This window comes from Pseudomonas sp. BJa3, assembly GCF_026343815.1.
GTDB classification, from domain to species: Bacteria; Pseudomonadota; Gammaproteobacteria; order Pseudomonadales; family Pseudomonadaceae; genus Aquipseudomonas; species Aquipseudomonas soli.
Genome location: NZ_JAOXMC010000007.1, coordinates 1 through 57671, shown reverse-complemented (window position 1 = coordinate 57671; position 57671 = coordinate 1). Strand labels below are relative to the sequence as shown.

The window sequence follows — 57671 nt, the reverse complement described above, 5'->3', positions numbered from 1 at the left end:
ACCACGATCATCACCACCACGCCCAGGGCGAGGCCGATCATCGAGGTGAGCGAAATGAACGAGACGAAGTGATTGCGGCGCTTGGCACGGGTGTAGCGCGTACCAATGAATACGAATAGAGGTCTGAACATGTCGGGGCTTGTTCGGATGAAAGGGAACGTCCTTGTGGCGAGGCGCCTACGGCGGCTTTACACTCGGACCACCGCCGTAACCTTGGGTTCGCCATGACGACATTAGACGAAGAAGATCGCCGCGAATACTACCGCATCGAAGATCGGATCGCACTTCAAATCAGCCCCCTCAGCGCGGCCGAAGCCCTTGAGACAGAACTGTTGCAGGATGATTCGGAGCTGTTCAACCTGCTCAGCGAACTGCATCTGTCGGACTTCGAGTCGCAACACCTGCTGCGCCAGCTGAGCGAGAAGGACCGCACCCTGGCCGCTTTCCTGCGCGCCCAGAACAAACGCCTGGACCTGCTCAGCGCCGTGGTCGCGCAAACCCTGATCGGCGAAATCGGCCAGCCGATGCCAGTGATCATTTCCGAAGGCGGCATCGAGTTCACCCAGGCCCGGAAGATCGCGCCCGGCACTCGGGTCAAAGTGAAGATGGTACTGATGCCCCGTGCCCATGGCCTGCTGCTGCGCGGCCGGGTCACCCATTGCGACCCGCGCCCAGACGGCGACTTCGAGGTCGGCACCGAATTCATCGACATGACCGACGCCCAGCGCCAGCTCCTGGCCCGCTACATCCTGCAGCGCCAGCAGCAGCAACGGCGCCAGGCGCTGGAACAGAACCAGCCGGATGCATAAGCCCTTTTTCCCTGATTTGAAGGAACGAACGTGACCCTGATCTATGGCCACCGCGGCGCCAAGGGCGAAGCGCCCGAGAATACCCTGCAGAGTTTCCGCCAGTGCCTGTCCCATGGCGTGGACCGCTGCGAACTCGACCTGCACCTGTCGGCGGACAACGAGCTGATGGTGATCCACGACCCCACTCTCAAGCGCACCACCGGCCGGCGCGGCAAGGTGGTCGAGCACACCGCCGCCGAGCTGGTGACCTACGACGCTCGCAAGGGCGGGCCGGGCCATGTGCAGCCCTGCCCCATCCCACGGCTCGAGGAGCTGTTCGCCAAGTGCCCGTTCGAGCATTGGCAACTGGAGGTCAAGAGCGCCTCGCGTACCCGCGCCGCCAGCACGGTGCTGGCGATCCGTGAGCTGGCCCTGCAGCACGGCCTGCTGGACAAGGTGACCATCACCTCGAGCTCACGGGAAGTGCTGGGTGCCGCCCAGGAGCTGGTGCCGGACGTGAAGCGCGGGCTGGTCGCCGAGTATGCCTGGCTCGACCCGTTGAAAGTCGCGCAGAACTACGGCTGTGAGATGCTGGCATTGAACTGGACGCTGTGCACCCCCGAGCGCCTGATCAAGGCGCAGCGCCAGGGTTTGCACGTGTCGGTATGGACGGTCAACGAACCGGCACTGATGCGCCGGCTCGCTGACTTTGGCGTGGACAGCCTGATTACAGACTTTCCCGGTTTGGCCAGGACCACCCTCGGGTAGGGCTGAAATCGGTCTCCCCGACCGGCTCAGGCCACCGGTCGGAGCCGCTCAAAAAAGCCGGTTCAGACCATCATAGGCGGCTACCCGATAGGCCTCGGCCATGGTCGGGTAGTTGAAGGTGGTGTTGACGAAGTACTTCAGGTTGTTCTGTTCGCCCGGCTGGTTCATCACCGCCTGGCCGATGTGGACGATCTCCGAGGCCTGGTAGCCGAAGCAGTGCACACCCAGGACCTCCAGGGTCTCGCGGTGGAACAGGATCTTCAGCATGCCTTGCGGCTCGCCGGCGATCTGCGCGCGGGCCATGCTCTTGAAGAAGGCCTTGCCCACTTCGTAGGGCACCTTGGCCTGGGTCAGTTCCTGCTCGTTCTTGCCGATCGAGCTGATCTCCGGAATGGTGTAGATGCCGGTCGGCACGTCGTTGACGAAGCGCCAGCTGCCGTTGTCGACGATGCTGCCGGCCGCCGAGCGGCCCTGGTCGTGGGCGGCGCTGGCCAGGCTCGGCCAGCCGATCACGTCACCGGCACCGTAGATGTTCGGCACGCTGGTGCGGTAGGTCTCGTCGACCTCGATCTGGCCACGGCTGTTGACCTTGATACCGATGTTCTCCAGGCCCAGCTTGTCGGTGTTGCCGGTACGCCCGTTGCACCACAGCAAGGCGTCGGCCTTGATCTTCTTGCCCGACTTCAGGTGCAGGATCACCCCGTTGTCCAGGCCTTCGACACGGTCGTACTCCTCGTTGTGGCGCACGGTGATGTTGTTGTTGCTGAAGTGGTAGCTCAGCGCCTGGGAAATCTCCGAATCCAGGAAGCTCAGCAGCTGGCCGCGGTTGTCGACCAGTTCCACCAGCACACCCAGGCCGCTGAAGATCGAGGCGTATTCGCAACCGATCACCCCGGCGCCGTAGACGATCAGCTTGCGCGGGGTATGGCTGAGGCTGAGGATGGTGTCGCTGTCATAGACGCGCGGGTGGTGGAAGTCGATGTCGGCCGGACGGTACGGGCGCGAGCCGGTGGCGATGATGATGTGCTTGGCGTTGAGCTTCTCGACCACGCCGTTGGGGCACACCACTTCGACGGTCTGCTCGTCGGCGAAGCTGCCGGTGCCGACGAACACATCGACGCGGTTGCGCGCGTAGTAGCCGGTGCGCGAGGCGACCTGCTTGCTGATGACCTTCTCGGCACTCTTGAGCACGTCGGGGAAGGAGAACCAGCGCGGCTCGCCGATGGCGCGGAACATCGGGTTGGTGTTGAACTGCATGATCTGCCGCACGGAGTGACGCAGCGCCTTGGACGGGATGGTGCCCAGGTGGGTGCAGTTGCCACCGACCTGGCGACGGCTGTCGACCATGGCCACCTTGCGCCCTGCTTTGGCGGCGTTCATTGCCGCGCCCTCACCGGCCGGGCCGGAACCCAGCACCACTACGTCGTAGTTGTAGACAGCCATGCGTACTCCTTCAGAACTGGCCCGCCGGCCGGATGGCCGCGGGGCGCGATCATGTCGCCGGGGCGCCATGAGAAAATTCGGGTGCAGTCTAATCAAGCGTGAACGCCGCGCACATTAACCCTTGGTCGCGTCGTAGGCCATTATTGCCTGCACTACATGTCGTTTCACCGTTTCCCTGGCCTGGATCATCCGTGGCTTGCCTTTCACTCGCCTTTCACCCGCCGCTCGAAGGCCGGCGTGGAACGGGAGACGAAACCACCCTCGACCCGGGTCACCAGCACCGCGGCGATACCGTGGGCGATGGCGAAATCCCAGCCTTGCTGCGGCCCGAGGATCAACAGCAGGGTCGAGTAGCCGTCGGCCAGCAGCGCCGAGGCGTCCAGCACCGTCACCGCCGCCAGGTCGTGGGCGACCGGGCGACCGAGGCGGGCATCGAAGGTGTGCGAATAGCGCTGGCCATTGTCCTCGAAATAGTGCCGATAGTCACCCGAGGTCGATACGGCCAGGTCCTGCACGTCGATGACCTGGCGGGCGATCTGGCGGTCCTCGCGCGGCAGCTCCAGCGCCACCCGCCAGGCACTGCCGTCGGGCTTGCGGCCCACGGCCTTGAGTTCACCGGTGGCCTCGGCGAGGAAGTTGTCGATGCCCATGGCGCGCAGGCGCTGGGCGATCAGGTCAACGGCGTGGCCGGCGGCGATGCTGTTGAAATCCAGCTCGATGGCGGCGTCCTTGCACAGGGCCTCGCCCTCGAGGCGCAGGTGGCGGTAACCCATGCGCAGGCGCGCCCTGGCCAGCGCCTGCGGCTCCGGCACCTGCATTTCGCGAGCCTGCGGGCCGAAGCCCCAGAGGTCGAGTAGCGGCTCGACGGTAAGGTCGAAGGCGCCCTGACTCTGTTCGGCCAGGTGCTGGCCGAAAGTAACCAGCTCCAGCATGTCGGCATCGATGGGCAGGCACTGGTTGGCCGGCAATTGGTTGAAACGGCTGACGATGGAGTCGCCGCGGTAGGTGGAGTAATGCGCGTCGATCGCCTGCAGGATGCTTTCAACCGCTGCCTGCACCTGCTCCGGCGCCGGGCCGCCGGGCTGGCGCACGTACTGGATGCTGTAGCTGCTGCCCATGGTCGGGCCGCCAAAGCGCTCGAGGGTCGGGGTTGGTTTGCAGGCGGACATCAGGATGAGGATGCAGATTAAAAGCGCACGCAATCTTTAGATCTCAAGTGTCAGGAATGCCCCACGCTGAGGCCAGGCGAAAAAAAACGGGAACCCGAAGGTTCCCGTTTTCTCAACGCATTACAAGCGGATCAGCGTGGAAACGCTGGCGGGTTCACACCGGCCATGTCTTCCATCACGCGCACCACCTGGCAGCTGTAACCGAATTCGTTGTCGTACCAGACGTACAGGACAACACGGTTGTCGTTGCAGATGGTCGCCTCGGCGTCGACCACACCGGCGTGGCGCGAACCGACGAAGTCGGTCGATACCACTTCCTGGGAGCTGACGTAGTCGATCTGCTTGTGCAGCTCGGAGTGCATGGCGGTCTGGCGCAGGTACTCGTTCAGCTCTTCGCGGTTGGTGGCTTTCTCAAGGTTCAGGTTGAGAATGGCCATCGACACGTTCGGCGTCGGAACACGGATCGCGTTACCGGTCAGCTTGCCCTTGAGCACTGGCAGCGCCTTGGCGGCGGCAGTGGCGGCACCGGTCTCGGTGATGACCATGTTCAGCGGCGCGGCGCGGCCACGGCGGCTGCCCTTGTGGAAGTTGTCGATCAGGTTCTGGTCGTTGGTGAACGAGTGAACGGTTTCGACGTGGCCGTTGACGATGCCGTACTGGTCGTTGATGGCCTTGAGCACCGGCACGATGGCGTTGGTGGTGCAGGACGCCGCCGAGATGATCTTGTCGTCGGCGCTGATGTCGCCGTGGTTGATGCCGTGCACGATGTTCTTCAGCGCGCCCTTGCCAGGTGCGGTGAGGATCACGCGGGCGGCGCCCGGGCAGGCCAGGTGCTGGCCGAGGCCGTCGGCGTCACGCCATACGCCGGTGTTGTCAACGATCAGCGCATCGTGGATGCCATACTGGGTGTAGTCGACTTCGCTCGGGCTCTTGGCGTAGATCACCTGGATCAGGTTGCCGTTGGCGGTGATGGTGTTGTTGGCTTCATCGATGACGATGGTGCCGTCGAACGGACCGTGCACCGAGTCGCGGCGCAGCAGGCTGGCGCGCTTGACCAGGTCGTTCTCGGCGCCCTTGCGCACGACGATGGCGCGCAGGCGCAGGCCGTCGCCGCCACCGGTCTTCTCGATCAGGATGCGCGCCAGCAGGCGGCCGATGCGGCCGAAGCCGTACAGGACGACGTCGGTGCCCTTGCGTGCGGAAGCGTTCTGCTGACCCACGACGTCGGCCAGCTCGTCACGGACGAACTGCTCGGCGCTGCGGCCATTGCCTTCGGCCTTGAACTTGTTGGCCAGCTTGCCCAGGTCCACCGAGGCGGCGCCCAGCTTCAGCTCGCTCATGGCCTTGAGCAGGGGGAATGTCTCGTGGACGGACAGCTCGGTCTCGTCGGTCTGACGGTGACGGGCAAAGCGGTGGGCTTTGAGGATCGAGATAACCGAACGGTTGATCAGGCTGCGGCCATAGATCGAGCTCACCACGTTGTTGTTGCGGTAGAGCTGACCGATAAGCGGGATCATCGCTTCAGCCAGGGCTTCACGATCGATCCACTCACCAAGACACTGGTCGGGCTTCTGAGTCACGGTAACCTTCCACATGTAGGGAAACAAAAAAGGGGCTACATTATGACGCCCCGCGGCGTATCGGGCAATGAGCGCCTGTCGCCGGCGCCAACCCCCGTCGCCAAGCCCTTTCGAACCTGACAGCGCGCCTCGTCACCGGTACAATCGACCTCTTTGCCGCAACGCTTGGAGTCCGATCTCCCGTGTCAGTTCTGCGCCTACCGCAAATGTCGGCCACGGCCGGCAAACAAACCTGGGGCAACCTGCCCGGCGCGGCCTTGAGCCTGGCCGTCGCCGAGGCTGCCAGTACCGCCGGTCGCTTCACCTTGCTGCTGACCGCCGACAGCCAGGCGGCCGACCGCCTGGAGCAGGAACTGCGCTTTTTCGCGCCGGAACTGCCGGTGCTGCCCTTCCCCGATTGGGAAACCCTGCCCTACGACCTGTTCTCGCCGCACCAGGACATCATCTCCCAGCGCATCGCCAGCCTCTATCGGTTGCCGGAGCTGAGCCATGGCATTCTCGTCGTGCCGATCACCACCGCCCTGCACCGCCTGGCCCCCACGCGCTTCCTGCTGGGCAGCAGCCTGGTGCTGGACGTGGGCCAGAAGATCGACGTCGAGCAGATGCGCGCGCGCCTGGAAGCCAGCGGCTACCGCTGCGTCGACACGGTCTACGAGCACGGCGAGTTCGCCGTGCGCGGCGCGCTGATCGACCTGTTCCCGATGGGCAGCAAACAGCCGTACCGCATCGACCTGTTCGACGACGAGATCGAGACCCTGCGCACCTTCGACCCGGAAAGCCAGCGCTCGATCGACAAGGTCGACTCGATCCGCCTGCTGCCGGCGCGCGAGTTCCCCATGCAGAAGGACGAGGTGACGCGCTTCAAGGCGCGCTTCCGCGAACGCTTCGACGTCGACTTCCGCCGTAGCGCGATCTTCCAGGACCTCACCAGCGGCATCATCCCCGCCGGCATCGAGTACTACCTGCCGCTGTTCTTCGAAGAAACCGCCACCCTGTTCGATTACCTGCCGGCCGACACCCAGGTGTTCTCGCTACCGGGCGTGGAACAGGCCGCCGAACACTTCTGGAACGATGTGCGCGGGCGTTATGAAGAGCGCCGCGGCGACATGACCCGGCCACTACTGCCCCCTGCGGAACTGTTCCTGCCGGTGGAGGATTGCTTCGCCCGCCTCAAGCAATGGCCACGGGTGGTAGTCAGCGCCGAGGACCTCGACGCCGGCGCGGGGCGCGAGCGCTTCCCCGCCCGTGCCCTGCCCAACCTGGCCATCGAGGCCAAGGCCCACCAGCCGCTGGCGGAACTGGCCAACTTCCTCGACCAGTTCAGCGGCCGCGTGCTGTTCACCGCCGAGTCCGCGGGCCGGCGCGAAGTGCTGCTGGAGCTGCTCGAGCGCCTCAAGCTGCGCCCGCAGACGGTCGACAGCTGGGCCGACTTCGTCACCGGCGGCGAACGCCTGGCGATCACCATCGCCCCCCTGGACGACGGCCTGCTGCTGGACGACCCGGCCATTGCCCTGGTAGCGGAAAGCCCGCTGTTCGGCCAGCGCGTGATGCAGCGCAGGCGCCGCGAGAAACGCGGCGAGGCGGCCAACGACGCGGTGATCAAGAACCTCACCGAGCTGCGCGAAGGCGCGCCGGTGGTGCACATCGACCATGGGGTGGGCCGCTACCTGGGCCTGGCCACCCTGGAAATCGACGGCCAGGCCGCCGAGTTCCTCACCCTCGAATACGCCGAGGGCGCCAAACTCTACGTGCCGGTGGCCAACCTGCACCTGATTGCCCGCTACACCGGCAGCGACGATGCACTCGCCCCGCTGCACCGACTCGGCTCCGAAGCCTGGCAGAAAGCCAAGCGCAAGGCCGCCGAGCAGGTGCGCGACGTCGCCGCCGAGCTGCTCGATATCTACGCCCGCCGTGCCGCGCGCAAGGGCTACGCTTTCGCCGACCCGGCCGCCGACTACGCCACCTTCAGCGCCGGTTTCCCGTTCGAGGAAACCCCCGACCAGCAGACCGCCATCGAGGCGGTGCGTGCCGACATGCTCGCCGGCCAGCCCATGGACCGCCTGGTGTGCGGCGACGTCGGCTTCGGCAAGACAGAGGTGGCCATGCGCGCCGCCTTCATCGCCGTGCACAGCGGCCGCCAGGTGGCGGTGCTGGTGCCCACGACCCTGCTCGCCCAGCAGCACTACAACAGCTTCCGCGACCGCTTCGCCGACTGGCCGGTGAAGGTCGAGGTGATGAGCCGCTTCAAGTCGGCCAAGGAAGTGGCCAGCGCCGCGGCGGATCTTGCCGAGGGCAAGATCGACATCCTCATCGGCACTCACAAGCTGCTGCAGGACGACGTGCGCTTCAAGGACCTGGGCCTGGCCATCATCGACGAGGAACACCGCTTCGGCGTGCGCCAGAAGGAACAGCTCAAGGCGCTGCGCAGCGAGGTGGACATCCTCACCCTGACCGCCACGCCGATTCCGCGCACGCTGAACATGGCCGTGTCGGGCATGCGCGACCTGTCGATCATCGCCACGCCCCCGGCGCGGCGCCTGTCGGTGCGCACCTTCGTCATGGAGCAGAACAAGAGCACGGTGAAGGAAGCGCTGCTGCGCGAACTGCTGCGCGGCGGCCAGGTGTACTACCTGCACAACGATGTGAAAACCATCGAGAAGTGCGCGGCCGAGCTGGCCGAACTGGTGCCCGAGGCACGCATAGGCATCGGCCACGGGCAGATGCGCGAACGCGAGCTCGAGCAGGTGATGAGCGACTTCTACCACAAGCGCTTCAACGTGCTGATTGCCTCGACCATCATCGAGACCGGCATCGACGTGCCAAGCGCCAACACCATCGTCATCGAGCGCGCCGACAAGTTCGGCCTGGCGCAATTGCACCAACTGCGTGGCCGGGTCGGGCGCAGCCACCACCAGGCCTATGCCTACCTGCTGACCCCGCCGCGCCAGCAGATCAGCGCTGACGCCGAGAAACGCCTGGAGGCCATCGCCAATACCCAGGACCTGGGCGCGGGCTTCGTCCTGGCCACCAACGACCTGGAGATCCGCGGCGCCGGCGAACTACTCGGCGAAGGCCAGAGCGGGCAGATCCAGGCGGTCGGTTTCACCTTGTACATGGAGATGCTCGAACGCGCGGTCAAGGCCATCCGCAAGGGCACCCAGCCGAACCTCGAACAGCCGCTTGGCGGCGGCCCGGAGATCAACCTGCGCCTACCGGCGCTGATCCCCGAGGACTACCTGCCCGACGTGCATGCGCGCCTGATCCTGTACAAGCGCATCGCCTCGGCAGCCGACGAAGAGGGGCTCAAGGACTTGCAGGTGGAGATGATCGACCGCTTCGGGCTGCTGCCGGAGCCGACCAAGAACCTGATGCGCCTGACCCTGCTCAAGCTGCAGGCGGAAAAGCTCGGCATCAAGAAGGTCGATGCCGGCCCCAACGGCGGCAAGCTCGAATTCGAAGCCGAAACCCCGGTCGACCCGCTGACCCTGATCAAGCTGATCCAGGGCCAGCCCAAACGCTACAAGTTCGAAGGCGCGACCCAGTTCCGCTTCCTGGTGCCGATGGAACGCCCCGAAGAACGTTTCAACACCCTGGAAGCGCTGTTCGAGCGCCTCACCCCACAAAATCCATAAGGAAGCTTCATGCGTGCCATCCGTTGCCTGACCCTGCTGCTGGCCCTGCTCACGCCAGCTGCCTTCGCCGCAGGCCCCTACCAGGTGGAAATGATCCTGGTGCGGCAGAACGCCGTGCCGGCGATCACCAGCCCGTTCGCCCCGGAAGACTGGAGCGCCGGCGCGCCGCGCCTGGAAAAAGGCGCCGAGCGCCCGACCGGCCTGGGTGACGAAGTCACCCGCCTGCAGGCCACCGCCGACTACACCGTGCTGCTGCACAAGGCCTGGCAGCAGGATGGCGAAACCGTTGCCCTGAGTGCCGGTGACGAACAGTTCGGCCACTTCCCGATCGAAGGCAACCTGAGCATCCAGGAAAACCGCTTCATCGCCGTCGACGCAAACCTCTGGGTCAACCAGCTCGACAGCAATGGCAGCGTGCTGCGCAGCGAGCAATTCAAGCAGAGCAACAGCAACATGAAAGCCGGGCAGCTGACCTTCCTCGATGGGGGTCACCTGGCCGTGCTGCTCAAGGTATCTCCTGCCGGCATGCGCAAGATGCCACTGCCGGATCCGGAAATGATGGAGCAGTGAAACCGTGAACGCCGATGTGCAGAAGCTGGTAGCCGAGAATCGGAGCTGGAAGCGCGACTTTTCCGCGGCCACCCTGCAACGTGGCGAGCGCTACGCCGAACAGGGCCTGGTGCAGATCCAGTCCCACGGCGAATCTCGCATCGATTCAACCTGCCGCGGCAGCGGCGGCAATGTCTACCGCCAGCGGATCATCATCACTGCGCGGCCATCCGGGCAATGCCACGTGCGCGGCAACTGCTCCTGCCCGGTCGGCGAGAACTGCAAGCACTGCGCCGCCGCGCTCTACACCCTGGCCAGCAGCTACGGGCGTGGTGCGGCCAGCGGCGAGCAACTGCCTCATCACCTGCAGCATTGGCTGCAGGGCCTGGAGCAGCCCACCCCCAGGCAAGACGGCGCTGAAGACCGGCGCGGGCGCATGGTCTGTTACGAGTTGATGCTCGTCGATGACCACAGCAGCTGCGCGCTGCGCGTGCGCAAGGGTACTCGCGAAGAGCACGGCATCCGCTACAGCCGCATCCATTCGTTATACGAATTGCTTTACGAGCCGCCAAAGTACGTCAAGGAGGAAGACCTGCGCATCCTGCGCCAGCTCTCCGCGCAGAACGCACCCTACGGCCAGGAACGCGGCTACACGCTCAAGGGTCATGAAGGCGGCGAGTTGCTGCAGCGGGTGCTGGACACCGGGCGCCTGATGTTCATCGAAGGGCTGCCGCTGCTGCAACAGGGCGCGGAACGCCGGGCACAGTTCCGCTGGGTTCGCCTGGACAATGGTGACTACCGAGGCATGTGGTACTGCGGCGAGCAGCCGCTCAATTGCATACTGCCGCTGATACCGCTGTTCTATTTCGATATCGATACCAAGGAAGTCGGTACCGTCAGCCACGACCTGGACCCGCATACCGCCCTGCAGCTGTCCCTTGCCCCCGATGTACCGGAACACCTTATCGTGCCTCTCAGCCACAAGCTCAACGCGCTCAACCATCGCCTGCCGACCCCCACCGCCGTGCAGGAAGAACAGCTCGACGGCATCGAGCCAATCCCGCACCTGACCCTCGGCAGCCTGGAATTCAGCGCCTACACGCCCAAGACCGGGCGCATGCAACGCCAGATGCAGCACCGCGCCGCGCTGGCATTCGACTACGACGGCCTGCGTGCAAGCGGCAGCGACGACAAGCCACTCAGCCGCCTGGTGGGCACCACCAGCCAGCGCATCCAGCGCCAGCCACAGGCCGAGCAGGCCCTGCGCAAGGCCCTGCGCGACCACGGCTTCAAGGTGGCCACCCGCCAGAGCAAGGCCCTGCCCGACAGCGCCGGCGAAATGTACCAGTTGCCCGACGACGAAGCCTGGCTGCGCTTCGCCCGCGAGGGCCTGCCGCGCCTGCGCGAGGCAGGCTGGGTGATCGACGTGCACCGCGACTTCGCCTTCAACCTGCACGAGGTCGACGACTGGTATGCGACCATCGAGGAAGCGCCAGGCCACGAATGGTTCGACCTCGAACTGGGTATCGTGGTCGACGGCCAGCGCCACAGCCTGCTGCCAATTGTGCTGCAACTGCTGCGCACCAGCCCGGAACTGCTGCGGCCCAGCGAACTGGCGCGGCGCAATGACGACGAGCACCTGCTGATCGACCTCAACCGCGCCCGCCATGACGGCCCGGCGTTGCGGGTCGCCCTGCCCTACGGGCGCATCAAGGCGGTGATGGGCACCCTGGGCGAACTGTACCTGCACGACGACGCCGTGGGCCCGAGCCTGCGCCTGGACCGCACCGATGCCGCGCGCCTCAACGACATCGACCACCTGCCGCTGCAATGGGAAGGTGGCAGCCATGTGCGCGACCTCGGCCGGCGCCTGCGCGACGCCCGCGACCTGCAGGTGACGCCGCCCGAAGGCCTGAACGCCACATTGCGCCCCTACCAGCAGCAGGGCCTGAACTGGCTGCAAGCCCTGCGCGAAATGGGCACCGGCGGCATCCTCGGCGACGACATGGGCCTGGGCAAGACCCTGCAGACCCTGGCCCACCTGCAGTTGGAGAAGGAAAGCGGGCGACTGGAACATCCGGCGCTGGCGGTGATGCCTACCAGCCTGGTGCCCAACTGGCTCGACGAAGCCCGGCGCTTCGCCCCCGGCCTGCGCGTGCTAGCCTTGCATGGCCCGGGCCGCAACAAGCACTTCGCCAACCTCGCCGAGCATGATCTGGTGCTGACCACCTACGCCCTGGTCCCCCGCGACCTGGAGCCACTCAAGGCCCAGCCCTGGCACCTGCTGGTGCTGGACGAGGCGCAGAACATCAAGAGCAGCACCAGCAAGGCCGCCCAGGCCGTGCGCGAGCTGCAGGCCTGCCAGCGGCTGTGCCTGACCGGCACGCCGATGGAGAACAACCTCGGCGAGCTGTGGTCGATCTTCCATTTCCTGATGCCCGGCTGGCTGGGCGACAGCAAGCGCTTCACCCAGGACTACCGTACCCCGATCGAGCGCCACGGCGACGCCGAGCGCATGGCCCACCTGGCCAGCCGCATCCGCCCGTTCCTGCTGCGCCGCACCAAGGAACAGGTGGCCACCGAACTGCCGGCCAAGACCGAGATGATCCACTGGGTCGAGCTCAGCGACGCCCAACGCGACACCTACGAGACGCTGCGGGTGGCAATGGACAAGAAGGTCCGCGACGAGATCGCCCGCAACGGCGCCGCGCGCAGCCAGATCGTCATCCTCGACGCACTGCTCAAGTTGCGCCAGGTGTGCTGCGACCTGCGCCTGGTCAAGGGCACCGAGGCCAAGGGCTCGTTCGCCGACAAGGGCAAGCTGGGCAGCCTGCTGGAGATGCTCGAGGAGTTGCTCAGCGAGGGGCGCAAGGTGCTGCTGTTCTCGCAGTTCACCTCGATGCTGGCACTGATCGAGTTCGAGCTGGAGAAGCGCGGCATCCGCTACAGCCTGCTGACCGGCGACACCCGCGACCGTCGCGCCCCCGTGCAGCAGTTCCAGAATGGCGACAGCGAGGTATTCCTGATCAGCCTCAAGGCTGGCGGCACGGGGCTTAACCTGACCGCCGCCGACACCGTGATCCACTACGACCCGTGGTGGAACCCGGCCAGTGAAAACCAGGCCACCGACCGCGCCTACCGCATCGGCCAGGACAAGCCGGTGTTCGTGTTCAAGCTGATCACCCGGGGAACGGTGGAAGAGAAGATCCAGCAGTTGCAGCAAGAGAAGGCGGCACTGGCAGCCGGGCTGCTCGACGGCGGGCAGGCCGGGCAATGGCGGTTGGGGGATGAAGAGATCGAGGCGCTGTTCGCGCCACTGCCGGGTAAACGAAGCAAGTAGAAGCCCGCTGCCACTAACCCTCAGGGCTTCGTGGCAGCGGGCTTGCCCCGCGAGAAGGCCAGCGAGGTCAGTCGACCAGCTGGGCTTCCTTCAACGCCCCCAGCGCCTCCAGCCAACGCGGCTGCTGGCGGTAATCGGTACGCGCAAAGCCCTGCCCGCGCATCCGTGCAATCCGCGGCGACGGCTTGACCTTCATGCGCTGCGCCGCGCTCAGCGCCAGCTCGGCCGAAGCCCGGTCATTGCACACCAGGCCCATGTCGCAGCCCGCGCTCAGCGCGGCCTCGATGCGGCTGGCGGCATCGCCCACCACGTGGGCGCCAGCCATGGACAGGTCGTCGCTGAAGATCACCCCGTCGAAGCCCAGCTCGCCGCGCAGGATGTCCTGCAGCCAGCGCCGGGAAAAGCCGGCAGGCTGGTTGTCGACCTGCGGGTAGATCACGTGGGCCGGCATCACCGCCGCCAACTGGCCGCTCAGGCGGGTGAACGGCACCAGGTCGGCTGTGCGCAGCTGTTCCAGGCTGCGCTCATCGACCGGGATCGCCACATGGGAATCGGCCTCGGCCCAGCCGTGACCGGGGAAATGCTTGCCACAGGCGGCCATGCCCGCGGCATTCATACCACGGATGAAGGCGCCGGCCAGTTCGGTAGCCCGCTGTGGATTGCCTTCGAAGGCACGGCTGCCGACCACCGCACTGCGCTGATGGTCGAGGTCCAGCACCGGGGCAAAGCTCAGGTCCAGGCCTACCGCCAGCACCTCGGTGGCCATCAGCCAGCCGCACTGCTCGGCCAGGTATTCGGCATTGGCGTTGTCGGCGATGGCGCGCATGGCCGGCAGGCGCACGAAGCCCTGGCGCAGGCGCTGGACCCGCCCGCCTTCCTGGTCCACGGCGAGGATCAGCTCGGGACGGATGGCGCGGATCGAGGCGCACAACTCGCGCACCTGGCGCGGGCTGTCGATGTTGCGGGCAAAGATGATGAGGCCGGCCACTTCGGGCTGGCGCAGCAGATGGCGGTCTTCGGCGGTCAGCCATTTACCGGCGATGTCCACCATCAGGGAGCCTTGCAGGCTGGCAGTCATAGGGAGTCCTTCATTGAAGATCCGGAGGTCGCGCAGACGCACGCACACATCGGACAACGCGGTGTCCGATGGTTCAGTGGCGAAGCTGCCGTGCTGACGGGAATTGCGGCGGGGGCGAATTCAGGCATGGGCGCTAGCTTAGCGCAAGCGCCCTGCCCCGCCCAGTGCTCAGGCCTTGGCGGGCGCGCCGGACTTGCTGCGTGGGCGCAACTGCGCCGCGGCCATGGCCTGGTCGGTGACACCGCTGTCGGCACGCATGCCTGCGGCCAGAAACGGCACCATCAGGCGCATGACCTGCTCGATCGAGGTGTTGATGCCGAAGTCGGTTTCGGCAATGGCGCGCAGCGCCTTGATACCCGACATGCTGAACGCCGCGGCGCCGAGCATGAAGTGCACGCGCCAGAACAGCTCCAGTGGCGGAATGCGCGGCGCGGCCTCGTTGACCAGCAGCATGTAGCGGCGGAACACCTTGCCGTACATGTCTTCCAGGTAACGGCGCAGGTGCCCCTGGCTCTGGCTGAAGGCCAGGCCCAGCAGGCGCATGAAGATCGACAGGTCGTTGTTGCTGCGCGGTTGCACCACCAGGGCCTGCTCCACCAGCATTTCCAGCAGTTCCTCGAGCGAGGCCTTCTGCTCGGGACGCGCCTGGTGGCGGTCGAGCTCACGCTCCAGGCTGGCGCAGAAAGGGCCCAGGAAGCGGGAAAAGACCGCCTGGATCAGGGCTTTCTTCGATCCGAAATGGTAGTTCACCGCCGCCAGGTTGACCCCGGCCTTGCTGGTGATCAGCCGCAATGAGGTTTCCGCGAACCCGCGCTCCGCGAACAGCTGCTCCGCCGCATCGAGGATGCGCTCAACGGTTTCCGATTGGGCCATGACTACTCCGCCTGACAAACAGTTGTTTGAAACATACGTTTCAAGCCTGATTATGTCAAGGCTCAGTGACTGGGTGGTCGCTCATTTAAACACAGCCACAAGGCATTGAATGCGCACGCTTTGCAGCTGTTGTGCGGCAAGGGTGCTTGCAGCTTGCCAGCCACTGTATATAATCCCAGTCACTGTATATAAAGACAGAGCCCTCGCCCATGCTGAAACTGACGCCACGCCAAGCCGAGATTCTGGCTTTCATCAAACGCTGCCTCGAAGACAACGGCTTCCCGCCGACCCGCGCCGAAATCGCGCAGGAGCTGGGCTTCAAGTCGCCCAACGCCGCCGAGGAGCACCTGAAAGCCCTGGCCCGCAAGGGCGCCATCGAGATGACCCCTGGCGCTTCCCGCGGCATTCGCATCCCCGGCCTCGAGCCCAAGCAGGAGGACAGCGGCCTGCCCATCATCGGCCGCGTCGCCGCCGGTGCGCCGATCCTCGCCGAGCAGCACATCGAGGATTCCTGCAGCATCAACCCGGCCTTCTTCCATCCGCGCGCCGATTACCTGCTGCGGGTGCACGGCATGAGCATGAAGGACATCGGCATCTTCGACGGCGACCTGCTCGCCGTGCACACCACCCGCGAAGCCCGCAACGGCCAGGTGGTGGTAGCCCGTATCGGCGACGAAGTGACCGTCAAGCGCTTCAAGCGCGAAGGCAGTAAGGTCTGGCTGATCGCCGAGAACCCCGAATTCGCCCCCATCGAAGTCGACCTGAAGGAACAGGAGCTGGTGATCGAGGGCTTGAGCGTCGGCGTCCTGCGCCGCTGAACCAGGAGGCGTCATGCAGCCGTTCACCCATGCACCCCAGCAAGCCCAGTTGCCGCTGTTCGAGGCCTTCCTTGCCCAGCCAGTGCTGCCAGGCCTCAAGCCCAGCGAGGCGCCGCGCAAGAGCAGCCAGCCAGAGCTGTTCAGCGAGCTGGCCCTGCGCGGCGCGCCAGGGCACTGCCAGAGCCTGCTGGCGCCGATCCTGCGCGAACTCAGCGAAGAAGACGACAGCCGTTGGCTGACGCTCATCGCCCCACCCAGCAGCCTCACCCAGGCCTGGCTGCGTGATGCCGGCCTGAACCGCGAACGCATCCTGTTGCTGCAACCCGGCGGCAGGCAGACGGCCCTGCAACTGGCCTGCGAGGCGCTGCGCCTCGGGCACAGCCATACCGTGGTCAGCTGGCTGGGCACCATCAACAGCAACGCCCGCCAACAGCTGCAGCGCGCAGCCGCCAGCGGAAACGCACAAAGCCTGAACATCCGCCTCGGCTGATGTTCAGGCTTTGCCTGTCAAACGCTTGAAACCCTGGGCCGCTACCGTGGCTCAGTGAAGGACGCGCGGCCCCTCTTCTCGCTCGAAGTCGCCTTCAACCAGGCGGCCGGCCATTTGCACACCAACGCTGAGCATGGCCTTGGCCACTTCCACATGCTGTCCTTGCAGGAATGCCTTGGCATCCTCGGAAAAATCCAAGGTTACCAGGGAGCCTTCATCTTCGGCGCGGCGCAGCTCGATCCGGCCATCAGGCAACTCGACAATTTCTAGAAAGGACGTTGACATAAAGGGCCTGCTTTTCACGAAAGGCCGTTAGTGTACCAGCCATGGAAGCGCTCAGCACTCACTCAGCGCATCGCGGAATCGTCTCACCAGGCTTTTCAGGTTCTGCCGCCAGGCCTCCAGTTCCTCCCGGGAAAGCTCTGCCGGCTCAGGCTCGTCCAGATTGACGGCCTGGATCAGCGGCTGGGTAACGTCACCCTTCACGGTTTTCTTCGCGACCGGTGGTCGGAACAAATCGGCATAAGCCGCCAGCAGACGTGCCAGCCAGGTTTCCGGCTGGCGGGCGAGCTCCAGCAGCTCGGCCATTTCCGGGATCGCCACGCTCTGCAGCACCTCGTCGCTGAACAGCAATTCCGCCCGTGCCGCCGAGGCCTGGGGCAGGCGGTAGAAGCCGGCGATCTCGTGGCACAGCCCAAGCAGCGCGCCATACAGGTGGAACAGCGCCGACTCGCGCTCGGCCTGGAGCAGCCCCTGGGCATTCAGCGCCTGGCTGTCCGCGGCCTTAGCCATGGACTCCAGCGCGAGGCCGGCGAAGAACAGTTTCTGGTTGGTGCGGGTGTAGAGTTCCTGGGCCATTTCGACTGACTCCTGAAGGCTGCAAGGCGATTGCCTGCAGTTTCAGGGATTGCGCTTTGCTTGTCATCAAATGACTGGGGCTGCGGAGCGGCCCCAGTCACGCCTTCAGATCAGCGCTTGTCTTCGACCTTCCACGCCTTGCCGTCGTAGAACGCCTTCCAGCCGGTAGGCTTGCCGTCCACCTCGGACTGCACGTACTGCTCCTTGGTCTTGCGGCTGTAGCGGATCACCGTCGGGCGCCCTTCCGGGTCCTTCTGTGGCGCTTCGCAGAGGAAGTGATACTTCGGATCGATCTCGTGCTTGTGCGGGACGATCTCGAGCACCAGCGGCGCACGGGTTTCGCGGTTTTTCGGGAACTGGCTGGCCGCCAGGAACAAGCCCGAGGCACCGTCACGCAGCACGTAGGTATCGTCGACCTTCTCGCACTTGAGCTCCGGCATGTCCACCTTGTCCATCTTCGGTGGCGCCGCCTCGCCGCTCTTGAGCAACTTGCGGGTGTTCTTGCAGCTTGGGTTGGTGCAGCCGAAGAACTTGCCGAAACGGCCGGTCTTGAGCTGCATTTCGCTGCCGCACTTGTCGCATTCCAGGCTCGGGCCTTCGTAGCCCTTGATGCGGTAGTTGCCTTCCTCGATCTCGTAGCCGGCGCAATCCGGGTTGTTACCGCAGATGTGCAGCTTGCGCTTCTCGTCGAGCAGGTAGGCATCCATCGCCGTCGAACAGATCGGGCAGCGGTGCTTGCCGCGCAGCACCAGCGATTCGGACTCGCCCTCGTCGTCGGCGGCGATTTCGTCGCCCGGCACCAGGTTGACCGTCGCCTTGCAACGCTCCTTCGGCGGCAGGCTGTAACCCGAGCAGCCGAGGAACACACCGGTGGACGCAGTACGGATCATCATCGGCCGGCCACATTCCTTGCACGGAATGTTGGTCAGGGTCGGCTGGTTGGCACGCATGCCGTGCTCGCTGGACTCGGCGGTCTGCAACTTCTTGTTGAAGTCGCCATAGAACTCGTCGAGGACGTTCTTCCAGTCACGCTCGCCCTGGGCCACGTCGTCGAGGTTCTCCTCCATGCCGGCGGTGAAGCCGTAGTCCATCAGGTTGGCGAAGCTCTCGGACAGGCGCTCGGTGACGATGTCGCCCATCTTCTCGGAATAGAAGCGGCGGTTGTGCAGCGTGACGTAGCCGCGATCCTGGATGGTGGAAATGATCGCCGCATAGGTGGATGGGCGGCCGATACCGCGCTTTTCCATTTCCTTGACCAGGCTGGCTTCGGTGAAGCGCGCCGGCGGCTTGGTGAAGTGCTGGCTGGGATCGAGCTGGATCAGCTTGAGCGCTTCACCCTGGGCCATTTCCGGCAGCACGTCGTCTTCGCCCGGCTTGCTCTGCTGCGGCAGCACACGGGTGTAACCATCGAACTTGAGGATACGGCCCTTGGCGCGCAGCTCGAACTCACCCGCCACCACGGTGACGCTGGTGGACAGGTACTGCGCCGGCGGCATCTGGCAAGCCAGGAACTGGCGCCAGATCAGCTCGTACAGGCGCTCGGCGTCACGCTCCATGCCACTGAGCTTGGTGGGGTGGGTGCTGACGTCGGACGGGCGGATCGCTTCGTGCGCCTCCTGGGCCCCTTCCTTGCTGCCATAGACGATGGGCGCGGCAGGCAGGTACTGCTTGCCGAACTCCTTCTCGATGTAGCTGCGGGCCATCTCGACGGCGTCGGTCGACAGGTTGGTCGAATCGGTACGCATGTAGGTGATGTAGCCGGCTTCGTACAGACGCTGGGCCATCATCATGGTCTTCTTCACCCCGAAGCCCAGGCGGTTGCTTGCGGCTTGCTGCAGGGTGGAGGTAATGAACGGTGCCGAAGGCTTGCTGCTGGTCGGCCGGTCCTCGCGCTTGCTCACGCTGTAGCTGGAGGCCTTGAGCTTCTCCAGCGCGGCCATGGCCTGGGCTTCGTTGAGCGGCTTGAACGCCTCGCCCTTCTCGCGGGCCACTTCGAAACGCACCTTGGCGTTCTTGGCAGTGCCCAGGTCGGCGTGGACTTCCCAGTATTCTTCCGGGTTGAAGGCACGGATCTCACGCTCGCGCTCGACCACCAGCTTCACCGCCACCGACTGCACGCGGCCGGCGGACAGGCCACGCGCGATCTTCGCCCACAGCAGCGGCGAGACCATGTAGCCGACCACGCGGTCGAGGAAACGCCGCGCCTGCTGGGCATTGACCCGATCGATATCGAGCTCGCCCGGCTGGGAGAAGGCTTCCTGGATGGCTTTCTTGGTGATCTCGTTGAACACCACGCGCTTGTAGCGGCTGTCATCGCCGCCGATGGCCTCGCGCAGGTGCCAGGCGATGGCTTCCCCCTCGCGATCCAAGTCGGTTGCGAGATAGATGGTGTCAGCATCCTTGGCCAGGCGGCGCAGTTCCTCGATGACCTTCTCCTTGCCGGGAAGGATCTCGTACTTGGCCTTCCAGCCCGCCTCGGGGTCGACGCCCATGCGTGCGACCAGGGTGCGGCGCGCCTTCTCCTTCGGCGACAAGGCCGGAGCCTCGGCCGCGGCCTTGCCGCGCTTGGCCGCCGGTTCCTTGCTCGCACTGGCGGAACCGCTGGTGGGAAGGTCACGGATGTGGCCGATACTCGACTTCACCACGTACTGGCTGCCCAGGTACTTGTTGATGGTCTTGGCCTTGGCCGGGGATTCCACAATGACCAGCGATTTGCCCATGGATCGGAGTATTCCTGAATCTGAAGATGAAAAACGCGTCAGGTGCCGGACGCGGCACCGCTATATATAGTGGCAAAAGAGTGAGGTCAAGCGCGGTCTATCACTCGTGCGCCTTGCCCAGCCGCTCGCCGAGACCCTCTTCGACCTTGACCAAAGCAAAGCGTGGCACCTGCTCGCCGTCAACCTCGACGGACTCCTGGAACATCGAAAGTGGCCTGACCCAGAAGCTGTAGTCACCATACAGGCACTGGTAGAACACCATCCACTCCTCGCTCTCGGAGTGTCGCGCAGCGCTGAAAACACGGTACTCAGGGCCTTTGTAATGCCGGTACACACCAGGTTGTATCTGCATGTCGCTCGCCCTCTTGAACAAATCCTGTAAAAAACAAAAGCCGGGGCACATGGCCCCGGCTGCTGTCCTGCGCCGCGATCAGACGCGTTCGAAGACAGTGGTGATGCCTTGGCCCAGGCCGACACACATGGTGGCGACGCCCAGGGTACCGCCATTCTGCTTCATGACGTTGAGCAGGGTGCCGGAAATCCGCGCTCCCGAGCAACCGAACGGGTGACCCAGGGCGATAGCGCCGCCGTGCAGGTTAACCTTCTCATTCATCTTGTCGAGCACTTTCAGATCTTTCAGCACCGGCAGGGCCTGTGCGGCGAAAGCTTCGTTGAGCTCGAAGAAGTCGATGTCGGCGATGGTCAGACCAGCGCGCTTGAGGGCTTTCTGCGTCGAGGGGACCGGGCCGTAGCCCATGATCGCCGGATCCACACCGGCGACCGCCATCGAACGGATGACCGCCAGTGGCTGGATCCCCAGGTCCATGGCGCGCTGGCCGGACATGACGATCATGCACGAGGCGCCGTCGGTGATCTGCGACGAGGTGCCCGCGGTAACAGTACCACCTTTCGGGTTGAACGCCGGCTTGAGCGACGCCAGGCCTTCGAGGGTGGTTTCCGGGCGAATGGTCTCGTCGTAGTCGAAGACCTTCAGGAAGCCGTTCTCGTCGTAGCCCTGCATCGGGATGATCTCGTCCTTGAACTTGCCTTCGACCGTCGCCTTGTGGGCGAGCTGGTGCGAACGCACACCGAACAGATCCTGTTGCTCACGGGTGATGCCGTGCATCTTGCCCAGCATCTCGGCGGTCAGGCCCATCATCCCGGAAGCCTTGGCAGCGTGCAAGGACAGGTGCGGGTTGGGGTCGACGCCATGCATCATGCTGACGTGGCCCATGTGCTCGACACCACCGATGACGAACACGTCGCCGTTGCCGGTCATGATCGCCTGGGCGGCGGTGTGCAGCGCGCTCATCGACGAACCGCACAGGCGGCTGACGGTTTGCGCGGCGGAGGTGTGCGGGATCTGGGTCATCAACGACGCCATGCGGGCGATGTTCCAGCCCTGCTCCAGGGTCTGGTTGACGCAGCCCCAGATCACGTCCTCGACTTCCTTCGGGTCGACCTTGTCGTTGCGCTCCAGCAGCTTGCTGATCAGGTGCGCGGACATGTCTTCGGCACGGGTGTTGCGGTGCATGCCACCCTTGGAGCGGCCCATCGGCGTGCGACCGAAGTCGACAATCACCACGTCTCTTGGATTCAGGCTCATATCAATATTCTCGCTCTAGCTCGTGGGCGCTCAGTTGAAGAAGCGCTGGCCGTTCTTGGCCATTTCGCGCAGCTTCGCAGTGGGGTGGTACAGCGGCCCCAGGTCGGCGTACTTGTCGGCCAGTGCGACGAACTCGGCGACCCCGATCGAATCGATGTAGCGCAGCGCACCACCACGGAAGGGAGGGAAACCGATGCCGTAGACCAGACCCATGTCGGCCTCGGCGGCGGTGGCGACGATGCCGTCTTCCAGGCAGCGCACGGTCTCCAGGCACAGCGGCACCATCATCCAGTTGATGATGTCTTCGTCGGTGACTTCACGCTGCTCGAAGATGACCGGCTTGAGCACGTCGAGCACGCTGGCATCGGCGACTTTCTTCGGCTTGCCGCGCTTGTCGGTCTCGTAGGCGTAGAAGCCCTTGCCATTCTTCTGACCCAGGCGGTTGGCTTCGTACAGGGCGTCGACGGCGGAGCGACGATCGTCCTTCATGCGGTCCGGGAAGCCTTCGGCCATCACGTCGCGGCCATGGTGGCCGGTGTCGATGCCGACCACGTCCATCAGGTAGGCCGGGCCCATCGGCCAGCCGAACTTTTCCATCACCTTGTCGATGCGCACGAAGTCGACGCCAGCGCTGACCAGCTTGGCGAAGCCGCCGAAGTACGGGAACAGCACGCGGTTGACCAGGAAGCCCGGGCAGTCGTTGACCACGATCGGGTTCTTGCCCATCTTCTTGGCGTAGGCCACGGTGGTGGCCACGGCCACGTCGCTGGACTTCTCGCCACGGATGACTTCCACCAGCGGCATCATGTGCACCGGGTTGAAGAAGTGCATGCCGACGAAGTTTTCCGGACGCTTGAGCGCCTTGGCCAGCAGGTTGATGGAGATGGTCGAGGTGTTGGAGGCGAGGATCGCATCCTCTTTCACCTGGCCTTCCACCTCGGCCAACACGGCTTGCTTGACCTTCGGGTTCTCGACCACGGCCTCGACGATGATGTCGACATTGCCGAAGTCACCGTACGACAGGGTTGGGCGAATGGCGTTGAGGGCCTCGGCCATCTTGGCCGGAGTCAGGCGACCCTTCTCGACACGCTTGCCGAGCAGCTTGGAGGCCTCGTTCAGGCCCAGCTGGATGGCTTCCTCGCGGATATCCTTCATCAGGATCGGGGTGCCCTTGACCGCCGACTGGTAGGCGATGCCGCCACCCATGATACCGGCGCCGAGCACGGCAGCCTGTTTCACGTCGTGAGCAATCTCGTCGTGGGCCTTGGCCTTGCGCTTGAGCTCCTGGTCGTTCAGGAACAGGCCGATGAGGCTCTCGGCGACCGAAGTCTTGGCCAGCTTGGCGAAGCCTGCGGCCTCGACTTCCAGAGCCTTGTCACGGCCGAAGTTGGCGGCTTTCTGGATGGTCTTGATGGCCTCGACCGGCGCCGGATAGTTCGGACCGGCCTGGCCGGCAACGAAGCCCTTGGCAGTCTCGAAAGCCATCATCTGCTCGATGGCGTTGAGCTTGAGTTTTTCCAGCTTGGGCTGGCGCTTGGCCTTGTAGTCCAGCTCACCGCTGATGGCGCGCTTGACCAGGTCCAGGGCTCCGGCCTGCAGCAGCTCGGGGGCGACCACGGCATCGACGGCGCCGACTTTCAGGGCGTCCTCGGCGCGGTTTTCCTTGCCGGACGCAATCCACTCGATGGCGTTGTCCGAGCCGATCAGGCGCGGCAGGCGCACGGTGCCGCCAAAGCCTGGGTAGATGCCCAGCTTGACTTCCGGCAGGCCGATCTTGGCGCTGCTGGACATGACCCGGTAGTCTGCGGCCAGGCACATCTCCAGGCCGCCACCCAGGGCGATGCCGTTGATGGCGACCACGGTCGGCACCTGCAGGTCTTCGAAGTCACTGAAAATGCGATTGGCTTCCAGGTTGCCGGCGACCAGTTCGGCCTCGGGCAGCTTGAAGTTGTCGACGAACTCGGTGATGTCGGCGCCGACGATGAACACGTCCTTGCCACTGCTGACGATCACGCCCTTGACCGAGGCATCGGCCTTGATCACGTCCACGGCCTGACGCAGCTCGTTCAGAGTGAGACGGTTGAACTTGTTGACGGACTCACCCTTGAGGTCGAACTTCAGTTCGACGATGCCGCTTTCAAGAGCCTTAACCGTGATGGCTTTACCTTCGTAAATCATCAACTGATCTCCACGATATGGAAGCTGAACAGTACACGTCGATCGCTGGCAACAAGAGCCGGTTCTACCGGTCCCTCGCCCCAGGCACACCCGTCGACGCGCTAATCGGGATTCTGTAAGAGCCGTCTGACATACAAACGCTCAATTCATACGCCCGTTTGACTTGGGTGTGCACACATTCCCCGAAAAGAACCGCGTTGTCAAATACTCGCGAAGGCCGTGAAAACGCGACTTTCCAGTCATCTTCTACCCTCTGGGTACGAAACATGATGACAGTGATTGCCCTTCATTCATGTCAGCGATAGACCATCCCTGCCGGCACACGTGCTTTTTTTAAACGCATCCACCCAGGACGGCTACACTGCGCCTGATTGAAAGTATTTCCGGCCTGCCTGGCCTTTTGCTTCACGCTCAAACGCAAAACGGCGCACCGGAGCATGCTTGCTCCGGTGCGCCGTTTTGCCTTCTGCGATTTCAGGCGAGGGCTTGGAGGACTTGGGCAATATCCTGCAAAACAGATTTATCGCCCCGCTCGCTCCAGTACAGAGCAATCATGCGACTGTCGGCCTCGACCTTGTAGACCGTTGCCGGGAGGCGGGCGAATGCCTCGGCCAGGCGCTGATCCTCGCAGGGCTCGCGCCACTGGTTCCACCACACGCCCGGGGTGATCTGCCAGTAGCACCAGCTGTCCGCGCGCCCCTTGCGCCGCGCCCGATGGTACTGCGGACAAGGGCTGGGCGGTTCGTTTTCCAGCCAGTGCGGCCACTGTTGCGGCGCCAACTGCATGGCCAGCCCCATGCGCCGCCCCTCCAGGCGCAGGCTCATCTGCTCGCTCTGTTTGCGCGAAGGGCGCAACCAGGCCAACGGGCTGAGAATCAGCGCAAGGATTGACACCACCAGCCATACCGTCATATCTGTAGACCTTATAAAGCGTTGCAAATGAGCGGGTTAGTCAGGTTTCACGGAAGATCCGCGCGAAAGCGACCATACTTCTACTATCGCGATTGTCAGGAGTACTGCACATGTCCTATGAACATCTTCTGGTCGCTGTCGACCTGACCGAAGAATGCGACCCGGTGATCAAGCGAGCCAAGGCCATCGCCCTGGCCAGCGGTGCCAAGGTCTCCCTGGTGCACATCGTCGAGCCCATGGCCATGGCCTTCGGCGGCGACGTGCCGATGGACCTGTCGCAATTGCAGCAGCAACAATTCGACCAGGCCAAGGAACGCATGGAGCGCCTGTACAACAAGTACCCGGATATCAATCGCGGCGATTCGCACCTGGTCTACGGCCAGCCGCGCCAGGAGATCCACCAGCTAGCCAAGGACCAGCATTGCGACCTGATCGTGGTCGGCAGCCATGGCCGCCACGGTCTGGCCCTGCTGCTGGGCTCCACCGCCAACGACGTGCTGCACGGCGCGCCGTGCGATGTATTGGCGGTGCGGTTGCAGAAGAAGGCCGAGTAATACTTTCCTCGCGGGGCAAGCCCGCCCCCACAAAGTCCGTCAAACAGGGCTGCGTGGGAGCGGGCTTGCCCCGCGATGGCCTCAGCCTTCCAGCTCGGCCCAGCGTTCCACCAGCACGTCCAGCTCGCCCTGCAGCTTCTCGATCTTGGCCAGCACCGCCGCAGTCTCGGCAATCGGCCGCTGATAGAAGCCCGCCGCACTCACTTCTTCCTGCGCCTCAGCCATTCGCTGCTCCAGCGCATCGATCTGCCCCGGCAGCATCTCCAGCTCACGCTGCAGCTTGTAGCTGAGCTTCTTCTTGCTGGCATCGGCCGCAGGCGCAGCGGCGGCAACAGGCGCCACCTCCTCCACCGGCGCCTGCACCACGGCGCTGTTGAGCTCGGACTTGCCGCCCTTGCTTTCGGTCACGCCGAGCAGCTTCGGCGAACCGCCCTGGCGGATCCAGTCCTCGTAGCCACCGACGTACTCGCGCACGCGCCCCTCACCTTCGAACACCAGGGTGCTGGTCACCACGTTGTCGAGGAAGGCCCGGTCGTGGCTGACCATCAGCACCGTGCCCTTGTAGTTGGACAGCACCTCTTCGAGCAACTCGAGGGTCTCGACATCGAGGTCGTTGGTCGGTTCGTCCAGCACCAGCAGGTTGGCCGGCTTGCTGAACAGCTTGGCCAGCAGCAGGCGCGCGCGCTCGCCCCCGGACAGCGCCTTGACCGGCGTGCGCGCACGCTGCGGGCTGAACAGGAAATCGCCGAGGTAACTCAGCACATGACGGTTCTGGCCGTCGATCTCGATGAAATCGCGGCCTTCGGCCAGGTTGTCGATGACGGTCTTTTCCAGATCCAGCTGATGGCGCATCTGGTCGAAGTAGGCCACTTCCAGCTTGGTGCCGCGCTCGACCTTGCCACTGGTGGGCTCCAGGTCGCCGAGCATCAGCTTGAGCAGGGTCGTCTTGCCGGTGCCGTTGGCACCCAGCAAGCCGATACGGTCCTGGCGCTGCAGGACCATGGAGAAATCCTTGACCAGCTTCGGCCCATTCTGGTGGGCGAAGCTGACGTCCTCCAGCACCATCACCTGCTTGCCGGACTTGTCCGCCACTTCGATCTGGATATTGGCCTTGCCCTGGCGTTCGCGGCGCTCACCACGCTCCACGCGCAGCGCCTTGAGCGCGCGCACGCGGCCTTCGTTGCGGGTGCGTCGGGCCTTGATGCCCTGGCGGATCCACACTTCTTCCTGGGCCAGGCGCTTGTCGAACAGCGCGTTGGCAGTGGCCTCGGCTGCCAGCTCGGCCTCCTTGTGCACCAGGAAGCTGGCGTAGTCGCCGTTCCAGTCGATCAGCCCGCCACGGTCCAGCTCGAGGATCCGCGTGGCCAGGTTCTGCAGGAAGGAACGGTCGTGGGTGATGAACAACACCGCGCCGCCGAAACCTTTCAGGGCCTCTTCCAGCCAGGCGATGGCGCCGATGTCCAGGTGGTTGGTCGGTTCGTCCAGCAGCAGCAGGTCGGGCTCGGACACCAGCGCCTGGGCCAGCAGCACGCGCCGGCGCCAGCCGCCGGAGAGCTCGGCCAGGGTCTTGTCGGCCGGCAACTGCAGGCGGCTCAGGGTGCTTTCCACCACCTGCTGCAGGCGCCAGCCGTCACGGGCTTCGAGCTCATGCTGGACGTGCATGAGCTTTTCGAGATCCTCGTCGCCGTGGATGTTCTGGCTCAGATGATGGAACTGCGCCAGCAACTCGCCGACGCCGTCAAGGCCAGCGGCTACCACATCGAATACGCTACGCTCGTCGGCCACCGGCAGCTCTTGCGGCAGCTCGCCAATCTTCAGGCCCGGGGCGCGCCAGATATCACCGTCATCGCCCTTCTGCTCGCCCTTGACCAGGCGCAGCATGCTCGACTTGCCCGTGCCGTTGCGGCCGATGATGCACACCCGCTCGCCACGGGCGATCTGCCAGGACACTTTGTCCAACAGCGGCATGGCGCCGAACGCGAGGGACACATCGCTGAATTTGAGCAGGGTCATGATCATCTCCAAAAACCGGGCGCGCATTCTACCTGACTTACCCCTTCAGGGCATCAAAAGCCCGTTGCCGCGACAGGGCGTCGGATAACAACTCGATACAAGCACAGCGCTTTCGCCGGCCACCGGCAAACGGCTAAGCTAAGCAGTAATACTCAACAGTGCTGGCTCCGCCGTCACTTTCCATGGTTCCACTGCCCGGACGTATCATGCGCAGCCGCCTGTTACAAATTGCTTCCTGCCTGTTGCTGACCACCCTCGCCGCGAGCGTCGCACAGGCCGCCGACATCACCCAGCAACGTCAATACTACGACGAGGCCAAGCGCGCCCTGGCCAAGGGCGACAAGGGCCCCTACCTGCGCTATGCGCAGGCGCTGCGCGATTACCCGCTCACGCCTTACCTCACCTACGACGAGCTGACTGCGCGCCTCAAGAGCGCCAGCAACGAAGAGATTGAGGGCTTCCTCAAGGCCCACGGCGACCTGCCCCAGGCCAACTGGATGAAACTGCGCTGGTTGCGCTGGCTGGCCGAGCGCGGTGAATGGAACACCTTCACCCGCTACTACGACCCCAAGCTCAACTTCACCGAACTGGATTGTCTCAACGGCCAGTATCAGCTCTCCCATGGCCTGCGCGCCGAAGGCTTCGCCAGCGCGGAAAAACTGTGGAACGTCGGCAAGTCCCAGCCCACAGCCTGCGACACCCTGTTCGCCATGTGGGCCGCCGAAGGTCAGTTGACCGAGGCCAAGCGCTGGCAGCGCGCCAAGCTTGCGGCACAGGCACGCAATTACGGCCTGGCCAACAACCTGGTAAAAACCCTCACAACGCTCGCCCCCCAGGGCAAACTCCTGCTGGACGTGGCGCAGAAACCTGAGCTGCTCAACCAGCCTTCGCGCTTCACACCCGTCAACGAGGCGATGTCCGATGTGGTCAGCCTTGGCCTTCGCCGCCTGGCCCGACAGAACCCGGAGCAAGCCATGGCGCTGCTCGACGACTATGCCCAGCGCATGCACTTCTCCCGTGACGAGAAAGTCGCCATCGCCCGCGAGATTGGCCTGACCCTGGCCCGCCGCTACGACCCGCGCGCCCTGGACCTGATGACCCGCTACGACCCGGAACTGCGCGACAACACCGTCAGCGAATGGCGCCTGCGCCTGCTGCTGCGCCTTGGGCGCTGGGAAGAAGCCTACGAACTGACCAGGCGCCTGCCCCAGGACCTGGCCAGCAGCAACCGCTGGAAGTACTGGCAGGCGCGCAGCCTGGAGCTGGCCCAGCCCAACAATCCCCAGGTCCCGCTGCTGTACAAGAACGTCGCACGCGAGCGCGACTTCTACGGTTTCCTCGCCGCCGACCGGGCACAAACGCCCTATCAGCTGAACAACAAGCCGCTGGCACTGAGCCAGGCGGTGACCAACAAAGTCCGCAACACCCCTGGCATCCGTCGTGCACTGGAGTTCCACGCCCGTGGCCAGATCGTCGAAGGGCGCCGCGAGTGGTATCACGTCAGCCGCCACTTCAACCGTGACGAAATGGTCGCCCAAGCCCGGCTGGCCTACGACATGCGCTGGTACTTCCCAGCCATCCGCACCATCAGCCAGGCCCAGTACTGGGACGACCTGGACATTCGCTTCCCCATGGCCCACCGCGACACCCTGGTACGCGAGGCCAAGGTTCGCGGCCTGCATTCGAGCTGGGTGTTCGCCATCACCCGCCAGGAGAGCGCCTTCATGGAAGACGCCCGCTCCAGTGTCGGCGCCAGCGGCTTGATGCAGTTGATGCCGGGCACCGCCAAGGAAACCGCACGCAAGTTCAGTATCCCGCTGGCTTCGCCGGCGCAGGTGTTCAATCCGGACAAGAACATCCAGCTTGGCGCCGCCTACCTGAGCCAGGTACACAGCCAGTTCAACGGTAACCGCGTGCTCGCCTCGGCCGCCTATAACGCCGGTCCCGGGCGTGTACGCCAATGGCTCAAGGGCGCCAAGCACCTGAGCTTCGATGTGTGGGTCGAATCGATTCCGTTCGACGAGACGCGCCAATACGTGCAGAACGTGCTGTCGTATTCGGTCATCTACGGGCAGAAGCTCAATTCACCGCAGCCGCTGGTGGATTGGCATGAGCGGTATTTCGACGATATGTGATCGGAATGCCATCACCCCGCGCCCACGCTAACGTGGGAGCGGCGGTGCGCCGATGCGACTTGCCCCGCGATGGCGCTACTCGAGGACCTCAACCGCCATCCCCACCTTAAGCTCTCCCTCGCCATCCACCGCCAGGTTCTGGCCAAACAGCACATCGCCTTCCTTCTCGCGGAACGTCTTGAGCGTGGTCAACGGCTCACGGTCCGGGCTGCGTTCGCCTGTGGCAGGATCGAGGGTGGTGAGGATGCAGCGCACGCTCGGCTTGAGCACGCGGAAGGTCATGTCGCCAATACGGATGCGCTTCCAGCAGTCCTCGGCAAAGGCCTCGGCCCCCTCGACCACTAGGTTCGGGCGAAACCGCAGCATGTCCATGGGGCGCCCCACCCGACGGCTCAACTCATCCAGCGAGGCCTGGCCGATCAGCAGCAGTGGAAAACCATCGGGAAAGGCTGCCCGGTCACTGTTGAGGCCGTAGCCGCTGGGCAAGTAGCGGGCCCGCTGCTCGGGGCAGTACACCAGCCTTACCGCCTTGCCCAGAAGCTCGCTGAGCCAGGCCGCGGCGGCATCGCCAGCATCGGGCACGCGCAAGGTGTCGCGCCAGATGGTGATACCGCGCAGGGCCTCGTCGGCGGGCGGTACCGGCACCTCCAAGGGCGCCTGCCCCGGCGTCTGAAGCAGCAGTTGACCCTGCTCGCCGTAACTGGCGCCAACCTGCCCCAGCCGGGGCCAGGCGCGCTGGGTCAGGAAGCGGCCGTTTTCCTGCTCCACCACCAGCCAGCGCCGGTCACCGTCCAGGCCCAAGTTGCCGACAGCGGACGCCTGCAGGCACTGGGCCCGAGCCGATTTTACCGGGTACCGATACAATGCACTGAGAAACATCCCTGCCACCTTGCGCCAGTCGAAACACCAAGCTTATACCGGACCGGTGCCGTCGTTACACCGTGGCGTTGTCCAGGCTCAGGCGTTGACGCACCACATCCACCAGGCGATCGGGTTGGAACTTGGAAAGGAAGTTGTCGCAACCGACCTTCTTGACCATGGACTCGTTGAAGCTACCCGACAGCGATGTGTGCAGCACCACATAGAGACCCCGCAGGCGCGGATCGTTACGGATTTCGGTGGTCAGCCGGTAACCATCCATCTCGGGCATCTCGGCGTCGGTGAAGACCATCAGCAGCTTCTCGCAGACATCCTCCCCGGCATCGGCCCAGCCCTTGAGCAGGCGCAGCGCCTTCAGACCGTCGCTGGCCACGTGCAGCTTCACTCCCAGTTGCGAAAGGGTATCGCGCAATTGCGCCAAGGCCACGGTGGAGTCGTCCACCAGCAGCACCTCGCGACCGCGGGCGCGGGCCAGCACCGGATCTTCGAGTTTGTCGCGGGAGACCTTGGCGTTGTAGGGCACGATTTCGGCCAGCACTTTCTCCACATCGATGACCTCGACCAACTGCTCGTCGACCTTGGTGATTGCCGTGAGGTAGTGCTGGCGGCCAGCACTGGCCGGCGGCGGCATGATGGCTTCCCAGTTCATGTTGACGATACGATCCACACCCCCCACCAGGAACGCCTGCACCGAGCGGTTGTACTCGGTGACGATGATGGTACTGTTCGGCCCCGGCTGCAGCGGGCGCATGCCGATCGCCTGGGACAGGTCAATCACCGGCAGCGTCTGGCCGCGCAGGTTGACCACGCCACAGACGAAGGAATGGCGCTGCGGCATGAGGGTCAGCTTGGGCAGTTGCAGCACCTCCTGGACCTTGAACACGTTGATGGCGAACAACTGCCGGCCAGCCAGCCGGAACATGAGGATTTCCAGGCGGTTCTCACCCACCAGTTGCGTGCGTTGGTCTACCGTGTCGAGAATGCCAGCCATTGGAAGCCCCCAGGCGTGAGTCGGGAAAAAGTGAATGCATCCCCCTGTATCGGCGGACAAGGGCACAGCTTGACCCCTGATGGAAAAAGCCATGCGGGGTGATTGATATCACTTTACCATCATGCTTTACTGCTGCCACATCCTGCCACCTCCGTCGTTCGCAACGAACGATCAGCCTGAAACCTCATCAGGGAAACCCTTAGTGGCAATCGGGTGCAACCTGATGTTCGCAATATCCATTAGCCATTAATGTGACGCCATTCTCACTGCATGAACGGAGTCAGGCTTTTGCGAGCGATCATCTTGGTACGGCAATCCCCGAGGGTGGGGAGCCATGATGGATAGCACTCCACTGCACACCACCGCCGTGGCGGCCTTTCTGCAGGATGCACAGGTCCTGCTGGCCAGGTCCCAGGAATGCCTGCAGCACCTGGAGTTGATCAGCAACGATCCTGATGCCTGCCAGAGCCTCAACGCGGCACTCGACACCCTGGCCCGGCGCGCCGATACCCTTGACCTGCACGAGGTGGCTCACTATGCGTTCACCTTGCAACAGCTGCTCGCGCCCGCATGTGCCCAGCAGCATCTGAGCGGCGACAGCCTGCCAGTGCTCGCCGCTTGCCTGACCCTGCTCGACTGGCAATTGGAGCTGCTCGATCCGCAGACCGGCCAGCTGGACATGGACACCGAGGAACAACAACTGCTATTGAGCGAGCTGGCCACCGCCTTGGGGCAGCCGTCCACGCAGCTGTGCACGGATTGCCGACAGACCGGCGCGCCCTGCGCTCATCCCCACCTGGATCAGGACCTCAGTGCGCCCACCCGAGCGCACTAACCGAGCTTTCGAGCTACAACTAACTCGCCCTGAAATGAACTTGGCAAAGTGCGCACAAGTTTTTTCAAATGTTTTCATCAGCGTGAATCGTTAGTTACTCAATGTACGATGGAAACATAATTTAATAATGGCACTCTGCTAGCCAAGCCCTTGTCCGCCAGGTCCGCCACAGCCCGGAAAATACGAGGTTTCAAGCAGTTATCCCCCGCGACCAAATTCAACCAAAGTGATAACATGCGCGCATTCGAACATGCGCGCCCAGGTTATCGGTGATTGGATCCGCACCTGAACTTGGACGAAGGTGGGCGGTAATACCTCTTTCAGACGTGTGCAACGCCCCTAACCGCTATAACACAGTGGCTTCCGTACCTATGCCTCCACGCTTGAAGTTTCTCCAGCATTGCCGCCCCAGAGCTGCCCTGCTCCGCTGGACGACTGCCCTGCTGTGCGTTACTTCCCTGGGAGCGAACCTGGTGGCGTACCTGCGCACCCTCCCCCTGTCGGCCAGCCTGCTACTGCTCCAGTTACTGGCGATGATCGGCATAGGTTGGCACCTGCGCCACTGGGCGCGCTCGATCAGCCTGCGCCCCGCCGAGCTGGCCACACGCATGCTCAAGGTTCAGGAAAGCGAGCGCCAGAGACTGAGCCGCGAACTGCACGACGACATTGGCCAACTCTTGACCGCAGCCAAGCTCCAGGTTGACTGGTTGCAACGCCGGGTACCGCCCGAACTGCAAGAGCAGTGCACCGCCCTGCGCAGCACGCTGGACCTGACCTTGAGCAACGTGCGCGATGTTTCCACAATCCTCAACCCGCGCCAGTTGGCCAGCCTGGGGCTGGAGGCGAGCCTGCGCGCGCACCTGCTACGGACCCTTGAAAACACCGAGGTGCACTGGAGCCTTGAATGCCACCAACGCCTGGGCGGCATCAGCGAGGAAGTCACCATGGCGGCTTTTCGCATCACTCAGGAAGCGGTCACCAACATGCTCCGCCACGCACATGCTCGCAACCTGGTGGTCCGCCTGCAGCGCACCTCGGCAGGTCTGGCCCTGTCGATCCAAGATGACGGCGGCGGTTTCATACCAGCGCAGGCCCCCGCGCAGAGCGGCCTGCGCGGCATGGCTGGCATGCAGGAACGGGTGACAGCACTGCAGGGCAGTCTCACCATCACCAGCCAACCTGGCCAGGGCACCCGGATCGACGCACTTTTCCCATGGCCACCCCGCAACCAAGAACGCGCCAGGACTCCTGCTACCGATGACCTGTAATCTCTTGCTGGTGGACGACCACTCCCTGATTCGCGCTGGTGTCAGGGCATTGGTATCGGACATTCCCGGCTATACCGTGATCGGCGAAGCCGATGACGGCGGACAACTCCTTGAGCAGGTCTTGCGCCTGGCGCCGGACATTGTCCTGCTGGATATTTCCATGCGCTCGACCAGTGGCCTGGACGCGCTAACGCAGCTACGCGCAAACGGTTGCACCTGCAAAGTCCTGATCCTGTCGATGCACACCGACCCGGAACTGATCATGCGCGCACTGGAAAGCGGCGCCCATGGCTACCTGCTCAAGGACACCACAGCCACCGAACTGGAACAGGCGCTGACTGCCCTGCGCAACGACGAACGCTACCTCAGTCCGGCCATCGCCCACACCGTGATCAACCAGGCGCTGCTGCGCGCCCAGAACGGCCGCCAGCCGAGCAACGACGGCCACAACCTGACCGCGCGTCAGCTGGAGATCCTGCGCTTGATCGTGCGCGGCAAATCGACCCGGGAGATCGCAAGCGGTCTGGGCCTGTCGATAAAGACCGTGGAAACCCACCGTTCGCAGATCATGAAGCGCTTGCAGATCTACGACGTAGCAGGCCTGGTGCTGTTCGCCGTGCGCGAAAAAATCATCAGCCTGGATGACTGAGCAACGGTGAATCCTTGGGCAAGTGCACACGCAACGCCCCTGGCAGCGCTTCAAAACGCAAGCTTGCCGCTTGCAGGGGCTCACCGTCGAGGTTCATGTCCAGCCCTTGGGCGCCCTTGATCTCCACCCACGGCAAACGGGCGCGCACAAACAACCCCTCACCAGCCAGCAGCTCGCGCAGGGCTCCAGCCATTTCCTGCGGCGCCGGCAGGATACCGACGTCCAGCAGGCCATCATCCACACTGGCCTCGGGGCACAATACGTGCCCGCCACCGGCCTGGCGACCGTTGCCGATCCCCAGCGCCAGCAACTCCCCCTGCCACTGGAACCCAGGCCCCTGCAGCTCCACCGAGGCCGCCTGCAGCTCACTGAAACGCGACAGCCCGGTGAACAGGTAGGCCGCAGCACCCAGCACTTTCTTCAGGTCTTCGGAGGTATTGGCGGTGACCTGGGTGCCGAATCCACCGGTCGCCATGTTCAGGAAAAGCTGGTCGCCCACCCGCCCCAAGTCGATCGCACGCGCCGGCACCTCCAGTAGGTCCAGGGCCGCTTGCGGTTCAAGGGGGACTCCCGCCGCCTTGGCGAAGTCGTTGGCCGTACCCAACGGCAACAGCGCCAGGCTGGCCTGGGTGGCCGCCAGCCCCATGGCTTCGGCCACGTCGCGCAATGTGCCATCCCCGCCGCCGGCCACCACGTGAGCATAGCCCGCCGCCAGTGCTTCCCCGACCAGGCGCTGGGCATCACCGCCCTCCCAGGTCAGGCGCACATCCAACTCCCAGCCACGCTCCCGCAGCTGGCCCACCGCGGCCCGCACGTCCTCGTTGGTGGCCTGCTTGCCATGCAGGATCAGCAATGCCTTGCGCTCGCTCATGTTGCCCTCCCGGAAAAATGCACAGAAATGCCCTACTGCAATCTCGACCATGAACGCACTCGGATTGCTGCATGCCCCGTCCAAAAACCGCCGTTTCCCGTAATTGCCATTGAAAGCCGCTCGCGACAGGCGCATCATTCGACAAATATTTGGCCTTCATGGAAGATGCCGCCCAAAAAAGTCATTTTATTGACTTTGCGCCGCCAGACGCCTGACAGGTCGTGATTTCCTTGCATTGCGCTGCCCCGCAGCGCCCCGATTCGAGGCTGTGACTATGAGCGTTCTGATCCCTTGCATCATCGCTGGCGGCGCCGGCACCCGATTGTGGCCGGTCTCGCGCGAAGCGATGCCCAAGCCGTTCATGCGTCTTCCCGACGGCATGAGCCTGCTGCAGAAGACCTTCAACCGCGCCAGCAACCTGCCTGGGGTCGAGCGCGTGCTCACGGTGACCAACCGTGAGGTGGTATTCCGCACCCAGGACGAATATCGCCAGGTTGGCACCCAACGCGTAGCCCACGATTTCATTCTCGAGCCAATGGGCCGTAACACCGCCCCCGCCATCGCTGCTGCAGCGCTGCACTGCGCCGAACAGTACGGCGAGGATTGCCTGCTGCTGGTAATGCCTGCCGACCACCTGATCCAGGACCAGGAGGCTTTCCAAGCCGCTGTGTGCCAGGCCATGGCGCTCGCCGGGCAAGGCTGGCTGGCTACCTTCGGCCTGTTGCCGACCCGCGCCGAAACCGGCTTCGGCTATATCGAACAAGGCCAGACGCTGGCAGCCGGCGCTTTTCGGGTCGCCCGCTTCGTTGAAAAGCCTGACGCCGAGACCGCCCAGGGCTACCTCGAAGGTGGCCGACACCTGTGGAATGCCGGCATGTTCTGCCTGCGCGTCGGCACCGTACTGCAGGAACTGCAGACGCATGCCCCCGAAGTCCTGAACAGCGTGACCCACTGCCTGGAACACAGCCAGGTCAAGGAGGGACCGTCCGGCCTGCAAGTGGAACTCGATCCCGAATGCTTCGCCCTGACACCCGACATCTCCATCGACTACGCCCTGATGGAACTGTCCGCCCAGGTGGCGGTGGTGCCGTGTGACATTGGCTGGAGCGACATCGGCTGCTGGGAGGCGGTGCGTGAACTGCGCCCGACCGATGACCAGGGCAACCATTGCAACGGTGAAACCGTACTGCATGATGTCAGCAACTGCTACATCGACTCGCCACGACGCCTGGTCGGCGCGGTCGGCTTGGACAATCTGATCGTCATCGATACCCCCGACGCACTGCTGATCGCCGATGCCGCGCGCAGCCAGGAAGTCAAGGTGATTGCCCAGCAGCTCAAGCATCAGGGCCATGACGCCTACCGACTGCACCGCACCGTAACCCGCCCCTGGGGCCTGTACACCGTGCTCGAGGAGGGTCCGCGGTTCAAGATCAAGCGCATCATGGTGCGCCCGGGTGAATCGCTGTCACTGCAGATGCACCATCATCGCAGCGAGCACTGGATCGTCGTCAGCGGCATGGCCTGCGTGACCAATGGCGAGGAGGAGTTCTTGCTCGACACCAACGAATCCACCTTCATCAAGCCTGGGCGCAGCCACCGCCTGACCAACCCCGGTGTCATCGACCTGGTGATGATCGAGGTACAAAGCGGCGAATACCTGGGCGAAGACGACATCGTACGCTTTACTGATATCTATGGACGCGCCCCGGCGGCGGCAGCACCTGCCTGACTGCCAGAGGGCGCGTTTTTGCCATCCAGGGCCGGCAACCGGCCAACCGCGAGGATTCAGGCTCATGCGCATACTCTGGACCCTGCCCTACCTGCCCTGGCCCACCACCAGTGGCAGCAAGACCCGGCAGTACCACCTGCTGCGCACCCTGGCGCAGCATGGCCACCGGATCACCTTGCTGGTGCAGTCCAAGATCCCCTTGAGCGATAGCGCGCGTGAAGCCCTGGAACCCTTGGTGGAACGCCTGATCGTACTGCCCAGGCGAGCACTGAACAGCCCAATGAATCTGCTCGCCTCACCCATAATCGACTACCCCATGCGGGTCATCATCAATGGTTTGGCGCCTTGTCTGCGACACCGTTTCGAACAACTGCTGGACGAACCCTGGGATGTGATCCAGATCGAGCACAGCTACAGCTTCCAGCCGTTCGAGAGGGCCCTGCAGGCCAGGGGCCTGCCGTACATGCTCAGTGAGCATTACCTGGAGTCGGTGATGGGTGCCGCCTGCCATGACCGCCTGCCGTTGTGGTTGCGTCCGCTGAACGCCTTCGACCGCTGGCGCTATCGGCGCTGGGAGCAACGGGTACTGCGCCAACCCAGCGAGGTGGTGGCGGTCAGCGCTCACGATGCCGAACTGATCGGCCAGATCAGCGGCCGCCCGGTAAATGTGGTGGTCAATGGCGTGGACTGCGACCACTACCAGGACGTATGTCCTACCCCACATAGCCAACGCCTGCTGTTTGTCGGCAACTTCGAGTACGGCGCCAACCTGGAAGCGATCGAGTGGGCGCTGGAAGAAATCCTGCCCCAGGTATGGATGAGCAACCCGGCGGTACGCCTGGCCATTGCCGGGCACGCATTGCCGGCCAGCTGGAAGCTGCACTGGAACGACCCACGCATCGAGTGGGTAGGTTACCGTCCCGACCTGCGTGAGCTGCAGCGCCGCTCGGCGCTGTTCTTCGCCCCCCTGCGCCATGCTGGAGGCTCCAAGGTGAAGATCCTTGAGGCCCTGGCTGCCGGGCTACCGGTCATCACCACCAGCAAGGGCGCCTCGGGTTTGGCCATGAACAACGGCGAGCACTACCTGGGTAGCGACGACAGCGGCCAACTGGCTCTGTTGATCACCCAACTGCTCAATCAGCCTTGGCGCATGGGCCAGCTAAGCGTCGCCGGGCGTCAGTTTGCCCGTCAACGTCATGACTGGAGCGTCGCCGCCCAGCAGTTGGAGAACGTGCACATGCGCCTGACCCAGTTGGCACCGGCAGGCGCAGGCGCCAACGGCGGTGTGCTAGCCAAGTAGCTCACTGAACGGGATGAACGTTACCGCATCGCCCTGCCTGGGCGTGCTGCCCTCCAGCACCTCCACCACCCCGTCGGCCCAGGCCGCGCTACGCAGCACACCAGAACTCTGGTTCTTGTAGATGCGTACACGACCGTCCTCGATGCGCGCGCGCAGGTACTCGCGGCGGGATCCGGCCTTGGGCCAGTCGAAGCCCGCCGGCACGCTGAACCGCAAGGGCGCGACGTTGCCCACGCCCAGCCGGCGGAGCAGGTAGGGCCGCGCCAGCAGGCCGAAGGTCACCAACGTCGAGGCCGGGTTGCCCGGCAAGCCGATAACCGGCACCCCTTGGTAATGGCCGAAGGTCAGCGGCTTGCCTGGTTTGATCGCCAGCTTCCACAGCGCCAGCTCGCCCGCTTCGCGCAGGGCCAGGCCAAGAAAATCTGCCTCGCCCACCGACACACCGCCAGTGGAGAGGATCAGGTCGACGCTCCCCAACTCGGCCAGGGACTGACGGGTGCGCGCAAGATCATCGGGCAGGATCCCGGCGTCGACCACCTCGCAGCCGAGGCGTTGCAGCCAGCTGACCAGCAAGCGCCGGTTGCTGTTGTAGATCTGCCCAGGCCCCAGTGGCAAACCCGGCTCGACCAGTTCATCGCCGGTTGAAAGCACCGCGACCCGTGGTTGGCGGCGCACTTCAAGTGTGCCGTAGCCCAGGGTCGCGGCCAGCCCGAGCTCGATCGGCCCCAACCGCGTGCCGGCGCTCATGACCTGTTCGCCGACACGGGTTTCCTGGCCCTTGGGGCGAACGTTCTGGGCCAGTGACAGGCTTTCGAGGAAGCGCACTCGCCCATCCGCGAGCACCTCGGTGTTTTCCTGCATCTCGACGCAATCGGCGCCTTCCGGTAGTGGCGCGCCGGTGAAGATTCGCGCGCAGGTGCCCGGCTCCAGCGGCCCCGGCGCATGCCCTGCGAAGATGCGCTGGGTCACCCGCAGCGGCTCGCCCTGCCAGTCGGCCAGGCGCAGGGCGTAGCCGTCCATGGCACTGTTGGGCCACGGCGGAAGGTCGAGGCCGGCCACCAGTTCATGGGCCAGGACCCGCCCTTCGGCTTCGGCCAGCGCGACGTGTTCGGTCTCGGCGATGGGCGCCTTCTCGGCCAGCGCCAGCAGCCGCTCCAAGGCCTCTTCCACCGGCATCAACGGCCGGGCCACCTCAACCACGGCTGTCACAGGCCGCTGCCTGCTTCAGGTGCGGCACGAAGTTGCACGGCCGGTGACGGGCATCCAGCTGCTCGGCGAGGATGCCGTCCCAACCGGTGCGCACGGCATTGGTCGAGCCCGGCAGGCAGCAGACCAGGGTGCCGTTGGCAAGGCCTGCCAGGGCACGGGACTGCACGGTGGAGGTGCCGATGTCGGCCACCGAGATCTGCCGGAACAGCTCGCCAAAACCCTCGACCTGCTTGTCCAGCAGGCACGCCACGGCCTCCGGGGTGCTGTCGCGCCCGGTAAAGCCAGTGCCGCCGGTGATCAGCACCACCTGCACATTATCATCGGCGATCCAGGTCGCGACCTGGGCGCGGATCTTGTACAGATCGTCCTTGAGCAGCACGCGCTCGGCCAGGTGATGGCCAGCGGCGCCGAGGCGATCGACGAACAGCTGGCCGGAGGTGTCGGTATCGAAGGTACGGGTGTCGCTGACCGTCAGCACGGCGATATTCAGCGCTACGAAAGGGGTATCTGCCTTGGCTTTCATGGGAGTCCATCGCGGGGGAACAGGGAATGTGCGTTGTTATATCACAGGCCACGGCGCCCAGACCGCGACGTTGTTCTTGGTCAATGCCGGTGCGATGGCGCTATGCTGCACTGTGCAAGGAACTTGCGTGGACGCCCTGCGTCTTAATGACATCTAGCACCATCGCACTGGAGAAACACGATGATCCAACGGACCCTTCCCGCCTTCCTGCTTGCCCTGGGCCTGGGCGCCCTCGCCGGCTGCGCCTCGCCAACCGTCATCACCCTGAACGATGGCCGCGAGATCCAGGCGGTGGACACCCCGTCGTATGACGACGACTCCGGCTTCTACGAATTCGAACAGCTCGACGGCAAGCGCACGCGCATCAACAAAGACCAGATCCGTACCGTCAAGGAGCTGTGATCCAGCCCTGCGTTTTTGGCGCAACTCCTTTTTGCAACAAGGGGTTGCGTTGAAAAAATCGATGCAGTAGGATTTCGGACATCGGAGTGTAGCGCAGCCAGGTAGCGCGTCTCGTTCGGGACGAGAAGGCCGCAGGTTCGAATCCTGTCTCTCCGACCAAAACCTGCAAAAAACCCGCCTTGCGCGGGTTTTTTGTTGCCTGCGAAAAGGCAAATCACCGGTGGGAGCAGGCCAGCCTACTCCCACGCTTGTGCGCTTACTCCGGCAACACCGGCACATGCAGCAGCTGCAAGCGCGCACTGCTCCATTCGCGGGTCTTGTTGGTCAACTCAAGGTCGTTGTTCAGCTTCTGGCCGTAGGTCGGCACGATTTCCTTGAGCTTGGCCTGCCACTCGGCGCTCTTGATCCGATCCTTGAAGGTCTTCTCCAGCACGGTCAGCATGATCGGCGCGGCGGTCGAGGCACCGGGGGACGCACCCAGCAGCGCGGCGATGCTGCCATCCTCGGCGGCCACCACTTCGGTACCGAACTGCAGCACGCCACCGTGCTCGGGATCCTTCTTGATCACCTGCACGCGCTGGCCGGCCTGGAGCAGTTGCCAGTCTTCGTTCTTGGCGTTGGGGAAGTATTCGCGCAGGGCCGCCATGCGGTCGTCGAAGCTGAGCATCAGCTGGCCCATCAGGTAGGTGCTCAGGTCGATGTTGTCGATGCCGGCATGCATCATCGGGCTGATGTTGTGGGTGGTCAGCGAACTGAACATGTCCAGCAACGAGCCGTACTTGAGGTACTTGGTGGAGAAGGTCGCGAACGGGCCGAACAACAGCACCTCCTTGCCATCGATCACCCGGGTGTCCAGATGCGGCACCGACATCGGCGGCGCGCCGACCGAGGCCTTGCCGTACAGCTTGGCCTTGTGGCGGGCGACCAGGTCGGCATTGTCGGTCATCAGGAACTGGCCACCGACCGGGAAGCCGGCATAGCCCTCGGCCTCCGGGATGCCGGACTTCTGCAACAGCTTGAGCGCGCCGCCACCGGCGCCGATGAAGACGAACTTGGCTTTGACCGCAGTCTCCTTGCCACCTTTGGCCAGGTCGGCCACCACCACGTTCCAGCTGCCGTCGTCGTTGCGCACGATATCGCGCACTTCATGGCTCAGGTGCAGTTGCACGTTCGGGTTGCGGGTCATGGCGGCGAACAGCTGGCGGGTGATCTCGCCGAAGTTCACGTCGGTACCGATGCCCATCCGGGTCGCGGCCACCTTCTGCCCGGGGTCACGGCCTTCCATCACCAGCGGCACCCACTGGCGGATCTGCTCGTGGTCCTCGGTGATCTCCATGCCGCGGAACAGTGAGCTGTGTTGCAAGGCCTCGACGCGCTTGTGCAGGAAGGCGACGTTCTCGTCACCCCAGACGAAGCTCATGTGCGCCACGTTGTTGATGAACGAACGCGGGTTGCTCAGCACGCCCTGCTCGACCTGGTAGGCCCAGAACTGCTTGGACACCTCGAACTGTTCGTTGACATTGACCGCCTTGCTGATGTCGATGCTGCCGTCCTTGCCGACGCTGGTGTAATTCAGCTCACAGAACGCCGAGTGGCCGGTACCGGCATTGTTCCAGGCATTGGAACTCTCTTCGGCGACCTGGTCCATGCGCTCGTAGACGTCGACTTTCCAGTTCGGTTCCAGTTCGGTGAGGTAGGTGCCGAGGCTTGCACTCATGATGCCGCCGCCGATCAGCAGGACATCGACGGACTTTTGTGGCTCCGCGGGCTTGGAGCAGCCGATGACGCTCAGGCACAGGAGCGTCAGCAGGATTCTTTTCATTAGCTCAATCCAATTGAAGTGAAGGATTGGCAGTCGTTGCCCCCGGTGTGCACGCCCGGTTGTTGTTGTGGTTGGCAGGAGTTTCGCGAACTCGGGGCACGATCGCCTCGGGCCTTGGCCCGGGGCGCCGTAAAGCAGGGAGTGTGCCAGCCCGGGCGGGGCCACGGCTGACGCCGCCCACAGCGTCCTCGGCCAACCAATGGATGGCGACAATCCGCCACAGGTAACTGATGCGACATGCGAATATGGCGGATTTCCCCACCCTCAAAAGCATCGCGGTGCAAGTCGCATCGGCGCACCGCAATGGCGATTCAAGCGGTCAATCGAGAAGTCACTTCGCCCAACTGACCCGACAGTCCATGCAGGCGCTGTCCGGCCTGCTCGGTTTGCTGCACCGCCTGCTGGTTGGCGGTGGCGATGCGGGTGATCTCGACCAGGTTGCGCGAGATATCCTCGGCGACGCTGGTCTGCTCCTCGGCTGCGGTAGCGATCTGCCGGTTCATGTCGCGTATCGCTTCAACTGCCGTGGTGATGCGCTGCAGCATCTGCCCGGCGTGCTGCACCTGCTCGGCTCCCTCCTCGCTGCGCTGCCGGCCACTTTCGATAGCCTTTACTGCCTCCACCGCACCCGACTGCACCGCCTCGATGATCTGGTGGATCTCGGCGATCGATGCCGCGGTGCGCTGGGCCAGGCTGCGTACCTCATCGGCTACTACCGCGAAACCCCGCCCGGCCTCGCCAGCACGGGCGGCCTCGATGGCGGCGTTAAGCGCCAGCAGGTTGGTCTGTTCGGCGATGCCGCGAATCACTTCAAGCACCTTGCCGATGCGCGTGCTGTCGTTTTCCAGGTGGCGAATCACCGTTGCGGTGCCGGCGATCTCGCGGTTGACCACGGCAATGGTGTCGATGGTGCGCTGCATGACCTGCTCGCCCGCCTGGGCGCTGTGGTCGGCCTCGTCCGCCGCGCGGGCGGCATCGGCGGCATGGCGGGCCACTTCCTGGGCGGTGGCGGACATCTCGTGCATGGCCGTGGCGACCTGGTCGGTACGCTGGAACTGATCATGGGTGCCATGGGCCATGTCGCTGGCGATACGGCTGAGCTGGCCGCTGGCGCTCTCCAGCTCCTCGGCGTTGTCCTTGAGCCGACCGACGGTGTCGGCAAGAAAATCACGCAGGGTGTTGGCCGCCAGCGCCAGGCGCCCGAGTTCATCCTCGCGACGGCTGTCGACCCGGGCGGCGAAACGCCCCTGGCTGAGCTGGGCGACGTAGTCGATCAACTGGCGGATCGGCTCGACCAGGCTGCGGTTGACCAACCACAGGCTGAACAGCCCGACCAGCACGGCCGAGGCCAGCATCACCAGAACGCCCAACCACACCGTTCGCTCGGCGCTGGCGCTGATGGCGTCGGCACGCCCGTGGGCATCGGCGCGCAGTTGCTCCACCAGAGCACTCATCTGGTCGCTGGTGGCGCGGTCCACGCCCTTGACCGCCAGGTCGCCGGCCACCGGGTCGCCACCGGCAGCCAGGAATGCCTGGCGCCCTTGCTCGTAGGCCGAACCCAGCTGGCGGTGGCTGACCTTGAGCTGCTCCAGGCGCGCCTTGAGCGCCGGATCGCTGCTGTCGATCAATTGCCCCAGCAATTGCTGCACCTGCTGCTCGCGGGCCTGGAACTGCTGCCAGTACTTGTCCAGCTCCGCCGGTTGGCGACCACGCAGCAGCACGTTCTTCCATTCCTGCACCTGGATCTTGAACTGCAGGTTGGCTTCGTCGATCAACTGCGAGGCACGCAACGGTCCGTCCACCAGCTCGGCGTAGCCGCGCACACTGGAGGACAGGAACTGGAAGCACACCAGGGCGATCAACAGGATCGCCACCAGGCTGCCACCGAGCAGGGAGAGAATTTGGACTCTGAGGGATTTACGCAAGATTGCGATCTCGGAACAAGGAAGAGGGAAACGACGCACGCCGGCACCGCCGACAGAGGCCTCCTTGTCCTCGTTCGCTGCCCCATCAACGCCGCCATCGTGGGATGGCAACCAGGGCAAGCACCTGCGCAACAGCCGAGGCAGATAGTCTCAGGCAATTGCTACAGATTTGTTACAGAACAGCGACAGCAAGATACTCAGCCCGAGTTGAATTGCAGTGCTGCCAGGCGGGCGTAGAGTGGGCTTTGCTCGATCAGTTGTCGATGGGTCCCGACGGCCGCCAGTCGGCCTTTGTCGATCACCGCGATACGGTCGGCATGCTGCACCGTCGCCAGGCGGTGGGCGATGACCAGAGTGGTGCGCCCAGCCATCAGTTGTGGCAATGCCTGCTGGATCAGATACTCGCTTTGTGCGTCCAGCGCGCTGGTGGCTTCATCCAGCAGCAGAATCGGCGCATCCACCAGCAGCGCCCGGGCGATCGCCAGGCGCTGGCGCTGGCCACCGGACAAGCCCACGCCACCCTCGCCCAAGGGTGTCTGGTAGCCCTGGGGCAGCTGGATGATGAATTCATGGGCATGGGCACCGCGCGCAGCCGCCTCGACCTCGGCCAGGCTGGCCTCGGGCCGACCGTAGCGGATATTGGCCTCGACCGTGCCGCGAAACAGCGCCGGCTGCTGGGCTACCAGGGCAAACTGGCGACGCAGGTCGACAGGTGCCAGCCCGGTGATCGGCTGGCCATCAAGCAAAATCGCGCCACCTTGCGGGTCGTAGAACCGCAGCAGCAGGTCGAACAGGGTCGACTTGCCAGCCCCCGACGGGCCGACCAGCGCCAAAGTCTCGCCGGGGCGGATATGCAGACTGAGGCCGTCGACGGCCGCCACTGCGGGCCGTGACGGGTAGGCGAAGCGCACCTCGCGCAGTTCGATGTCGCCATTGGTACGCCCGTGCGCCAACCCCACCGGCTGTGACGGCGCCAGGATCGCCGTCTGCGCCGCCAGCAGCTCGGCGATGCGCTCGGCGGCACCGGCGGCCCGTTGCAATTCGCCGATCACCTCGCTCAGGGTGCCGAAGGCGCTGCCGACGATCAGGCTGTAGAACACGAACGCGGCGAGCTCGCCACCCGAGATGCGCCCAGCGATCACATCCGTGCCACCCACCCAGAGCATTACCCCCACTGCGCCAAGCACCAGCACGATCACCAGGGTAATCAGCCAGGCACGCTGGGCGATACGCCGCCGCGCCACGTCGAACGCCGCCTCCACGGTGTCACCGAACAGTGCCTGGTCACGCGCCTGGTGGTTGTAGGCCTGCACCGTCTTGATCTGGCCAAGGGTCTCGGCGACATAGCTGCCCACATCGGCCACCCGGTCCTGGCTCTGCCGCGACAGGCTGCGCACGCGCCGGCCGAACAGGAGGATCGGCGCCAGCACCAGGGGCAGGGCCAGCACCACGATGCTGGTCAGCTTGGGGTTAGTGACGAACAGCAGAATCACCCCGCCGACCACCATCAGCGCATTGCGCAGGAACAGCGACAGCGACGAGCCGATGACGGACTGCAGCAAAGTGGTGTCGGCAGTCAGCCGCGACTGGATCTCCGAACTACGGTTGTCCTCGAAGAACCCCGGATGCAGCCAGACCAGGTGGTCGAACACTGCCCGGCGGATATCGGCCACGCAGCGCTCGCCGATCCACGATACCAGGTAGAAACGGGCGAAGGTCCCCACCGCCAGCGCCACCACCAGCAGCATGAAGAGGCCGATGGTCTGGTTGAGCTGGTGCGCCGAGCCGGTCATGAAGCCCTGGTCGACCAGCAGACGGATGCCCTGCCCCATGGACAAGGTAATGGCGGCGGTGACCACCAGCGCCAGCAAGGCCAGCAGCGCCTGGCGGCGGTAGGGGCGGACGAACTGCCAGCCCAGGTGCAGTGCCCGGCGCTGGCGAGAAGAGATTGGATCAGGCATGGCAAAGCCATTCGGCTGGGGGATAGCACAAGACTACCACTCGTCGGCCTTCTGCAACCCCTGGGATTGTGTCGCCGTCCCATCATCGAGCGGTGCAGCAGTGACTATGCCCAATCGTTCTAACCCGGTACTGGAGCTTTGCCGCGCTTTCTGTTGGACTGATTTGGCAAGACGCCTAACAAGCTGTCACAGACCAGTCACGGCGAAGCATTACCTTGAGCTTGAACCTGAAAGAGGAGACAGGACATGAGCTTGCAGCACACCAATACGGCCACTACCCAGACGCGCCCGCAACCTCAGGTTTGCGGCTCGATCATCGATGCCCAAGGCCGCGAAGTCCCGATCACAGAACAGATGATCCAGAAAGCCTGCAAAGACCTGGAAGACAGTCGGGTAGAGAAAGTCCGCAAGGACTGACCCCCTTGAATTGCGTGCAAACCCGGCGCCTGCGCCGGGTTTTTCTTTGTGTGCCCCAGCCTCAACTGCGGGTATGGACTTGGCCCACGACCGCCATCACACCAGAACCGCCCCCAACGCGCTGACCACCTGCGCCAGTTGCGGCGCCTCCCCCCGCAGCCGTACCGCCAATCCCTCGATTTCACGGCGCACCGGATAAAGCTTGCGCAGCAGGTCGAACGCGGCGCGTTGCTCGGCCGAGTCGTCGCTGAGGCTGCGACGAAAATCCGCATCGTCGCGACGCGGGTCGTACACCGCGCGGCACAGGGTGGCCAATGTCCACCCCGGCTCCGCGCTGGCGTCGAACTCGATCTGCGCCAAGCCCGTCGCCGGCAACAGGTCGGCCAGTCGCACCTGCTCGGGCAAGCCCTGCCAGCGGCAGAACGCCTGGTAGATCTGCGCCGTGCCACGCTGCTTGCCATCCAGGCTGTAACCGGCGATATGCGGCGTGGCCAGGGTGCACAGATCGGCCAGCGCCAGGTCCACCTGCGGCTCGCCCTCCCACACGTCGAGCACCGCATGCACGTCCTCGCGATCCAGCAGCAGTTCGCGCAGGGCCGCGTTGTCCACTACCGGTCCACGGCTGGCGTTGATGAGCCAGGCGCCGGCACGCAGGCGCGCCAGGCCAGGCTGGTCGAGCAGGTGCCAGGTCGGGTGCTCGCCGCCGCGTTGCAGCGGCGTGTGCAGGCTGATCACATCGCATTGTTCGAGGATCGTCTCGAGATCGACAAAGTCGCCGCCCTCGCTGGCCTGGCGCACCGGGTCGCACACCAGCACCTTCCAACCGAGACCGCGCAGCACCCGCACCAGCCGCCCGCCGACCTCACCTGCGCCGACCACGCCGTAGACGCGCTTGCCCAGGTCGGCCCCCTCGAGCTCGGCCAGGGTCAGCAGGCTGCCCAGCACGTAGTCCACCACGCCACGGGCGTTGCAGCCCGGCGCGCTGCTCCAGTTAATACCGGCTTCGGCGAAATGTTCGAGGTCGAGGTGATCGGTGCCGATGGTGCAGGTGCCGACAAAGCGTACCCGACTGCCCTCGAGCAGTTGCCGATCGACGCGAGTCACCGAGCGTACCAGCAGCACGTCGGCGTCCTTGACGCAGGCGGCGTCGATGGCCCGGCCGGGATAACGGCGGATTTCACCGAAACCGGCAAAGAAGGCATCGAGCAGCGGGATATTCTCGTCGGCAACTATCAGCATGGCGCTCTCCTGTCAGGGGAGCGCAGTGTAGCGCGATCGCGGCGGGCTCAGTCGGCCTTCTTGCGGATCCAGTACAGGTAGGTTCCGGCGTCTTCTTCCTGGCCGAGCAGCTCGTGGCCGAGGAAGATGCAGAACTTGGGGATGTCGCGGCGGGTCGACGGGTCGGTGGCGATGACCTTGAGCACGCCGCCGGATACCAGCTCGCGCACATGCTTGTGCAGCATCATCACCGGCTCTGGGCAGTTCAGGCCGGTGGCGTCGAGGATCGCGTCGTGGGTGAAATCGGTCATGAAAGGCTCCGCAAAATGCTCGTCATTGTGGCGTATCGGCCGAGGGGCGCCAAGCCCACCCCCGCAAGAGCCGGGTACGGTGGGAGAGGGCTTGCCCCGCGATCGGCTCAGCGCGGCTTCAGGTCCAGCCGGCGCAGATGGCAAGTGACTTCCTCACGGTCGTGATACAGCTGCTTGCAGGCGATCGACACCTTCACCTTGCGCGCCTTGAACCCAGCCTCGATGCGATCCAGCAGCTTGCGAACCTCGGCATGGCGTTGCTTCATCGGCAGCTTCAGGTTGACCACCGCCTCGCGGCACAAGCCCTCGCCCAGCCAGGTCTCGATCAGCGAAGCGGTGCGCGCCGGCTTCTCGACGATATCGCAGACCATCCAGTCCACCGTCTGCTTCGGCTGCCAGGTAAAGCCGTCGGCCATCAGATGAGTGACCAGGCCGGTATCCATCAGGCTCTCGGCCATCGGCCCGTTGTCGATGGCGGTCACCAGCATGCCGCGCTTGACCAGCTGGTAGGTCCAGCCGCCGGGCGAGGCGCCCAGGTCGACACCCGTCATGTCGTCGTTCAGGCGCGCGTCCCATTGCTCGCGCGGGATGAACTGGTGCCAGGCCTCCTCGAGCTTGAGGGTCGAGCGGCTCGGGGCCTCGCGGGGGAACTTCAGGCGTGGGATGCCCATCGGCCACAGCGCCGAGTTGTCGGCTTCGGCCAGGCCGAGGAAGACCCGGCGGCCGCTGATGAAAGTCAGCAGCAGACGCGGACGGCGGGCGTCATCGACCAGACGGCCGGCCTTCTCCAGGGCCTTGCGTAGCGGCACCTCGAACTTGCGGCAGAAGGTCGACAGCTCCTTGCCCTCGTTGCTGTCGAGCACCTCCAGCCACAGGCTGCCGCACACCGGCAGCGCAGCCAGGTGCTCGAGCAGCACGCTGATACGGTCGGTCTCCGGCAGCTCGACGTACGTGCCGCGGGCCCACTGGCGCGGGAAGATCAGCTGCGAAAAGCGTAGCGCCTGCATCATGCGTTCGGCGCCACCGGGCTCGGTGCAGACGAACTCGGCGCAGGCACTCTGCGGCTTGCCCTTGGCATAGCCGGGCACGCCCAAATGGGCGGCGTGTTCGCTGATTTCGGCGCAGACCTCGCCCTCGAAGCCGGGCCGGCAATGCATGAACAGGGTATTCATTTCTCACTCCACATCACTGGCGCAGACGGCGCCAGGGCGGCGAATGATAAAGGAAGTCGGGAACCAGCGACACGCCCCATCGGTCCAGAAAAGGGTCGGGACCGGCAAACCGGTCTAACCTGACTGTTCAGCCAGGTCCGTGCCGTGCGGACTGGTCCAGAGCGGTGACACCGGCGAGCAACCCGCAGTCGCCGGGCACCGGAGCACAAGGAGTTGTAAATGCCCTCGCTCGATAGCCTGAAAACCCTCAAGACCCTCCAGGTGGCCGACCGCGCCTACCACTATTTCAGCTTGCCCGACGCCGCCCGCCAGCTCGGCGACCTGCAACGCCTGCCCATGTCGCTCAAGGTACTGCTGGAGAACCTGCTGCGCTGGGAAGACGGCAAGACCGTCACCGGCGACGACCTCAAGGCCCTGGCCGCCTGGCTGCAGGAGCGCCGCTCCGACCGCGAGATCCAGTACCGCCCGGCTCGGGTGCTGATGCAAGACTTCACCGGCGTGCCGGCGGTGGTCGACCTGGCCGCCATGCGTGCGGCCATGGCCAAGGCCGGCGGCGACCCGCAGCGGATCAATCCGTTGTCGCCGGTGGACCTGGTGATCGACCACTCGGTGATGGTCGACCGTTATGCCACCCCGGCCGCGTTCGCCCAGAACGTCGACATCGAGATGCAGCGCAACGGTGAGCGCTACGCCTTCCTGCGCTGGGGCCAGAACGCCTTCGACAACTTCCGTGTGGTGCCGCCGGGCACCGGCATCTGCCACCAGGTCAACCTTGAATACCTGGGCCGCACGGTATGGACCCGCGAAGAGGACGGCCACACCTATGCCTTCCCCGACACCCTGGTCGGCACCGATTCGCACACCACCATGATCAATGGCCTGGGCGTGCTCGGCTGGGGCGTGGGCGGAATCGAAGCCGAGGCGGCCATGCTTGGCCAACCGGTATCGATGCTGATCCCCGAAGTCATCGGGTTCAAGCTCACCGGCAAGCTGCGCGAGGGCATCACCGCCACCGACCTGGTGCTGACGGTGACACAGATGCTGCGCAAGAAGGGCGTGGTGGGCAAGTTCGTCGAGTTCTATGGCGACGGCCTGGCCGACCTGCCGCTGGCCGACCGCGCGACCATCGCCAACATGGCCCCCGAGTATGGGGCCACCTGTGGCTTCTTCCCGGTCGACCAGGTGACCCTGGACTATCTGCGCCTGTCCGGCCGCCCCGAGGAAACCGTGCAACTGGTCGAGGCTTACTGCAAGGCCCAGGGTCTGTGGCGCCTGCCCGGCCAGGAGCCGCTGTTCAGCGACACCCTGGCGTTGGACATGAACGAGGTTGAAGCCAGCCTGGCCGGGCCGAAGCGTCCGCAGGACCGCGTTGCCCTGGGCCAGGTACGCCAAGCCTTCGACCACTTCATCGAGTTGCAACCCAAGCCCCTGGCCAAGGAGGTCGGTCGCCTGGAAAGCGAAGGCGGCGGTGGCGTGGCGGTGGGCAATGCCGACCAGGCCGGCGAGATCGACTACACCCACGACAACCAGACCCACACCCTGCGCGACGGCGCGGTGGTGATCGCCGCCATCACCTCCTGCACCAACACCTCCAACCCCAGCGTGATGATGGCCGCCGGGCTGGTGGCGAAGAAAGCCGTGGAGAAAGGCCTGCAACGAAAACCCTGGGTGAAGAGTTCGCTCGCCCCCGGCTCCAAGGTGGTCACCGACTACTACAAGGCCGCAGGCCTGACACCCTACCTCGACCAGCTCGGTTTCGACCTGGTCGGCTATGGCTGCACCACCTGTATCGGCAACTCGGGCCCCCTGGACGAGGCCATCGAGCAAGCCATCGGCAGCGCCGACCTCACCGTCGCCTCGGTGCTGTCGGGCAACCGCAACTTCGAAGGCCGGGTACACCCGCTGGTCAAGACCAACTGGCTGGCTTCGCCGCCGCTGGTGGTGGCCTACGCCCTGGCCGGCAGCGTGCGCGTCGACCTCAGCCAGGACCCGCTCGGCACCGGCAAGGACGGCAAGCCCGTGTACCTGCGCGACATCTGGCCAAGCCAGCAGGAAATCGCCGAGGCGGTCAGCAATGTCGACACCCGCATGTTCCACAAGGAATACGCCGAGGTGTTCGCCGGCGATGCCCAATGGCAGGCGATCGAGGTGCCCCAGGCCGCGACCTATGTCTGGCAGGACGACTCCACCTATATCCAGCACCCACCCTTCTTCGACGACATCGGCGGCCCGCTGCCGGAGATCGCTGATGTGCGCAACGCACGCATCCTCGCCTTGCTCGGTGATTCGGTGACCACCGACCACATTTCACCGGCCGGCAACATCAAGGCCGACAGCCCGGCCGGGCGCTACCTGCGCGACAAGGGCGTGGAACCTCGTGACTTCAACTCCTACGGTTCGCGTCGCGGCAACCATGAAGTAATGATGCGCGGTACCTTCGCCAACATCCGCATCCGCAACGAAATGCTCGGCGGCGAGGAAGGTGGCAACACCCTGTACGTGCCCAGCGGTGAAAAGCTGTCGATCTACGATGCCGCCATGCGTTACCAGAAGGATGGCACGCCGCTGGTGGTGATCGCCGGGCAGGAATACGGCACCGGTTCCAGCCGTGACTGGGCGGCCAAGGGCACCAACCTGCTGGGGGTCAAGGCGGTGCTGGCGGAAAGTTTCGAACGCATCCACCGCTCCAACCTGGTGGGCATGGGCGTGCTGCCGCTGCAGTTCAAGGCGGGGGACGATCGCAAGCGCCTGGGGCTGACCGGCAGCGAGCGCATCGATGTGCTTGGGCTGACCGATGCGCAGATCCGCCCGGGCATGAGCCTGCCGCTGCGCATTACCCGCGAGGATGGGCGCCAGGACCAGATCGAGGTGCTGTGCCGGATCGATACGCTCAATGAGGTGGAATACTTCAAATCGGGGGGGATCCTGCATTATGTGCTGCGGCAATTGATCGCAGGGTAGGAACTCACTGCTCGCGCCCGCGCCTTTGGTGCGGGCTGTCGTGGGAGCGGGGTTGCCCCGCTCCCATGCCTGCGCCTTCATATCGTTGTTCCTGCAAAGCATGGTGTCCTGAAGCCGCTTGGCTGAGTCCTACCCTCCATGGACCCACCGGCACAAGGAAACCCAATGCCCCGTCTCCACTGGATCGCCCTGCTCCTGCTCGGCCTCGGCTACACCCTCGCACTGACCCACGGCAGTATCGGCCTGATCGCCCTGCCCGCCTTGCTCGCCCTGTTCTGCAGCGGCCTGCTGGCGCGCCGCCAGGTCCGCTGGCAACAGACCCTCGGCCACCTGCTCTTCGTCGTTCTCGCCATCGCCTTGGCGCTGCACTGGCTGCCCGGCTTCCATGGCGCCCGCGTCATCGACAAGGCCGTCCTCAGCGAAGGCGCGGTGCCCTTCTCCATGTACCTGAACCTCGACAAGCCGCTGATCGGCCTATGGCTGCTGCTGGCCTGCCCTTGGCTGGTAATGCTGCGCGCTCGCGGCCTGGCCATGAGCCTGGCGCTGATCCTGCCCCTTACCCTGTTCGCCTGCCTGGGTGGCGCCTGGACCCTGGGCCTGGTGGCCTGGGCACCGAAGTGGCCTGACCAGGCCTGGCTGTGGCTGGCCAACAACCTGCTGCTGGTGAGCCTGACCGAGGAACTGCTGTTCCGTGGCTATATCCAGGGCGGCCTGCAACGTCTGTTCAAGCATGAGGGGTTGGCCCTGCTGCTCGCCGCGCTGTTGTTCGGCCTCGCGCACCTGGCTGGCGGCTGGCAGTGGTTCTATCTGGCCACCCTGGCCGGGGTGGGATATGGTCTGGCCTATCGCCATGGAGGGTTGGCCGCGGCAGTCGCGTGCCATGCCTGCGTCAACCTGGCGCACTTCGCCCTGTTCAGCTACCCGATGCTGGCCCCGAGCTGAACAATCGGTCATGATCAGACTTATTCGTCATAATTTATAAAGAAAACTGCAATATTGAAGGCAATGGCTGCGATCAGGATGGTTGCGATAGCTCAACCACACCGATGGCTCCTTGCCATAGATCAAGGCAGTCAAATATTCATTCAATAAAACCAGAGGCTTGCCGATACCCGTCGAAAGCCTTGCGGATTGAACAGCCAATGCGTAACAACCAGCCGATTACCCAGAGAGAACGGACTTTCCCTGCCCAGCAGCGGTTGATCTCCACCACCAACGCCAAAGGCGTGATCACTTACTGCAACGATGCCTTCATCGAGATCAGCGGGTTTTCCCGCGAAGAACTGATGGGCGCACCGCATAATCTGGTGCGCCACCCCGACGTCCCGGCCGCCGTGTTCGCCCATATGTGGCAGACCCTCAAGCAGGGCCTGCCGTGGATGGGCATCGTCAAGAACCGCTGCAAGTCGGGCGACCACTATTGGGTCAATGCCTACGTCACGCCAATCTTCGACAGCAACCAGGTGGTCGGCTACGAGTCGGTGCGGGTCAAGCCCACGGCCGAGCAGATCCGCCGCGCCGAGGCGCTGTACCAGCGCATCAACCAGGGCAAGTCGGCCATCCCGAAACGGGACAAATGGCTGCCGGTGCTGCAGGACTGGCTGCCGTTCATCCTGGTCAGCCAGATCGGTTTCCTGATCGGCAACTGGCTTGGCCACTCCTGGGGCTTTGCCCTGGCCGCCGGCTTGTCGGTGCCGCTCGGCCTGCTTGGGTTGAGCTGGCAGCAACGGGGCCTCAAGCGCTTGCTGCGCCTGGCCGAGCAGACCACTTCCGACCCCCTGATCGCGCAGATGTATACCGACAGCCGCGGCGTCCAGGCACGCCTGGAAATGGCCATGCTCAGCCAGGACGCACGCATGAAGACCTGCCTGACCCGGCTGCAGGACAGCGCCGAGCAGCTCAGCGACCAGGCCCGCCAGTCCGACACCCTCGCCCACCAGAGCTCCACGGGCCTGGAGCGTCAGCGCGTGGAGACCGAGCAGGTGGCTGCCGCCGTCAACCAGATGGCAGCCACCACCCAGGAAGTGGCCAACCATGTCCAGCGCACCGCAGACGCGACGCAGGAGGCCAATCGCCTGACCAGCCAGGGCCGCAATATCGCCGGCGAAACCCGTGATGCCATCGAGCGGCTGTCGGCTGCCGTGGGCGAAACCGGGCTGACCGTCACTCAACTGGCCAAGGACAGCGACGAGATTGGCGGCGTGGTCGATGTGATCAAGGGCATCGCCGACCAGACCAACCTGCTGGCGCTCAACGCCGCCATCGAAGCGGCGCGTGCCGGTGAGATGGGCCGCGGCTTCGCCGTGGTGGCCGATGAGGTCCGCCAGCTGGCCCAGCGCACCGCTGAATCCACCGGGCAGATCCACACACTGATCGCCAAGCTGCAACAGACTGCCAACAACGCGGTGCAGACCATGGAGACCGGCCATCGCCAGGCCCAGGAAGGTGTCGAGCGGGTCATGCAGGCCGACGAGGCATTGGTGGGCATCAGTGAGGCCGTGGCCAACATCACCGACATGGCGACCCAGATCGCCGCGGCCACCGAAGAGCAGAGCGCGGTGGCCGAGGAGATCAGCCGCAACATCAGCACCATCGCCGACCTCGCCGACCAGACCGCCGGCCAGGCCCAGCGCTCGGCGCTGCTCAGCGAAGAGCTGACCAGCACGGCGGGTACCCAGTACTCGCTGGTGGAGCGCTTCAACCGCTGATGGCAAAAGGCGCCGCTTAAGCGGCGCATCGCCGGCAAGCCGGCTCCCACACTGACCGCGAAGCCCTCAGGCCAAGCGCCATCTCTGTGGTAGCCGACTTGCCGGCGATGTGTCTACCAGTCGAGCTTCAGCCGGCTCTCGAAGTAACGCACCTCACCCGTCAACGGATCCTCGAAACGCAGGCTATGGGCCAGCAGCTTGAGTGGTCGTGCGTAATCATCCTGCTCGTTGACCAGTTGCGGATAGAACGGATCGTTGCAGATCCCCGCGCCCAGCGCCGCCATATGAACGCGTAACTGGTGGGTCTTGCCGGTGACCGGTGACAGGCCATAGCGCCACAGATCGCCATTTTTCTCCAGCACACAGGCATGGGTTTCGCTGTTGTCGACTCCTTCCACCTCATGCATGCGGAAGAACGGCTCGCCATGCACCAGACGGCTGCGATGCACCAACGGGTAATCATGCTGCGGCATGGCCGCGGCAATGGCCTGGTAATGCTTGTCGATACGCCGCTCGGGGAACAGACGCTGATAGGCGCCACGGCTCTGCGGATTGGCAGAGAACAGCACCAGCCCGGCAGTGTGCCGGTCGATGCGATGCAGCGGCACCAGGTGCGGGTTGTCCAGGCGCCGGATCAGCCGACGCAGCAGGGTCTGCTCGACGTACTCGCCGGTAGGCGTCACAGGCAGGAAATGCGGCTTGTCTGCCACCACCAGGTGCTCATCCACATGCAGGATTTCTTCCTGAACCGGGATCACCTTTTCATTGGGTACTTCACGAAAATAGTGGAGGCGCATCCCCCGACGATAGCGGGTGTCCGCTGCAATGGGCTGGCCCTCGGCATTCAATACCCGCCCTCGGGCGAAGCGGTCGAGCCACTGCTCACGCGCGATGCCCTTGAAATGATCGCACAGGCAGTCGAGCACGTTGGCCCAGGGCCCCGGAGGCAGGCATACGGTACTGGCTTGCTGGCGGGCGGGGTCAAAAGGCGTGGTCATCATCAGGCTCGGTCAAGCAGGGGCAGGTATTATCCCCTACCCGGCGTACCTCAACCAGCCTCGCACGCCGGCTCGCAACGCGCCTTTAGCCAGCGCAGCACCTGAACCGCGTCCCAGCGCCCCGGATCGTAGAGGGCGTAGCTCATTCCCTGGTAGCCCACCACATCCAGCGGGCGGTGAAAACCGGCGCGCTGGAACAGCGCCTCGATCTCGGCGAAACAGGTATTGAAATGGACCTTGCCGAACGGTGTGCGCTCGTCGGTGACGATGCCATCGAGGCGCAGTTCCAGCACCGCCTCGCACACACGCTCGGGGGCCATGTGGTTGATGCTGTACTTGAGTTGCTCGACATTGAGCATGGCTTCACCTTGGATACTGTATTTATATACAGCATACGTAGCCAGCCACCGCGCCGTCAATGCGCCGCCGCTCAACCAAGGAAGGCCACCACCTGCTCGGCATCGAACGGCCAGCCCAGCTCGGCGCCGGTGTCACAGCGGCGCAGTACCGGGATGACCAGGCCGTAGCGTTCGAACAGCACCTCGTCCTCGGCGATATCGACCAGCTCGACCAACAAGCCGTGCTCGACGAATGGCATCAGCATGGCTTCGGCCACTTCGCACAGATGGCACCCGAGGGTGCCGAACAATTGGGTTTCAGGCAGCATGCGTCTATTCCGCAAAATCGCAGGAAGGGATGCTCATTCTAGGTCCGCCTGCGCCTGCGTGCACCTGACGTGCCTCAATCCTGGCTGGTGGCGCCGATTCGATGCACAGACAAGTCGGCGCCCTGGAACTCCTGCTCATGGCTCAGACGCAGGCCATGCAACGCCTTGATCAACCCGTACACGGCGAAGCCACCGGCCAGGGCGACCAGTACCCCCGCCAGACTGCCCAACAGCTGGCTGACCAGGCTGACACCACCCAGCCCACCCAGGGCCACCTGCCCGAACACGCCGCAGGCGATGCCACCCCAAACGCCACACAGCCCGTGCAACGGCCATACCCCCAGCACGTCGTCGATCTTCCAGCGATTCTGCGCGGCAGTGAAGCACCAGACGAACAACCCGCCGGCCACAAGGCCGGTCACCAGCGCCCCCAGAGGATGCATCAGGTCGGAACCTGCGCACACCGCCACCAGGCCGGCCAACGGGCCGTTGTGCAGGAACCCCGGGTCGTTGCGCCCGGCCAGCAAGGCCGACAGGGTGCCACCGACCATGGCCATCAGCGAGTTGATCGCCACCAACCCGCTCACCCCTTGCAGGGTCTGGGCGCTCATCACGTTGAAGCCGAACCAGCCGATGATCAGGATCCACGACCCCAGCGCCAGGAACGGTATGCTGGAGGGCGCGAACGCCACCAGCCGGCCGTCTCGGTAACGGCCGCGGCGCGCGCCCAGCAGCAGCACCGCGGCCAGCGCCAGCCAGCCCCCCATGGCGTGCACCACCACGGAGCCGGCGAAGTCGTGGAAGGGTGCCCCGAAGCGCATATGCAGCCAGGCCTGCAGGCCGAAGTTGCCGTTCCAAACGATGCCTTCGAAAAACGGATAAATGAACGCCACGATCAACGCCGTCGCGCACAGTTGTGGCGCAAAGCGCGCCCGCTCGGCGATACCACCGGAAATGATGGCCGGGATGGCCGCGGCGAAGGTCAGCAGGAAAAAGCATTTGACCAGGGCGTAGCCATGGTCATCGGCGAGAGCCGCGGCAGGCTGCAGAAAGCTCACCCCATAGGCAATCCAGTAGCCGATGAAAAAGTACACCAGCGCGGATATCGCGAAATCGCTGAGGATCTTCGACAGTGCGTTTACCTGATTCTTGTGCCGCACCGTGCCGACCTCGAGAAAGGCGAACCCCGCGTGCATTGCCAGGACCAGGATCGCGCCCATGAGGATGAACAAGGTGTTGGAGCCGTGGACCAGTGAGTCCATCGCGCTATGTGTACGGATCACCCACATGGGTTACACAAAAGTTCACTCACATAGGTGACAACACCTTGAGTGTTACATAACCATCA

Annotated in this window: 48 protein-coding genes, 1 tRNA gene and 1 pseudogene (1 of these 50 running past the window's edge); 20 read left to right on the top strand and 30 right to left on the bottom strand. The window is 64.4% G+C overall.

The genetic code is table 11. From position 1 onward, the window contains the following. Nucleotides 1-131 carry the 5' portion of a lipoprotein-releasing ABC transporter permease subunit gene (locus OH705_RS09995; RefSeq protein ID WP_038705753.1) on the bottom strand. The gene continues 1120 nt to the left of window position 1, outside the view, so the window shows 131 of its 1251 coding nt (coding positions 1-131); the start codon lies at nt 129-131; its stop codon lies off the left edge, out of view. A 93-nt stretch (nt 132-224) separates the two neighbouring features. Between OH705_RS09995 and OH705_RS09990 the strand changes: the two genes are divergently transcribed. Both OH705_RS09990 and OH705_RS09985 read left to right on the top strand, forming a co-directional pair. After that, nucleotides 225-809, top strand: coding sequence for a PilZ domain-containing protein (locus OH705_RS09990; protein WP_023631591.1), 585 nt, complete (start codon nt 225-227; stop codon nt 807-809). A 30-nt stretch (nt 810-839) separates the two neighbouring features. Then, nucleotides 840-1556: a glycerophosphodiester phosphodiesterase gene (locus tag OH705_RS09985; RefSeq protein WP_038705752.1), complete on the top strand. Its 717-nt coding sequence runs from the start codon at nt 840-842 to the stop codon at nt 1554-1556. A 48-nt stretch (nt 1557-1604) separates the two neighbouring features. On the opposite strand, the gene sthA is transcribed toward OH705_RS09985, so the two are convergent. The 3 genes from sthA to OH705_RS09970 form a co-directional block, all read right to left on the bottom strand. Beyond that, complete coding sequence (gene sthA, locus OH705_RS09980) at nt 1605-2999, bottom strand: Si-specific NAD(P)(+) transhydrogenase (protein ID WP_023631920.1); 1395 nt, start codon at nt 2997-2999, stop codon at nt 1605-1607. 203 nt (nt 3000-3202) lie between these two features. Next, a complete protein-coding gene (locus tag OH705_RS09975; protein WP_376786929.1) occupies nt 3203-4168 on the bottom strand; it encodes an FAD:protein FMN transferase in 966 nt (321 codons plus the stop codon). 131 nt (nt 4169-4299) lie between these two features. Next, on the bottom strand, nt 4300-5763 hold the full coding sequence (locus tag OH705_RS09970; RefSeq protein WP_038705750.1) for a glyceraldehyde-3-phosphate dehydrogenase: 1464 nt from the start codon (nt 5761-5763) through the stop codon (nt 4300-4302). A gap of 167 nt (nt 5764-5930) precedes the next feature. Here OH705_RS09970 and mfd point away from each other — a divergent pair, with 167 nt between their 5' ends. The 3 genes from mfd to OH705_RS09955 are packed head-to-tail and all read left to right on the top strand — an operon-like array spanning nt 5931 to nt 13269. Next, on the top strand, nt 5931-9380 hold the full coding sequence (mfd, locus tag OH705_RS09965) for a transcription-repair coupling factor (protein WP_038705749.1): 3450 nt from the start codon (nt 5931-5933) through the stop codon (nt 9378-9380). Nucleotides 9381-9389: 9 nt separating this feature from the next. Then, the gene (locus OH705_RS09960; RefSeq protein ID WP_267302090.1) at nt 9390-9950 is read left to right on the top strand and encodes a CsiV family protein; all 561 of its coding nucleotides are present in this window, start codon (nt 9390-9392) and stop codon (nt 9948-9950) included. Between the two features lie 4 nt (nt 9951-9954). Next, entirely contained in the window at nt 9955-13269 is a 3315-nt protein-coding gene (locus OH705_RS09955; protein WP_267302089.1) for an SNF2-related protein, read from the top strand. Between the two features lie 67 nt (nt 13270-13336). Here the strand turns inward: OH705_RS09955 and nagZ are convergent, their stop codons facing one another. Beyond that, nucleotides 13337-14335, bottom strand: a complete 999-nt coding sequence (nagZ, locus tag OH705_RS09950; RefSeq protein WP_177410847.1) for a beta-N-acetylhexosaminidase — start codon at nt 14333-14335, stop codon at nt 13337-13339. A gap of 180 nt (nt 14336-14515) precedes the next feature. Continuing rightward, nucleotides 14516-15220: a TetR/AcrR family transcriptional regulator gene (locus OH705_RS09945; RefSeq protein ID WP_046856397.1), complete on the bottom strand. Its 705-nt coding sequence runs from the start codon at nt 15218-15220 to the stop codon at nt 14516-14518. Nucleotides 15221-15429: 209 nt separating this feature from the next. Here OH705_RS09945 and lexA point away from each other — a divergent pair, with 209 nt between their 5' ends. Both lexA and sulA read left to right on the top strand, forming a co-directional pair. After that, nucleotides 15430-16038, top strand: a complete 609-nt coding sequence (gene lexA, locus OH705_RS09940) for a transcriptional repressor LexA (protein ID WP_023632613.1) — start codon at nt 15430-15432, stop codon at nt 16036-16038. A 13-nt stretch (nt 16039-16051) separates the two neighbouring features. Next, entirely contained in the window at nt 16052-16528 is a 477-nt protein-coding gene (gene sulA / locus OH705_RS09935; RefSeq protein ID WP_104444211.1) for an SOS-induced cell division inhibitor SulA, read from the top strand. Between the two features lie 51 nt (nt 16529-16579). Here the strand turns inward: sulA and OH705_RS09930 are convergent, their stop codons facing one another. The 7 genes from OH705_RS09930 to OH705_RS09900 form a co-directional block, all read right to left on the bottom strand. Further along, nucleotides 16580-16813 (bottom strand): hypothetical protein, encoded by a 234-nt coding sequence (locus OH705_RS09930; RefSeq protein ID WP_023630868.1) that lies wholly within the window; start codon nt 16811-16813, stop codon nt 16580-16582. A 51-nt stretch (nt 16814-16864) separates the two neighbouring features. Next, nucleotides 16865-17386 carry a DUF6586 family protein gene (locus tag OH705_RS09925; RefSeq protein WP_023630869.1) on the bottom strand — a complete coding sequence of 174 codons (522 nt, stop codon included), beginning with the start codon at nt 17384-17386 and terminating at the stop codon, nt 16865-16867. Nucleotides 17387-17496: 110 nt separating this feature from the next. Further along, on the bottom strand, nt 17497-20106 hold the full coding sequence (gene topA, locus OH705_RS09920) for a type I DNA topoisomerase (protein ID WP_038705745.1): 2610 nt from the start codon (nt 20104-20106) through the stop codon (nt 17497-17499). A 100-nt stretch (nt 20107-20206) separates the two neighbouring features. Then, nucleotides 20207-20458, bottom strand: coding sequence for a DUF1653 domain-containing protein (locus tag OH705_RS09915; RefSeq protein ID WP_031314692.1), 252 nt, complete (start codon nt 20456-20458; stop codon nt 20207-20209). 78 nt (nt 20459-20536) lie between these two features. Next, the gene (gene fadA, locus OH705_RS09910) at nt 20537-21712 is read right to left on the bottom strand and encodes an acetyl-CoA C-acyltransferase FadA (RefSeq protein WP_023629457.1); all 1176 of its coding nucleotides are present in this window, start codon (nt 21710-21712) and stop codon (nt 20537-20539) included. 30 nt (nt 21713-21742) lie between these two features. Beyond that, nucleotides 21743-23890, bottom strand: coding sequence for a fatty acid oxidation complex subunit alpha FadB (gene fadB, locus OH705_RS09905; protein WP_038705744.1), 2148 nt, complete (start codon nt 23888-23890; stop codon nt 21743-21745). A gap of 474 nt (nt 23891-24364) precedes the next feature. Beyond that, on the bottom strand, nt 24365-24802 hold the full coding sequence (locus OH705_RS09900; RefSeq protein WP_094010555.1) for a hypothetical protein: 438 nt from the start codon (nt 24800-24802) through the stop codon (nt 24365-24367). Nucleotides 24803-24912: 110 nt separating this feature from the next. On the opposite strand from OH705_RS09900, the gene OH705_RS09895 reads away from it, so the two are divergent. Next, nucleotides 24913-25356, top strand: a complete 444-nt coding sequence (locus OH705_RS09895) for a universal stress protein (RefSeq protein ID WP_023631394.1) — start codon at nt 24913-24915, stop codon at nt 25354-25356. A gap of 81 nt (nt 25357-25437) precedes the next feature. Here the strand turns inward: OH705_RS09895 and OH705_RS09890 are convergent, their stop codons facing one another. Beyond that, entirely contained in the window at nt 25438-27369 is a 1932-nt protein-coding gene (locus OH705_RS09890; RefSeq protein ID WP_217866622.1) for an ATP-binding cassette domain-containing protein, read from the bottom strand. Between the two features lie 206 nt (nt 27370-27575). On the opposite strand from OH705_RS09890, the gene OH705_RS09885 reads away from it, so the two are divergent. Next, entirely contained in the window at nt 27576-29504 is a 1929-nt protein-coding gene (locus OH705_RS09885) for a transglycosylase SLT domain-containing protein (protein WP_038705742.1), read from the top strand. Between the two features lie 75 nt (nt 29505-29579). On the opposite strand, the gene OH705_RS09880 is transcribed toward OH705_RS09885, so the two are convergent. Together OH705_RS09880 and OH705_RS09875 are read right to left on the bottom strand one after the other, a co-directional pair. Next, nucleotides 29580-30383: an MOSC domain-containing protein gene (locus tag OH705_RS09880; protein WP_094010558.1), complete on the bottom strand. Its 804-nt coding sequence runs from the start codon at nt 30381-30383 to the stop codon at nt 29580-29582. A 55-nt stretch (nt 30384-30438) separates the two neighbouring features. After that, nucleotides 30439-31374, bottom strand: a complete 936-nt coding sequence (locus OH705_RS09875) for a chemotaxis protein CheV (RefSeq protein WP_023629957.1) — start codon at nt 31372-31374, stop codon at nt 30439-30441. A 337-nt stretch (nt 31375-31711) separates the two neighbouring features. On the opposite strand from OH705_RS09875, the gene OH705_RS09870 reads away from it, so the two are divergent. The 3 genes from OH705_RS09870 (at nt 31712) to OH705_RS09860 (ending at nt 34126) form a co-directional block, all read left to right on the top strand. Further along, nucleotides 31712-32209, top strand: a complete 498-nt coding sequence (locus OH705_RS09870; RefSeq protein ID WP_031314870.1) for a hypothetical protein — start codon at nt 31712-31714, stop codon at nt 32207-32209. Nucleotides 32210-32580: 371 nt separating this feature from the next. Next, a complete protein-coding gene (locus OH705_RS09865; protein ID WP_023629955.1) occupies nt 32581-33477 on the top strand; it encodes a sensor histidine kinase in 897 nt (298 codons plus the stop codon). Beyond that, complete coding sequence (locus OH705_RS09860) at nt 33467-34126, top strand: response regulator (RefSeq protein WP_023629954.1); 660 nt, start codon at nt 33467-33469, stop codon at nt 34124-34126. Before OH705_RS09865 ends, OH705_RS09860 begins: the two co-directional genes overlap by 11 nt. Here the strand turns inward: OH705_RS09860 and yegS are convergent. After that, entirely contained in the window at nt 34110-34997 is an 888-nt protein-coding gene (gene yegS / locus OH705_RS09855; protein WP_038705740.1) for a lipid kinase YegS, read from the bottom strand. The genes OH705_RS09860 and yegS overlap by 17 nt on opposite strands. Nucleotides 34998-35271: 274 nt before the next feature. On the opposite strand from yegS, the gene OH705_RS09850 reads away from it, so the two are divergent. Both OH705_RS09850 and OH705_RS09845 read left to right on the top strand, forming a co-directional pair. Then, a complete protein-coding gene (locus tag OH705_RS09850; RefSeq protein WP_267302069.1) occupies nt 35272-36729 on the top strand; it encodes a mannose-1-phosphate guanylyltransferase/mannose-6-phosphate isomerase in 1458 nt (485 codons plus the stop codon). A 64-nt stretch (nt 36730-36793) separates the two neighbouring features. Next, nucleotides 36794-38029, top strand: coding sequence for a glycosyltransferase family 4 protein (locus tag OH705_RS09845; protein ID WP_023629529.1), 1236 nt, complete (start codon nt 36794-36796; stop codon nt 38027-38029). Here the strand turns inward: OH705_RS09845 and glp are convergent. Both glp and moaB read right to left on the bottom strand, forming a co-directional pair. Then, nucleotides 38018-39205 (bottom strand): gephyrin-like molybdotransferase Glp, encoded by a 1188-nt coding sequence (gene glp, locus OH705_RS09840; RefSeq protein WP_267302225.1) that lies wholly within the window; start codon nt 39203-39205, stop codon nt 38018-38020. The two genes, OH705_RS09845 and glp, sit on opposite strands and share 12 nt — an antisense overlap. A 16-nt stretch (nt 39206-39221) precedes the next feature. Further along, nucleotides 39222-39761, bottom strand: coding sequence for a molybdenum cofactor biosynthesis protein B (moaB, locus tag OH705_RS09835; protein WP_038705737.1), 540 nt, complete (start codon nt 39759-39761; stop codon nt 39222-39224). Nucleotides 39762-39941: 180 nt separating this feature from the next. Between moaB and OH705_RS09830 the strand changes: the two genes are divergently transcribed. Both OH705_RS09830 and OH705_RS09825 read left to right on the top strand, forming a co-directional pair. Next, a complete protein-coding gene (locus tag OH705_RS09830; protein ID WP_023632528.1) occupies nt 39942-40163 on the top strand; it encodes a YgdI/YgdR family lipoprotein in 222 nt (73 codons plus the stop codon). An 82-nt stretch (nt 40164-40245) separates the two neighbouring features. Continuing rightward, nucleotides 40246-40322: transfer RNA gene (locus OH705_RS09825), tRNA-Pro, on the top strand. Nucleotides 40323-40419: 97 nt separating this feature from the next. On the opposite strand, the gene mqo is transcribed toward OH705_RS09825, so the two are convergent. The 4 genes and pseudogenes from mqo to OH705_RS09810 form a co-directional block, all read right to left on the bottom strand. Next, a complete protein-coding gene (mqo, locus tag OH705_RS09820) occupies nt 40420-41985 on the bottom strand; it encodes a malate dehydrogenase (quinone) (RefSeq protein ID WP_263158957.1) in 1566 nt (521 codons plus the stop codon). A gap of 311 nt (nt 41986-42296) precedes the next feature. Then, complete coding sequence (locus OH705_RS29265; RefSeq protein ID WP_376780471.1) at nt 42297-43001, bottom strand: methyl-accepting chemotaxis protein; 705 nt, start codon at nt 42999-43001, stop codon at nt 42297-42299. A gap of 228 nt (nt 43002-43229) precedes the next feature. Continuing rightward, nucleotides 43230-43340, bottom strand: a pseudogene (locus OH705_RS29260) (hypothetical protein); the annotation flags it as partial. Nucleotides 43341-44107: 767 nt separating this feature from the next. Further along, nucleotides 44108-45871, bottom strand: a complete 1764-nt coding sequence (locus OH705_RS09810) for an ABC transporter transmembrane domain-containing protein (protein ID WP_267302067.1) — start codon at nt 45869-45871, stop codon at nt 44108-44110. Nucleotides 45872-46117: 246 nt separating this feature from the next. Between OH705_RS09810 and OH705_RS09805 the strand changes: the two genes are divergently transcribed. Next, complete coding sequence (locus OH705_RS09805) at nt 46118-46288, top strand: PA1571 family protein (protein WP_023631968.1); 171 nt, start codon at nt 46118-46120, stop codon at nt 46286-46288. Between the two features lie 96 nt (nt 46289-46384). On the opposite strand, the gene pdxB is transcribed toward OH705_RS09805, so the two are convergent. The 3 genes from pdxB to rlmM form a co-directional block, all read right to left on the bottom strand. Continuing rightward, nucleotides 46385-47527: a 4-phosphoerythronate dehydrogenase PdxB gene (pdxB, locus tag OH705_RS09800; RefSeq protein ID WP_267302065.1), complete on the bottom strand. Its 1143-nt coding sequence runs from the start codon at nt 47525-47527 to the stop codon at nt 46385-46387. Nucleotides 47528-47574: 47 nt separating this feature from the next. Further along, nucleotides 47575-47817, bottom strand: a complete 243-nt coding sequence (gene tusA / locus OH705_RS09795) for a sulfurtransferase TusA (RefSeq protein WP_023632607.1) — start codon at nt 47815-47817, stop codon at nt 47575-47577. A 107-nt stretch (nt 47818-47924) separates the two neighbouring features. After that, complete coding sequence (rlmM, locus tag OH705_RS09790) at nt 47925-48989, bottom strand: 23S rRNA (cytidine(2498)-2'-O)-methyltransferase RlmM (RefSeq protein WP_038705734.1); 1065 nt, start codon at nt 48987-48989, stop codon at nt 47925-47927. A 219-nt stretch (nt 48990-49208) separates the two neighbouring features. Between rlmM and acnA the strand changes: the two genes are divergently transcribed. The 3 genes from acnA (at nt 49209) to OH705_RS09775 (ending at nt 54658) form a co-directional block, all read left to right on the top strand. After that, nucleotides 49209-51950: an aconitate hydratase AcnA gene (gene acnA / locus OH705_RS09785; RefSeq protein ID WP_094010564.1), complete on the top strand. Its 2742-nt coding sequence runs from the start codon at nt 49209-49211 to the stop codon at nt 51948-51950. A gap of 165 nt (nt 51951-52115) precedes the next feature. After that, complete coding sequence (locus tag OH705_RS09780) at nt 52116-52892, top strand: type II CAAX prenyl endopeptidase Rce1 family protein (RefSeq protein WP_023630970.1); 777 nt, start codon at nt 52116-52118, stop codon at nt 52890-52892. A 200-nt stretch (nt 52893-53092) separates the two neighbouring features. After that, nucleotides 53093-54658, top strand: a complete 1566-nt coding sequence (locus tag OH705_RS09775) for a methyl-accepting chemotaxis protein (RefSeq protein ID WP_023630969.1) — start codon at nt 53093-53095, stop codon at nt 54656-54658. 113 nt (nt 54659-54771) lie between these two features. Here OH705_RS09775 and OH705_RS09770 read toward each other — a convergent pair whose 3' ends face one another. From OH705_RS09770 to OH705_RS09755, 4 genes are all read right to left on the bottom strand, one after another. Then, the gene (locus tag OH705_RS09770; RefSeq protein WP_031315279.1) at nt 54772-55656 is read right to left on the bottom strand and encodes a pseudouridine synthase; all 885 of its coding nucleotides are present in this window, start codon (nt 55654-55656) and stop codon (nt 54772-54774) included. A gap of 50 nt (nt 55657-55706) precedes the next feature. Continuing rightward, on the bottom strand, nt 55707-56015 hold the full coding sequence (locus OH705_RS09765) for a hypothetical protein (RefSeq protein ID WP_023630967.1): 309 nt from the start codon (nt 56013-56015) through the stop codon (nt 55707-55709). Nucleotides 56016-56086: 71 nt separating this feature from the next. Further along, complete coding sequence (locus OH705_RS09760; RefSeq protein WP_023630966.1) at nt 56087-56323, bottom strand: glutaredoxin family protein; 237 nt, start codon at nt 56321-56323, stop codon at nt 56087-56089. A 74-nt stretch (nt 56324-56397) separates the two neighbouring features. Further along, nucleotides 56398-57612 carry an ammonium transporter gene (locus OH705_RS09755; protein ID WP_267302061.1) on the bottom strand — a complete coding sequence of 405 codons (1215 nt, stop codon included), beginning with the start codon at nt 57610-57612 and terminating at the stop codon, nt 56398-56400. Nucleotides 57613-57671: the final 59 nt, after the last annotated feature.

Bases quoted from the DNA above. Each gene is read 5' to 3' on its own strand.
- acnA (WP_094010564.1), top strand. From the start codon at position 49,209: ATGCCCTCGCTCGATAGCCTGAAAACCCTCAAGACCCTCCAGGTGGCC.
- OH705_RS09945 (WP_046856397.1), bottom strand. From the start codon at position 15,220: ATGGCCCAATCGGAAACCGTTGAGCGCATCCTCGATGCGGCGGAGCAG.
- rlmM (WP_038705734.1), bottom strand. From the start codon at position 48,989: ATGAATACCCTGTTCATGCATTGCCGGCCCGGCTTCGAGGGCGAGGTC.
- OH705_RS09850 (WP_267302069.1), top strand. From the start codon at position 35,272: ATGAGCGTTCTGATCCCTTGCATCATCGCTGGCGGCGCCGGCACCCGA.
- OH705_RS29265 (WP_376780471.1), bottom strand. From the start codon at position 43,001: ATGTCCGCCACCGCCCAGGAAGTGGCCCGCCATGCCGCCGATGCCGCC.
- OH705_RS09830 (WP_023632528.1), top strand. From the start codon at position 39,942: ATGATCCAACGGACCCTTCCCGCCTTCCTGCTTGCCCTGGGCCTGGGC.
- OH705_RS09975 (WP_376786929.1), bottom strand. From the start codon at position 4,168: ATGTCCGCCTGCAAACCAACCCCGACCCTCGAGCGCTTTGGCGGCCCG.
- pdxB (WP_267302065.1), bottom strand. From the start codon at position 47,527: ATGCTGATAGTTGCCGACGAGAATATCCCGCTGCTCGATGCCTTCTTT.
- OH705_RS09875 (WP_023629957.1), bottom strand. From the start codon at position 31,374: ATGGCTGGCATTCTCGACACGGTAGACCAACGCACGCAACTGGTGGGT.
- OH705_RS09770 (WP_031315279.1), bottom strand. From the start codon at position 55,656: ATGACCACGCCTTTTGACCCCGCCCGCCAGCAAGCCAGTACCGTATGC.
- OH705_RS09895 (WP_023631394.1), top strand. From the start codon at position 24,913: ATGTCCTATGAACATCTTCTGGTCGCTGTCGACCTGACCGAAGAATGC.
- sulA (WP_104444211.1), top strand. From the start codon at position 16,052: ATGCAGCCGTTCACCCATGCACCCCAGCAAGCCCAGTTGCCGCTGTTC.
- yegS (WP_038705740.1), bottom strand. From the start codon at position 34,997: ATGAGCGAGCGCAAGGCATTGCTGATCCTGCATGGCAAGCAGGCCACC.
- mqo (WP_263158957.1), bottom strand. From the start codon at position 41,985: ATGAAAAGAATCCTGCTGACGCTCCTGTGCCTGAGCGTCATCGGCTGC.
- fadB (WP_038705744.1), bottom strand. From the start codon at position 23,890: ATGATTTACGAAGGTAAAGCCATCACGGTTAAGGCTCTTGAAAGCGGC.
- OH705_RS09915 (WP_031314692.1), bottom strand. From the start codon at position 20,458: ATGCAGATACAACCTGGTGTGTACCGGCATTACAAAGGCCCTGAGTAC.
- OH705_RS09880 (WP_094010558.1), bottom strand. From the start codon at position 30,383: ATGTTTCTCAGTGCATTGTATCGGTACCCGGTAAAATCGGCTCGGGCC.
- lexA (WP_023632613.1), top strand. From the start codon at position 15,430: ATGCTGAAACTGACGCCACGCCAAGCCGAGATTCTGGCTTTCATCAAA.
- OH705_RS09900 (WP_094010555.1), bottom strand. From the start codon at position 24,802: ATGACGGTATGGCTGGTGGTGTCAATCCTTGCGCTGATTCTCAGCCCG.
- OH705_RS09885 (WP_038705742.1), top strand. From the start codon at position 27,576: ATGCGCAGCCGCCTGTTACAAATTGCTTCCTGCCTGTTGCTGACCACC.
- OH705_RS09805 (WP_023631968.1), top strand. From the start codon at position 46,118: ATGAGCTTGCAGCACACCAATACGGCCACTACCCAGACGCGCCCGCAA.
- OH705_RS09930 (WP_023630868.1), bottom strand. From the start codon at position 16,813: ATGTCAACGTCCTTTCTAGAAATTGTCGAGTTGCCTGATGGCCGGATC.
- OH705_RS09865 (WP_023629955.1), top strand. From the start codon at position 32,581: ATGCCTCCACGCTTGAAGTTTCTCCAGCATTGCCGCCCCAGAGCTGCC.
- moaB (WP_038705737.1), bottom strand. From the start codon at position 39,761: ATGAAAGCCAAGGCAGATACCCCTTTCGTAGCGCTGAATATCGCCGTG.
- OH705_RS09845 (WP_023629529.1), top strand. From the start codon at position 36,794: ATGCGCATACTCTGGACCCTGCCCTACCTGCCCTGGCCCACCACCAGT.
- OH705_RS09775 (WP_023630969.1), top strand. From the start codon at position 53,093: ATGCGTAACAACCAGCCGATTACCCAGAGAGAACGGACTTTCCCTGCC.
- topA (WP_038705745.1), bottom strand. From the start codon at position 20,106: ATGGGCAAATCGCTGGTCATTGTGGAATCCCCGGCCAAGGCCAAGACC.
- tusA (WP_023632607.1), bottom strand. From the start codon at position 47,817: ATGACCGATTTCACCCACGACGCGATCCTCGACGCCACCGGCCTGAAC.
- OH705_RS09765 (WP_023630967.1), bottom strand. From the start codon at position 56,015: ATGCTCAATGTCGAGCAACTCAAGTACAGCATCAACCACATGGCCCCC.
- OH705_RS09810 (WP_267302067.1), bottom strand. From the start codon at position 45,871: ATGCCTGATCCAATCTCTTCTCGCCAGCGCCGGGCACTGCACCTGGGC.
- OH705_RS09760 (WP_023630966.1), bottom strand. From the start codon at position 56,323: ATGCTGCCTGAAACCCAATTGTTCGGCACCCTCGGGTGCCATCTGTGC.
- OH705_RS09890 (WP_217866622.1), bottom strand. From the start codon at position 27,369: ATGACCCTGCTCAAATTCAGCGATGTGTCCCTCGCGTTCGGCGCCATG.
- OH705_RS09970 (WP_038705750.1), bottom strand. From the start codon at position 5,763: ATGTGGAAGGTTACCGTGACTCAGAAGCCCGACCAGTGTCTTGGTGAG.
- sthA (WP_023631920.1), bottom strand. From the start codon at position 2,999: ATGGCTGTCTACAACTACGACGTAGTGGTGCTGGGTTCCGGCCCGGCC.
- glp (WP_267302225.1), bottom strand. From the start codon at position 39,205: ATGCCGGTGGAAGAGGCCTTGGAGCGGCTGCTGGCGCTGGCCGAGAAG.
- OH705_RS09870 (WP_031314870.1), top strand. From the start codon at position 31,712: ATGGATAGCACTCCACTGCACACCACCGCCGTGGCGGCCTTTCTGCAG.
- OH705_RS09960 (WP_267302090.1), top strand. From the start codon at position 9,390: ATGCGTGCCATCCGTTGCCTGACCCTGCTGCTGGCCCTGCTCACGCCA.
- fadA (WP_023629457.1), bottom strand. From the start codon at position 21,712: ATGAGCCTGAATCCAAGAGACGTGGTGATTGTCGACTTCGGTCGCACG.
- OH705_RS09860 (WP_023629954.1), top strand. From the start codon at position 33,467: ATGACCTGTAATCTCTTGCTGGTGGACGACCACTCCCTGATTCGCGCT.
- OH705_RS09925 (WP_023630869.1), bottom strand. From the start codon at position 17,386: ATGGCCCAGGAACTCTACACCCGCACCAACCAGAAACTGTTCTTCGCC.
- OH705_RS09780 (WP_023630970.1), top strand. From the start codon at position 52,116: ATGCCCCGTCTCCACTGGATCGCCCTGCTCCTGCTCGGCCTCGGCTAC.
- OH705_RS09755 (WP_267302061.1), bottom strand. From the start codon at position 57,612: ATGTGGGTGATCCGTACACATAGCGCGATGGACTCACTGGTCCACGGC.
- OH705_RS09990 (WP_023631591.1), top strand. From the start codon at position 225: ATGACGACATTAGACGAAGAAGATCGCCGCGAATACTACCGCATCGAA.